Origin of the sequence: Enteractinococcus helveticum (assembly GCF_001657475.1) — a bacterium.
In the GTDB taxonomy this organism is placed as follows: domain Bacteria; phylum Actinomycetota; class Actinomycetes; order Actinomycetales; family Micrococcaceae; genus Yaniella; species Yaniella helvetica.
In genome coordinates this window covers 57,672-115,342 of record NZ_LXEY01000020.1, presented here as the reverse complement: position 1 = coordinate 115,342, position 57,671 = coordinate 57,672, and the positions used below count along the sequence as shown (strand labels likewise).

48 protein-coding genes and 1 tRNA gene (2 of these 49 cut by a window edge) are annotated in these 57,671 nt (G+C 56.4%); 18 read left to right on the top strand and 31 right to left on the bottom strand.

Going from position 1 to position 57,671, the window contains the following annotated elements; all coding sequences use genetic code 11:
- The 3 genes from A6F49_RS09770 to A6F49_RS09755 form a co-directional block, all read right to left on the bottom strand.
- Window positions 1-357, bottom strand: the beginning of a protein-coding gene (locus tag A6F49_RS09770) for an HTTM domain-containing protein (RefSeq protein ID WP_052504780.1). It extends 651 nt beyond the left edge of the window; the window shows 357 of its 1,008 coding nt (coding positions 1-357); the start codon lies at window positions 355-357; the stop codon falls past the left edge of the window.
- Entirely contained in the window at window positions 347-1,165 is an 819-nt protein-coding gene (locus tag A6F49_RS09765; RefSeq protein ID WP_043057446.1) for a DUF5819 family protein, read from the bottom strand. Before A6F49_RS09765 ends, A6F49_RS09770 begins: the two co-directional genes overlap by 11 nt.
- A gap of 134 nt (window positions 1,166-1,299) precedes the next feature.
- A complete protein-coding gene (locus tag A6F49_RS09755) occupies window positions 1,300-5,007 on the bottom strand; it encodes a choice-of-anchor G family protein (protein ID WP_150119451.1) in 3,708 nt (1,235 codons plus the stop codon).
- Window positions 5,008-5,534: 527 nt separating this feature from the next.
- Here A6F49_RS09755 and A6F49_RS09750 point away from each other — a divergent pair.
- Window positions 5,535-6,638, top strand: a complete 1,104-nt coding sequence (locus tag A6F49_RS09750) for an acyl-CoA dehydrogenase family protein (RefSeq protein ID WP_043057447.1) — start codon at window positions 5,535-5,537, stop codon at window positions 6,636-6,638.
- 153 nt (window positions 6,639-6,791) lie between these two features.
- Complete coding sequence (locus A6F49_RS09745) at window positions 6,792-7,028, top strand: helix-turn-helix domain-containing protein (protein ID WP_150119450.1); 237 nt, start codon at window positions 6,792-6,794, stop codon at window positions 7,026-7,028.
- A 147-nt stretch (window positions 7,029-7,175) separates the two neighbouring features.
- Here A6F49_RS09745 and A6F49_RS09740 read toward each other — a convergent pair.
- From A6F49_RS09740 to eno, 6 genes are all read right to left on the bottom strand, one after another.
- Window positions 7,176-7,249 (bottom strand) — tRNA-Leu (locus tag A6F49_RS09740).
- Window positions 7,250-7,364: 115 nt separating this feature from the next.
- Window positions 7,365-8,777, bottom strand: coding sequence for an NAD(P)/FAD-dependent oxidoreductase (locus tag A6F49_RS09735; RefSeq protein ID WP_043057449.1), 1,413 nt, complete (start codon window positions 8,775-8,777; stop codon window positions 7,365-7,367).
- Between the two features lie 65 nt (window positions 8,778-8,842).
- Window positions 8,843-10,162, bottom strand: a complete 1,320-nt coding sequence (locus tag A6F49_RS09730; protein ID WP_043057450.1) for a S8 family peptidase — start codon at window positions 10,160-10,162, stop codon at window positions 8,843-8,845.
- Window positions 10,163-10,164: 2 nt separating this feature from the next.
- Window positions 10,165-11,757 (bottom strand): DUF501 domain-containing protein, encoded by a 1,593-nt coding sequence (locus tag A6F49_RS18595; RefSeq protein WP_201120286.1) that lies wholly within the window; start codon window positions 11,755-11,757, stop codon window positions 10,165-10,167.
- An 8-nt stretch (window positions 11,758-11,765) separates the two neighbouring features.
- Window positions 11,766-12,488 carry an FtsB family cell division protein gene (locus tag A6F49_RS17345; protein WP_161485801.1) on the bottom strand — a complete coding sequence of 241 codons (723 nt, stop codon included), beginning with the start codon at window positions 12,486-12,488 and terminating at the stop codon, window positions 11,766-11,768.
- Between the two features lie 183 nt (window positions 12,489-12,671).
- Window positions 12,672-13,952, bottom strand: coding sequence for a phosphopyruvate hydratase (gene eno / locus A6F49_RS09715; RefSeq protein ID WP_043057451.1), 1,281 nt, complete (start codon window positions 13,950-13,952; stop codon window positions 12,672-12,674).
- Window positions 13,953-14,345: 393 nt separating this feature from the next.
- Between eno and A6F49_RS09710 the strand changes: the two genes are divergently transcribed.
- Complete coding sequence (locus tag A6F49_RS09710; protein WP_150119449.1) at window positions 14,346-15,419, top strand: hypothetical protein; 1,074 nt, start codon at window positions 14,346-14,348, stop codon at window positions 15,417-15,419.
- A gap of 334 nt (window positions 15,420-15,753) precedes the next feature.
- On the opposite strand, the gene A6F49_RS09705 is transcribed toward A6F49_RS09710, so the two are convergent.
- From A6F49_RS09705 to A6F49_RS09665, 9 genes are all read right to left on the bottom strand, one after another.
- Entirely contained in the window at window positions 15,754-15,939 is a 186-nt protein-coding gene (locus A6F49_RS09705) for a serpin family protein (protein ID WP_043057453.1), read from the bottom strand.
- Between the two features lie 99 nt (window positions 15,940-16,038).
- Entirely contained in the window at window positions 16,039-16,503 is a 465-nt protein-coding gene (yiaA, locus tag A6F49_RS09700; protein WP_043057454.1) for an inner membrane protein YiaA, read from the bottom strand.
- Window positions 16,504-16,687: 184 nt separating this feature from the next.
- Window positions 16,688-17,392 (bottom strand): MazG nucleotide pyrophosphohydrolase domain-containing protein, encoded by a 705-nt coding sequence (locus A6F49_RS09695; protein WP_043057455.1) that lies wholly within the window; start codon window positions 17,390-17,392, stop codon window positions 16,688-16,690.
- Window positions 17,393-17,402: 10 nt separating this feature from the next.
- On the bottom strand, window positions 17,403-18,641 hold the full coding sequence (locus A6F49_RS09690) for an adenosine deaminase (protein ID WP_082911716.1): 1,239 nt from the start codon (window positions 18,639-18,641) through the stop codon (window positions 17,403-17,405).
- The gene (locus tag A6F49_RS09685; RefSeq protein WP_043057456.1) at window positions 18,641-19,297 is read right to left on the bottom strand and encodes a DedA family protein; all 657 of its coding nucleotides are present in this window, start codon (window positions 19,295-19,297) and stop codon (window positions 18,641-18,643) included. The genes A6F49_RS09690 and A6F49_RS09685 overlap by 1 nt, the downstream gene beginning before the upstream one ends.
- A 20-nt stretch (window positions 19,298-19,317) precedes the next feature.
- The gene (locus A6F49_RS09680) at window positions 19,318-20,586 is read right to left on the bottom strand and encodes a thymidine phosphorylase (protein WP_043057457.1); all 1,269 of its coding nucleotides are present in this window, start codon (window positions 20,584-20,586) and stop codon (window positions 19,318-19,320) included.
- Between the two features lie 3 nt (window positions 20,587-20,589).
- Window positions 20,590-20,976, bottom strand: coding sequence for a cytidine deaminase (locus tag A6F49_RS09675; protein WP_052504785.1), 387 nt, complete (start codon window positions 20,974-20,976; stop codon window positions 20,590-20,592).
- Window positions 20,976-22,172 (bottom strand): amidohydrolase, encoded by a 1,197-nt coding sequence (locus A6F49_RS09670; protein ID WP_043057537.1) that lies wholly within the window; start codon window positions 22,170-22,172, stop codon window positions 20,976-20,978. Before A6F49_RS09670 ends, A6F49_RS09675 begins: the two co-directional genes overlap by 1 nt.
- A 59-nt stretch (window positions 22,173-22,231) precedes the next feature.
- Window positions 22,232-23,389, bottom strand: coding sequence for a mannose-1-phosphate guanylyltransferase (locus A6F49_RS09665; protein WP_043057459.1), 1,158 nt, complete (start codon window positions 23,387-23,389; stop codon window positions 22,232-22,234).
- 169 nt (window positions 23,390-23,558) lie between these two features.
- Between A6F49_RS09665 and sdhC the strand changes: the two genes are divergently transcribed.
- From sdhC to A6F49_RS09640, 5 genes are all read left to right on the top strand, one after another.
- Window positions 23,559-23,975 carry a succinate dehydrogenase, cytochrome b556 subunit gene (gene sdhC, locus A6F49_RS09660; protein ID WP_268751190.1) on the top strand — a complete coding sequence of 139 codons (417 nt, stop codon included), beginning with the start codon at window positions 23,559-23,561 and terminating at the stop codon, window positions 23,973-23,975.
- Between the two features lie 5 nt (window positions 23,976-23,980).
- The gene (locus A6F49_RS09655; RefSeq protein WP_043057461.1) at window positions 23,981-24,469 is read left to right on the top strand and encodes a succinate dehydrogenase hydrophobic membrane anchor subunit; all 489 of its coding nucleotides are present in this window, start codon (window positions 23,981-23,983) and stop codon (window positions 24,467-24,469) included.
- Window positions 24,470-24,509: 40 nt separating this feature from the next.
- Entirely contained in the window at window positions 24,510-26,297 is a 1,788-nt protein-coding gene (sdhA, locus tag A6F49_RS09650) for a succinate dehydrogenase flavoprotein subunit (RefSeq protein ID WP_043057462.1), read from the top strand.
- Window positions 26,297-27,061 (top strand): succinate dehydrogenase iron-sulfur subunit, encoded by a 765-nt coding sequence (locus tag A6F49_RS09645; protein WP_043057463.1) that lies wholly within the window; start codon window positions 26,297-26,299, stop codon window positions 27,059-27,061. The genes sdhA and A6F49_RS09645 overlap by 1 nt, the downstream gene beginning before the upstream one ends.
- 206 nt (window positions 27,062-27,267) lie before the next feature.
- Window positions 27,268-28,884 carry an ABC-F family ATP-binding cassette domain-containing protein gene (locus A6F49_RS09640; protein WP_043057464.1) on the top strand — a complete coding sequence of 539 codons (1,617 nt, stop codon included), beginning with the start codon at window positions 27,268-27,270 and terminating at the stop codon, window positions 28,882-28,884.
- Between the two features lie 265 nt (window positions 28,885-29,149).
- Here A6F49_RS09640 and A6F49_RS09635 read toward each other — a convergent pair whose 3' ends face one another.
- On the bottom strand, window positions 29,150-29,821 hold the full coding sequence (locus tag A6F49_RS09635; protein ID WP_043057465.1) for an SDR family oxidoreductase: 672 nt from the start codon (window positions 29,819-29,821) through the stop codon (window positions 29,150-29,152).
- A 163-nt stretch (window positions 29,822-29,984) separates the two neighbouring features.
- Between A6F49_RS09635 and A6F49_RS09630 the strand changes: the two genes are divergently transcribed.
- Together A6F49_RS09630 and A6F49_RS09625 are read left to right on the top strand one after the other, a co-directional pair.
- Complete coding sequence (locus A6F49_RS09630) at window positions 29,985-30,695, top strand: ABC transporter ATP-binding protein (protein WP_043057466.1); 711 nt, start codon at window positions 29,985-29,987, stop codon at window positions 30,693-30,695.
- On the top strand, window positions 30,692-32,038 hold the full coding sequence (locus A6F49_RS09625; protein ID WP_052504786.1) for a hypothetical protein: 1,347 nt from the start codon (window positions 30,692-30,694) through the stop codon (window positions 32,036-32,038). The genes A6F49_RS09630 and A6F49_RS09625 overlap by 4 nt, the downstream gene beginning before the upstream one ends.
- A gap of 20 nt (window positions 32,039-32,058) precedes the next feature.
- On the opposite strand, the gene A6F49_RS09620 is transcribed toward A6F49_RS09625, so the two are convergent.
- From A6F49_RS09620 to A6F49_RS09600, 5 genes are all read right to left on the bottom strand, one after another.
- Window positions 32,059-32,601: a GNAT family N-acetyltransferase gene (locus A6F49_RS09620; RefSeq protein WP_043057467.1), complete on the bottom strand. Its 543-nt coding sequence runs from the start codon at window positions 32,599-32,601 to the stop codon at window positions 32,059-32,061.
- A 79-nt stretch (window positions 32,602-32,680) separates the two neighbouring features.
- Window positions 32,681-33,157 (bottom strand): hypothetical protein, encoded by a 477-nt coding sequence (locus A6F49_RS09615; protein WP_043057468.1) that lies wholly within the window; start codon window positions 33,155-33,157, stop codon window positions 32,681-32,683.
- A gap of 156 nt (window positions 33,158-33,313) precedes the next feature.
- Window positions 33,314-33,874, bottom strand: coding sequence for a hypothetical protein (locus A6F49_RS09610; RefSeq protein WP_043057469.1), 561 nt, complete (start codon window positions 33,872-33,874; stop codon window positions 33,314-33,316).
- 42 nt (window positions 33,875-33,916) lie between these two features.
- Window positions 33,917-35,218: an ABC transporter permease gene (locus A6F49_RS09605; RefSeq protein WP_043057470.1), complete on the bottom strand. Its 1,302-nt coding sequence runs from the start codon at window positions 35,216-35,218 to the stop codon at window positions 33,917-33,919.
- Entirely contained in the window at window positions 35,215-35,925 is a 711-nt protein-coding gene (locus A6F49_RS09600) for an ABC transporter ATP-binding protein (protein ID WP_235604957.1), read from the bottom strand. Before A6F49_RS09600 ends, A6F49_RS09605 begins: the two co-directional genes overlap by 4 nt.
- Before the next feature lie 868 nt (window positions 35,926-36,793).
- Between A6F49_RS09600 and A6F49_RS09595 the strand changes: the two genes are divergently transcribed.
- Window positions 36,794-38,341 carry a DUF4389 domain-containing protein gene (locus A6F49_RS09595; RefSeq protein ID WP_235604956.1) on the top strand — a complete coding sequence of 516 codons (1,548 nt, stop codon included), beginning with the start codon at window positions 36,794-36,796 and terminating at the stop codon, window positions 38,339-38,341.
- 90 nt (window positions 38,342-38,431) lie between these two features.
- On the opposite strand, the gene trpS is transcribed toward A6F49_RS09595, so the two are convergent.
- From trpS to glyA, 5 genes are all read right to left on the bottom strand, one after another.
- Window positions 38,432-39,514, bottom strand: a complete 1,083-nt coding sequence (gene trpS / locus A6F49_RS09590; RefSeq protein WP_043057473.1) for a tryptophan--tRNA ligase — start codon at window positions 39,512-39,514, stop codon at window positions 38,432-38,434.
- A gap of 12 nt (window positions 39,515-39,526) precedes the next feature.
- The gene (locus tag A6F49_RS09585) at window positions 39,527-40,381 is read right to left on the bottom strand and encodes an exodeoxyribonuclease III (RefSeq protein ID WP_043057474.1); all 855 of its coding nucleotides are present in this window, start codon (window positions 40,379-40,381) and stop codon (window positions 39,527-39,529) included.
- 8 nt (window positions 40,382-40,389) lie between these two features.
- Complete coding sequence (locus tag A6F49_RS09580) at window positions 40,390-40,917, bottom strand: hypothetical protein (protein WP_043057475.1); 528 nt, start codon at window positions 40,915-40,917, stop codon at window positions 40,390-40,392.
- Between the two features lie 137 nt (window positions 40,918-41,054).
- Window positions 41,055-41,939 carry a bifunctional methylenetetrahydrofolate dehydrogenase/methenyltetrahydrofolate cyclohydrolase gene (locus tag A6F49_RS09575; protein WP_043057539.1) on the bottom strand — a complete coding sequence of 295 codons (885 nt, stop codon included), beginning with the start codon at window positions 41,937-41,939 and terminating at the stop codon, window positions 41,055-41,057.
- Between the two features lie 119 nt (window positions 41,940-42,058).
- A complete protein-coding gene (gene glyA / locus A6F49_RS09570; protein ID WP_043057476.1) occupies window positions 42,059-43,339 on the bottom strand; it encodes a serine hydroxymethyltransferase in 1,281 nt (426 codons plus the stop codon).
- A gap of 118 nt (window positions 43,340-43,457) precedes the next feature.
- On the opposite strand from glyA, the gene A6F49_RS09565 reads away from it, so the two are divergent.
- The 7 genes from A6F49_RS09565 to glsA all read left to right on the top strand — a co-directional run bounded on the left by A6F49_RS09565 (window position 43,458) and on the right by glsA (window position 51,669).
- The gene (locus A6F49_RS09565; RefSeq protein WP_043057477.1) at window positions 43,458-44,723 is read left to right on the top strand and encodes an NAD(P)-binding domain-containing protein; all 1,266 of its coding nucleotides are present in this window, start codon (window positions 43,458-43,460) and stop codon (window positions 44,721-44,723) included.
- A gap of 54 nt (window positions 44,724-44,777) precedes the next feature.
- Window positions 44,778-45,248, top strand: coding sequence for a Fur family transcriptional regulator (locus tag A6F49_RS09560; protein ID WP_235604955.1), 471 nt, complete (start codon window positions 44,778-44,780; stop codon window positions 45,246-45,248).
- A gap of 55 nt (window positions 45,249-45,303) precedes the next feature.
- Entirely contained in the window at window positions 45,304-46,824 is a 1,521-nt protein-coding gene (locus tag A6F49_RS09555) for a catalase (RefSeq protein WP_043057478.1), read from the top strand.
- Between the two features lie 270 nt (window positions 46,825-47,094).
- Window positions 47,095-47,964 (top strand): formyltetrahydrofolate deformylase, encoded by an 870-nt coding sequence (gene purU / locus A6F49_RS09550; protein ID WP_043057479.1) that lies wholly within the window; start codon window positions 47,095-47,097, stop codon window positions 47,962-47,964.
- A gap of 137 nt (window positions 47,965-48,101) precedes the next feature.
- Complete coding sequence (locus A6F49_RS09545; protein ID WP_043057480.1) at window positions 48,102-48,626, top strand: gamma carbonic anhydrase family protein; 525 nt, start codon at window positions 48,102-48,104, stop codon at window positions 48,624-48,626.
- Between the two features lie 68 nt (window positions 48,627-48,694).
- A complete protein-coding gene (locus tag A6F49_RS09540; protein WP_043057481.1) occupies window positions 48,695-49,657 on the top strand; it encodes an NAD(P)-dependent oxidoreductase in 963 nt (320 codons plus the stop codon).
- Window positions 49,658-49,692: 35 nt separating this feature from the next.
- On the top strand, window positions 49,693-51,669 hold the full coding sequence (glsA, locus tag A6F49_RS09535) for a glutaminase A (RefSeq protein WP_052504787.1): 1,977 nt from the start codon (window positions 49,693-49,695) through the stop codon (window positions 51,667-51,669).
- A 120-nt stretch (window positions 51,670-51,789) separates the two neighbouring features.
- Here the strand turns inward: glsA and A6F49_RS09530 are convergent, their stop codons facing one another.
- Both A6F49_RS09530 and A6F49_RS09525 read right to left on the bottom strand, forming a co-directional pair.
- Complete coding sequence (locus A6F49_RS09530; protein ID WP_043057482.1) at window positions 51,790-54,012, bottom strand: NADP-dependent isocitrate dehydrogenase; 2,223 nt, start codon at window positions 54,010-54,012, stop codon at window positions 51,790-51,792.
- Window positions 54,013-54,256: 244 nt separating this feature from the next.
- Window positions 54,257-57,671, bottom strand: the 3' portion of a protein-coding gene (locus A6F49_RS09525) for a metallophosphoesterase (RefSeq protein WP_043057483.1). It continues 1,229 nt past the right edge of the window; 3,415 of the gene's 4,644 nt are visible here — the last part of the coding sequence; its start codon lies off the right edge, out of view; the stop codon is at window positions 54,257-54,259.

The following is a 57,671-nucleotide window of genomic DNA, read 5'->3' as shown; positions in this document are numbered from 1 at the left end:
GTTGTTGGAGTGTAGAGCGACGAGCATCAGCAGCATGATGGGTGTGATGATGCGGGTGCGCCAGCCGAGAATGAAGACTATGGCCAGGGCGATGAGACCAAAGAATGCCAGGTCAAAAAGCAGGGCGGAGTCTTTGGTGAGGAGGGTGTCGAAGGTCCAGTAGCCGCGTCGGCTGGCTTCGGGATCGACCCAAAAGGAGGCCGGGCCCCACAGCAGTGAGCGTTCGGGGATGCTGGGCACCAGGAGAAACAGTAGGGCGACGCCGTAGATGATCCGCAGGATCGAGAATGATTTGAGGTTGTGCTGGGCGGTGGTAAGCCAGTCAACGTAGCGAGTCAGCGACAACTTATTGCGCATTGGAGGCCGCCTTTCTAAACAAGTGCTCTTTGCCAGTGCGTTCGATGAGGTTGCCGTACTCGTCGAGCACTTCCTCGGGAATTTCAACGTTGGAGTGCCGCCAGCCGAACGTCGTCACGGAGTCGTTGTATTGTTGTTCGTCGCTGAAGCGGTTCTGGAAGTCGTTGGGACGCTCGCGTGTGATGCGCCATTGGACGCGTTCAATATCTTCGTCAAAGCCTGCGGTTGCGTACAGCGTTGCAAACCGCATGTACATGTAGTCCATGCGGAGGTAGCGGATGACGTCGCTATCTCCGGCGCCTAGGTCATCGATCAGTTCTTCGACGTCGATGGGACGGAATTCGTTGTCGTTAGTTGCTTCGATGAAGGTGTCCCTGACGCGTTCTTTCTGTTCGACGTCGAGATCGTTGTAGCTGCTTAGCAAGGTTTGGGAGGAGTTAAATGCGTTTTTGTGAATTCGTGAGGGCGCGAAATGGCCGGTCACACCTTGCTCTTCGATTTCGGTGAGCGAGACCCAGTCAGAATACACGAGCTGGTTGTTAGCGTCGCGCCATTGGGCGCGGATCTCGACATTGCGGTTAACCTTCAAGATATTGGGTGCAAACACACGCCAGTTCTGCGAGAAAGACGGGGATACCGCTGAGTTCACGGGTTCTCGTAGCGGTGTACCAGAGGGCAAGAGCACCAGAACGGTGCTTGCCATGACGATTAGCATAATGACTGAGGCTACGATCGCCGTCGTCGTGTGTTTCGGCTTGGCCTGTGACGGTTCCGCCGAGGGTTTGGTGGAGGTTGTGGTACGACTCATCTGGCTGGTATATCCCCGAATGGTTTTCTATGATTCGCGCCAGGTCCTGTTGGACGACGCAAAAGTGGGACGTGAGGAAATGACGCAGCCGGGGACGCGCGTTGCGTCCCCGGCTAGGTCTCTAGGTGAATGACTTAGCTGGCGTCATTCACGGTGTTGTTGCGGCGTGCGATGAGCAGGCCAGCACCAATCACGATCAGCAATAGGGCGATTGCTGTTGCGATCATGGTTGCTTTAGCACCGGTTGAGGCCAGTGCGTCACCGGAATCTGAGTCACCTGCGCCAGCGGCTGAGATGGTCAGCTCGGCTGTGGCGGTGTTGCCGGATTCATCGGCGGCGGTGATCGTCAGGGTGCCTGGTGCAACGTCCTGTGGGACAGTCCAGGTCACACTGAAGTCACCGTTGTCATCGGTCACCACGGTAATGGTGTCGATGACGTTGCCATCTTCATCAGTGATTTCGATAGTGACGGTTTCTTCTGGTCCGAAGTCGTCGCCTTCGATGGTTACCTCTTCACCAGGTGTAGCGGTATCCGGATCGACGTTGATCGAAGGGTCGTATTCGTTGGCGTCGTCACCGTCAGTGGCACCGGCGTCCGTGTCGCTGACTTCAGACACGGTGAACTCATCTGAGCCCGAGAGGTCTTCGTCCTGTGTGTCGGTTGCGGTCACAGTGTAGGTTCCGGCTGCTGTATCGGCTGGTACATCCCAGTCCACACTGAACTCACCGGCGTCGTCGACTTGTACGTCCTCAATTGTGGCGATGTGGGCGCCATCAGCGTCCGTGATGACAACATCGACTGTAGATCCTGGAGCGAAGTCATTGCCTTCGATCGTTACAGTACCGCCGGCTTCAATGTCGGATGGCTTGACATTAACTTCGGCTTCGTATCCGGAGTCGGTGTCTCCATCAGTGGCATCTGCATCGACTGCATCCGTGTCCGTGTCTGTTCCGTCACCATCAGTCGCGTCGGCATCTGTCGCGTCAGTATCTACTGCGTCGCCATCTACAGCATCGGCGTCAGTAACGTCGGTCGCATCCGCATCTGTCGCATCGGCAGCAGCTGCGTCAGCATCTGTCACATCTGCATCGGCGGAGTCAGTATCCACTGCGTCGGTGTCTGTAGCGTCGGTTGCATCCGCATCTACTGCATCAGAATCGGCGTCGATACCATCAGCGTCGGCGTCAGCATCTACGGCATCAGCGTCGGTTACATCGGTATCTGCTGCATCTGTGTCGGCTGCGTCAACGTCGGCGTCCACGCCATCGGCATCAGTAGCGTCCGTGTCTGCAGCGTCAGCGTCAGCATCCGCAGCATCAGCGTCTGTCGCATCTGCGTCGGCCGAGTCAGTATCTGCGGCGTCGGTGTCTGTAGCATCGGTTGCATCCGCATCTACTGCATCAGAATCGGCGTCGATACCATCAGCGTCGGCGTCAGCATCAGTATCTGCAGCATCGGCGTCGTCATCGGCGGGTTCTTCCACTGTGACGTTAGCGCTTGCAAAGATAAGCTCGTTTGCGTTGTCCGAAGCAGTAACGGTCAGTTCGCTTGGTTCAGTTCCCGCTGGGATAGTCCAGTCTTCTGCGAATGTACCTGCGTCGTTTACTGCGACATCGTCGAGGGTTGCGATGACACCATCTGCACCAGCAATCTCAACGGTGAGAGTCGAATTTGGAACAAATCCGGCACCGGTAAGCTCAACAGGTTCCCCTGCGGTCTGTGATGACGGCTCCGGAGTCACGGTTGGTGCGTAGACATCCAGGGTCTGATTGGCGGAGTTGTCTTCACCATCAGTTACGGTAATCGTCAGCTCACCAGGGTCTGTATCAGTCGGAATAGTCCACGGGGTGGTGAAGTTACCTTCGGCATCCGTAGATACGCCTTCGACAGCACCGACTTGAACGTCGTTGGCATCATAGATGTCAATGGTCAGCTCAGATTCTGGCGCGAAGTCGCCACCAGTAATATCTACCGCGTCGTCAGCCTGCGCTGCATTTGGTTCGACCAAGACTGAGGGGTCGTACACTGCAGCTTCTTCAATAGTCAGAGAATCGGTGGCAGTGATTTCTTGGTTGTCGTTATCGGTTGCGTCAACAGTGTAGTCGCCTGGAATGACGTCGTCTCCGATGGTCCATACGTTTTCAAATGAACCGTCGTCGAGAACATCGACACTGTCGTTTTCGTAGACAACGTTGTCTTCGACGTCAGTAATGGTAACTGTCACCGTCGAGTTTGGCACGAAGTCTGAGCCGTTAATAGCGACGTCGTTGCCAACTTCTGCTGGATTCGGTTCAGCCAACACGGTGGGTTCGTAATCCGCAGCATCTTCGGCATAGACCGTCGAGGTCGCCAGAGGCAATTCGACAGCGTTAATCGATTGAAGAATATCAATACGCAGTGGACTGACCGAAAGCGAAGTGTCGCCCAGATTGCCTGGCGACCATTGAGCATTCACCGTTACATTGATAATTTCAGCTAACACTTCCTCAAGCACCGGATCCAAAGGATCAGTAACGGTATTTAGGACACCATTGAGAGAGTCACCAACTACAGAACTAAGGTTTAAATTAGATGTGACTGCCGAAACTACCTCCGGGACTACCTGACCCAAGATCGGTTCGGCGAGTTCGCCCAGGAGATCGAAAACCGGGATCGGAATTCCTATTACCGTTAGATTTCCCGCGATATCCAGATCATCTTCGGTGATCTCTTCACCCACTCCAAGCAAAGAACCCAACGTCGTATCGATGGTTACTGTGGGATCTCCCGAAACAACCGGAGGAAGTGGTCCGATCTGCAAGGCGGAGATCTCTGGGTCCAGGGTCAAGGTAACTTCGGTTGCGTTGACCGAGTCCTCAATTGCCGTTTCAATGCGATCAATTAATTCTGACGCCAACAGATCTGTGACTTCGCTTGTGATCTGATCGATCTCGGCTTGACGAATTAACTGAGTATTTGCGTCAAGGCCATTCAGACCGTCGGGGTTACCACCATGTAGTTGAGCCAGATCTATGTAGATTTGGCCATTTTCCAGGTCGATTGTTGTGACGTCAGATTCGAGTGGTTCGGAGAGGACGCGCTGAACCAGTTCATCCATTCCGACCTGAGCTTGAAGCTCAGGGGTGCCAAGATCCGCAGACAAGACACTGACTCCTGGGATCCCCAAATCAATGCCGCCCACCTCGTCAAAGGTTAGGTCGTCTAAAGCGCCTTGGATAAGACCTTCGTCCCCCAGCAAACCATTAATTGTCGAGTCAGCACGTCCTACGGCTTCCTCTAGAAGACCGGAGACTTGATCTAAAATTGGTGCGTCTAATGCAAGGCGGGCGCCCGCAACCGTGTATTCCGTGTTTATGTCGCCATTGGCTGCTTCAGCTCGGGAGGCAAGTGCACCGAGGTCTACTCCGAGACCGTCAATGACACCCTCTAGGCCAATTCCCAATTGACCTAGAGCGTCGGTAACATCGACCTCGGCGTAGCCATATGGATCTTCGTCGCCGCTAATGTCGATGGCACCTTCGGAAGTAATAACACCAGCAGCAGCAAGAGCTTCTGTTGGCGACGATGCTTCAGCGTAGGAATTCACCGCTCCGAGAGTTAATCCATCGCCAAGGATCGGGAGTGAGATACCCCCAAGGTTCAATGCGATTAACCGATCTAGAAGATTTGCATCGACTGTACCGACGCTTGGCCCGTCACTGGGTTGAGTAAAATTCTGTTCACTGAAACCTACATCTGCGAGGTCAGCGCCCAACAAGTCTGCGTTGACAAGCTCAGCTAGAGCGTGGCTGCGGTGGTCGCCGTCATTCGCATTTGCTGGCATTGCACCGACCATTGTCATACCAACAGTGGTGGCTATTGAGGTGGCGAACGCTGCGCTACGTTTCCAGAAGCTACCGCGCCGCCTTTCATGTCTATCATTATTTTTTTCTAAAGGTTCTTCAAGTGGAGTGACCACAGAGTTCCCTTCCAATTGCAGTTTCGAAACCGTCTACGCATCCCCTGTAGGGCTATGCCACGACCTTCGTCACAGTCTGGGTAAGCACAAGATAACTAGGTCTTTGGGCGCGACTTGCCACGATCCGCGGCAGACACGGCACCAATCCGCAAGCTAACACAAGCACTCAGTGGATTTTCAGCAAACTTCAAGTGAAGGAGATCACTTGAACCGTAAATGATTTATTAGTTGCATCTTTGATTGAAGTATGAAGTTATTGTTGCATGCGCTTGGAGATTTCAACGTTTACACTAGTCAGGTTAGAAGAAGGTCTGATGGACTATGCGCAGGTACTGTTCCGTCAGTCCTGGAAGAAAGGCCTAAGCTAGTGGCGACTAGCTCAGGACCCTATCGAGAGACGTGCACATTCCATGCTCGAAGCCATCTACCAGCCTCTATCTACGATCGATCTCCCAGCAGAACTTGAACAGTGGGTCATGAAAAATGCGCCATCGATCGACATCGGTGAGACAGAAGTTCGTGGCGCGCTCCCCCATCTTGCGGAGCTGGGCGTGCTGGACCTTGGTGCCCCTATAAACCACAAAGGTGAACTGCTACGGCAGGCTGGCGTCATCGAACAACTCGCTCGCAGATCCTTTAGCACCGGTTTCGCCCTGTGGGGTCATCGAATGTGCATTGAATTTCTGGCACTTGCCGGTGGTCCCTTCGCCGAATCAAACCTCACAGCTTTACGTTCGGGTACGATGCCAGCAGCTTCTGTCATGGCGCCAGGATATAAGGCGGTTGCCGGTGCAGGAGATCTGAAGCTACGGATTAGCCGCGATATTCAAGGCCAACTTCGATTATCAGGTCGAATCGGTTGGGCTTCGAATCTATATTCGGATGCCATCGCTATTGCTCCTGCATATGGGTTTGATGCCCCTGAAAACGCCACTGGACCAGCTGGCGGCATCATCGTCGCTTTTCCACTGAACAGTCCCGGGGTAACAATCGGCCCAGCATTGGACCTGTTAGCGATGCGAGGAACTGCATCGACCTATGTGGATCTTGATAACGTCCCGATCGACCAGGATCAGATCCTTAGCTCTGACTTTGTGCCGTTCTTGCAGCGCACTCGTCCCACGCTCAGCATCCTCCAGGCCAGTTTTTGTATTGGTCTGGCGACAACTAGCTATGCGCAGGCCCGTGAGAATGCCACAGGGGTAAACGCCATCTTTATGCCAGAAATTCAAAAGCTAGGTCGCAAGTTAGCTGACACCAAACAACAGCTGGCTGCGTTGGCCCAACGGGTCGGTACGGAGACTTCACCGCATCCAGTAGATGTCCTGACGATGCGGTTGGATGCTGGGCTACTAGGGACGGAGCTTGCCGCACTGGAGTTGAAGACGTCTGGCGGGAGAGGTTTTGTCACGACGTCGGATACGAATCGGCGGTATCGGGAGTCGACGTTTATCCCGTTGCAATCACCGTCAGAGGCGCAGTTGCGCTGGGAGATCGAGCAGCTGAGCAAATAAAAAGAGTTGCGGTCAGTTGTGCGGACGTTCAGGGTTTATCCACAATTCGTACTGCTGGGCTTATCGTGTCCTAGGCAATCGTTATTAATGGTCTATAGGCCGGGTTTCAAAATCGACCCGACCAGCAGACCGACCACGATGGAGAGCATCACGATGACCACCGCAACCATGAGTAAAGCTGAGCAATTAGAAACACTCCGCGCTAATCTGCGTGACCTCATCACGGCTAGCGGAAAAACGCTCCAAGAAATCATTGACCACACCGGCATCTCCAGAACCACTCTTTACACGCGGCTCAACGTCGAGGGATCGGCGATCCCCATAGACGAGTTACACAAAATCTGGACAGTCTGCGGGAACCCAGGAAATATATCGGATCTCCTGAAGTAACTAATAACTCAGCGGATAACAACCGCACTGTCAAGACGCTACGCGGCTCGTTCGCATTCCCTGCTGTCCATGAAGGCCACGTCGCGAGGATGAGAAAACCCCTCTCACCGCATCAACATGCGGTGAGAGGGGCCTAACAGTGAAAAGTGCCTCCGATGGGACTCGAACCCATAACACAGCGATTTTAAGTCGCTTGCCTCTACCGATTGGGCTACGGAGGCGAACATTTAGAGTTTAGCGCATTTGCTACCGATGGTCACACTTTGCGAACCCTTGTCGCCCACGATGACGGTCCGCCAGTAGAAACCAGCGGACCGTCGTCGTAATGACGATTGCTTAGGCCTGTGCAGCAGCCTGTGCTTTTTGGTCTAAGCGGTTAGGCAGTTTCTCAAGACCTGCAGCTTCGCGGAATGCGTTGTGCGGGGTTTCGAGTTCTTTGAGCTGGGTGGTGTCTTTGCCCCAGATCAGCTCGTTGATCCAGCCGCCGAGAACGCGTGAGCTGCGCTCCCAGGTTGGCAGTGCGTAGTTGTGGTAGGCGCGGTGGGCCAGCCAGGCGGCAACACCGGACAGTTCGATACCCAGTGGGTTCCCGATGCCTTTGCCCACACCCATACCGGCTACTGCACCGAGGGACTTGTGGTAGTACTCTTCAACTGCACCCTCACCGAAGCGGACGGCCATAAGGTTGGCGGCCAAGCGGTCTGCCTGACGACCGGCATGCTGAGCGTTTGGTACACAGAAACCGCCGGGGCCATCACCGGTGAGGTCTGGAACAGCGGCAACGTCGCCGGCGGCCCATGCGCCTTCCAGTACGCCACCTTCGCCGTCAGAGACCTGCAGAGTCGGGGTAACTTCGATACGGCCACGCTGTTCGACTGGGAAGTCCGTGGAACGAGCCAGTTTATTTGCTGCAACACCAGCGGTCCAAACCAGAGTGTCGGCGTCGAAGGAGCCGGCATCGGACTGGTCGGTCATGTTGACCAGTTTTAGGTGGTTGTCGACTGCCGAGGACAACGAGGTGTTCAGCAGGACCTCGATGCCGCGGGAGCGGAATTCTTCGACCACGGAGACAGCTTGTTCTTCGCTGACTTCGGGCATGATGCGACCCATGGCTTCGATCAGCACGATGCGAGCATCCGACTGTGCCAGTCGTGGGTTCTTGGAGATTGCGGTGCGAACGAGATCTTCGATTTCACCAATCAGTTCTGCACCAGCGAATCCGCCACCGACGACAACGAAGGTTAGGGCCTTGCGGCGCTGTTCGGCGTCCGTCATCAGGGCTGCAGATTCGATGCGTTCCAGGATCTGGTTGCGAATGCTCACGGCTTCTTCGATGCGCTTCAGACCGATGGCGGCTTCACCCAGGCCATCGATTGGGAAAGTACGGGAATCGGCACCTGCGGTGACGATGACGTCCTGGTACGGCAGATCGAAGGTCATGCCTGCGGGGCCTTCAACAACGGCAACTTTTTCAGCGTGCTTGATCTCGACGATCTTGCCCTGCACGATTTCGGACTGCCGCAGGTGGCTGCGCAGATCGACGACTGCGTGGCGAGGTTCAATGGAGCCACCGACAACTTCTGGCAAAAATGGTTGGTACGTCAGATAAGAGTTTGGTTCAACGACGGTGACGATACCGCCGCGGTCGCGAATCTTTTTCTGTAGGCGTTTTGCTACGTTGTATCCAGCGTAGCCACCGCCCACGACGAGGACGCGGGGTTTTGGAGATAGATGAGGAGTAATAGCCATATGCCCTACCTTAGTTGCCTTGAAGCGACTTTGTGAAGTTTTTACCAAAGTCACAAAGATTGTTGTCAACGGTTGTGTTTACGAGTGAAAAAGACCGTGAGGATGATCACCGTGAGCAGCAGAATTGCAAAGCCAATGACCACGGTTGCTTGCAGTGTGGCGGGTGATTCTTCGAGCTGGGCGGCCACGGGCAGCTGCGTCGGATAATCGATCGGCCCGGCCACCTCACGGGTGTCCTCGGTACTGCTGGTGTCTTCAATTTCGCCGCGGCGGTGCAGGGTGATCCACTCGGCGATCGAGCCCATCGGGTTGGCATCAACGTTTGGCACATCAGCGCTGACCGCTGCCGCCGCATCGATAATGCCGCGCCCATAGAGGTTATCTTGGCCCGCGTCACCGGTGTCTTTGGCGGTCTCCAAGATGCGATGAATTACCTGGTGAGCCGGCATATCTGGGTGCTCAGCTCGAATCAGTGCAGCCAGTCCTGACACTAACGGTGCCGCGCCGGAGGTTCCCGACCAGGTGGTGTATTCGTCATCGGGCAGCGCACCGATCAGTGGATCAGCTGGTGCCGCGACCCCGATGGTGATGCCTTCGGTCGAGGCGTCCCAAGAGGCATTGCCTTCCTCGTCCAGGCCTGCCACTGTGAGCACGCCGGGAATGGTTGCGGGGGCGCCGACCACGTTGGAACCTGATGCGCGGTTTCCTGCTGCAACGACTACAACGACGTCATGTTCTTCAGCATAGAGAAAGGCGTCGTCCCAGGATTCGGGCCAGTCTTGGGCAGACGAGGCCAATGAAATGTTAATCACATCGGCCCCCTGGTCGACCAACCAGGTCATCCCATTGGCGATTTGTTGATCAACCGTGGGCACATTTGGTGCACTATCATCGAGCAGGACGGACACGGACAGCAGCTCCGCTTTTGGCGCTGTGCCAAGAATGCCATCGGTACCGAATTCATCGATCGGGGCGACTTCTTCTTCCTCAGCGGCGTCGTCGTCATCCTTGTCTTTATCCTCGTCGTCCTCGTCGTCTTCTTCACGTTCTGGAGGATCGCCGTGACCATGTCCGGCAAGCAGTGAGGCCACCATGGTGCCGTGGTTCGGGTCCGGGCCCATTGGCGTGGTGCCGTTGGTCCCGCTGGATCCGGAGGCATCGTAGCCGCCAACAACCTGGCCTGAGAGGTCTTGGTGGGACGCATCAATACCGGTGTCTATGATCCCAACGGTCACGCCCTCCCCCATGCTGGTTTCCCATGCGGTGGTGAAGCCGTAATCGTTGAGCCAGTATTGTTCGTCGCGCCACGTGTCTGCGGCGGCCGGGGTGGCTAGGATTGCGGTCAGTGCAATGCCGGTGAGTCCGGCAAGTGCCTTTTTGTACATCGTTACCTCAGTAGTGACAGTGCGATGCCGTCCAGTATGTCTTTCTCGCTGGTAATGGCCGTGGTTACCCTACCATTAGTGGCTTGTCGAATGTGTTGCAGCAGTTGGGCCCAGATGATGGCTCCGGCACCGATGACGTCGATACGCCCCTCGTGCATAAATCCATGGGCTGCGCGCTGTTGGGTGGTTTCAGCAATAATCGAATTGGCGGTATCCACGATGCGGTCGATGTCGAGTTCGGTGCCGTGGATTGCTTCAGAATCGTAGGCTTCAAGCCCCAGTGCGGCTGCGGTAATGGTGGTGATGGTGCCCGCTACCCCAACGACTGCATCGAGTGAGGTAAGGTCGAATACTTGTGGATCCAGTGCGGCCAGGTGCTGTGCAAGGTCATTCTGGGCTGCGCGGATTTGTTCTTGCGTGGGCGGATCGGCGAGTTTGTGCCGTTCGTGGAATCGCACACATCCAACGTTCATTGACGTTTGTGCTGTAATGGTCGCGGCCCCGTCGGCGGGGTCGATCGTGCCAATCACAATTTCAGTGGAACCGCCGCCCAGATCAACGACGGCGACCTTGACTGGCCGATCCCAACGGGAGGTATCCAGTGCTGAGACGGCACCGGAGAAGGTTAGTTCGGCTTCAACCTCACCGGAAACGACCTCCGGGGTGACGTGCAAGCGCTGGCGAATGCCGGTGACAAACGCGTCGCGGTTCGACACATCGCGCGAGGCTGAGGTCGCAATGAAACGCGTTGGATAAGCGCCATAGCGGGTAATTTCTTTGGCGTATTCGTACACGGCCGCAAAGGTGCGTTCAAGGGCTTCGGGTGCGAATTCTCCGGTCTCATCAACACCCTGACCCAAGCGGACGATGCGCATGTCGCGGTGCAGTTCTTGCATGCCGTTCTCGGTCATTTTGGCAATCAGCAAGCGAACCGAGTTGGTGCCGGCATCGATTGCAGCAACCGGTCCCGCACCGGACTCTTCGTACTGAATGGGGTTGGTACGCCCGGCTCGGCGCAGTCGACGGGTGTGGCGGGACAGGTCCTTTTGGGGCGCTTCGCCCTCGGTGTCCCAGGCGCCTTCGCATCGGCATACGGTTGGATCAAAGTCATGACGCATCAACGCCAGTGCCTCATCGCCCAGTGGGTTGGCTCCGGGGCCTTCGGCCAGGGAGTGTCCTACCAGTACGTGAATACATTTGACGCGTTCGGGCATGCCCCCGGCGGTGACGCCGTCGATCTCTGGAACAGGTCCGACGCCGGAGATTTCGCCAATGCGGGCACGCGCACTCAAGTACTGTTCGTGAGCCTTGCGGTAGGCAGCCGCCAGTTCGGCGTCGTTATTCAGGCGTTGGGTCATGTCTTCCATCACGCCGGCATTCTCTAATCGCGATGCGGCAGCGGTGGCATGCGGGTGGGTCAGATAGAACGTGGTCGGAAACGGAATGCCGTTACTCAGCCTCGGCGCGGTGGTGGCGACCAATGGGTTGCCGCAGACACAGCGGGCTCCGATTTCAACGACATCGCGAACCGGGCGGCCCAGTTGGCGCGACAGCGTATCAAGATCGTCAGCGGTTGGTTGGTGTTGGTTGGTCACGTTGTTCCTTATTCCTGACCTGAGGTGAGTACCGAACCCCACAGGCGGTCGGCCCAGCCCATCTCGATGTCTTCATCGATCGTGGCGACGTTGGGTTCTGGTTCTGTAGCTTCTGTCTCGTCGTCAATGACGAGGTATTTTCGTTCTCCGGGCATGACCATGTTAAAGCGTTCACGAGCCTGTTGTTGGACATAGGCTGGGTCTTCCCAACGCTCTATTTGGGTTTCGAGGTCTTGCTGGCGCTGTTGTTCTTGGGCCAGCTGCTGTTGGGCCTGCGTGATGTCGTTTTGTTGTTCCAATAACAGCTGCAACGGCTGCGCCATAATGAGGGCCGCAATAAAAAGGACTGTCAGCAGCGCGACCGTGCGGCCAGAAAACTGGCGGGCCGGTTCCGGGGTATTTTCAAACGACGTCGCTCGATCGGCACGATCCCAAATATTCGAATCAATCTGTTTGGCAGATCGCTTCGTGGATTTCTTGGTGGCCTGCTTGGCTCCAGCCCACAGGCGCTCACGCATCTTCGATCGCGGAGCCGGTGCTGGGGTTTCTTGCGCAACCTCCGGCTCAGCCTGATGTTTGCCCGGTTGTTCCCCGGTGGCTTTGCGACGGTTGATCTTGGTGACAGGTGCCGGGTCGTCAGTGATGATCGCGTCATCTTCGGGCTCGAGCTGCTCTGGCTCTTTTGGCTTGGCGGGTTGCCCACTGCTTGGCATGCGTGGTTTCTTTGGCACCTGGTCACCTCCCATAGCGCGGCTTGTAATTTATCTAGTGTAATAGCCTAGGCGTTGGGACAGCGCTGCATCGCCCCGTGGCGGCACGCTTTATCAGCCAATACCCAGTTTGTTACGCGGTCTTGACACGTCAACACCGCGACCGGAATGCGCCCCGGCCGCGGTGTTGAGTAGCTTAGCGCGTTAGCGTGCTAGACGAGGGAATGCTGAAGCGCCGGCGTAGCGGGCGGCATCGTGCAGTTCTTCTTCGATACGTAGCAACTGGTTATATTTGGCAACACGGTCCGAGCGTGCTGGTGCACCCGTCTTGATCTGGCCGGCGTTGGTGGCCACGGCCAGGTCTGCGATGAAGGTGTCTTCGGTTTCACCGGAGCGGTGCGAGATAACACAAGCAAATGTGTTGGACTGTGCCAGACGAATGGTTTCGAAGGTTTCGGTCATGGTACCGATCTGGTTGACCTTGACCAGCACCGAGTTACCGGCTTTTTCGTCGATACCGCGCTGCAGACGTTCAACGTTGGTGACGTAGAGGTCATCGCCAACCAGCTGTACTGTATCGCCGAGTTTGGCGGTCAGTTCGGTCCAGCCGGTCCAGTCTTGTTCATCCAGTGGATCTTCGATCGAGATGATTGGGAAGTCTTCGACCAATTTGGCGTAGTAGTCGATCATGGCGGCAGCGTCGCGCTGTTCGCCTTCAAAGGTGTATGCGCCGTCGTTGTAGAACTCTGATGAGGCAACATCAAGGCCTAGGGCGATCTGGTCGCCCACGGTGTAGCCAGCCTTTTCGATGGCTTCAACGATGACTTCGAGTGCTTGACGGTTGGATTCCAAGTCAGGGGCGAAGCCACCTTCGTCACCCAGGCCGGTGCCCAAACCTTTTTCCTGCAGTACGGCTTTGAGGCTGTGGTAGACCTCGGTGCCCCAGCGCAGTGCTTCGGAGAATGATGCTGCACCGATAGGCAGGACCATGAATTCTTGGATGTCAACGTTGGTGTCGGCGTGTGCGCCACCATTGAGGATGTTCATCATCGGCACTGGCAACACGTGTGCGTTGGCACCGCCGAGGTATTTGAACAGTGGCTGGTCAGTCGAGGCAGCGGCAGCGTTGGCCACGGCCATCGAGACACCCAGCAGGGCGTTTGCGCCGATGCTGGATTTGTTTTCGGTGCCGTCCAAGTCAAGGAGAACCTGGTCGACGTCGCGCTGGGAGGTGGCGTCGGTGCCGAATAGCGCGTCGGCGATCATGGTGTTGACGGATTCAACAGCGTCCAGAACGCCTTTGCCCAGGTAGCGGTCTTTGTCGCCATCGCGGCGTTCTACGGCTTCAAATTCACCGGTTGAAGCACCAGATGGGACAGCTGCGCGCCCCAGTGAGCCGTCGGTGAGCAGCACTTCAACTTCAACGGTTGGGTTGCCGCGGGAGTCCAGAATTTCACGAGCATGAATGGCGTCAATAAAGGCCATGAGTGCAATCTCCTTGGAAAGATTTATGGTCACCGGTATGGGTGTCCCTGACATACGTCAAGCCCTAGTGTATCGATTGACAGTGTCTACCAGAGCTAATGTCGCCTATGATGCGCCCCACGTTTAGCTTTGTCTGCCCTGTCTACATCAGGAATTACCATCTGACTATTAACCACGACCGACCCGAGTGCAAACTTGGGCGAAACGAAGCCGTCTGCCTTGAGGTCGGGTCAAAGAGGGTTGCCATCGAACAGGCTCCAGGGTAGCGAACTCTAGCTGACGAGGCACGATACATCTAAGATTAGTCATGCTCATATCATCTCCGCAGTCCAGACATCATAAAATATCAGCCGATATGCAACGCGACTGCGCCTCGAAGAAGTAGGACTATAAGTGAAAGCGACTTATCGAATTCCGGTAGTATCCGCCGTTACTGTGGGATTGTTATTCTGTGCAACACCTGCGGTGGCTACCCCAACACTTGATCCAGCGCCTTCGGAGACATCTTCGTCTTCAGTGCCCGTTGTTGAAAATGCTCAGTCTTCAAACCCACAGATCCCAGAGGCTCAGGTATCTGCCTCGGTGTCTGACGAAGACAACATCGTTGACCGTTCAACAGTAGAGCACCCAGAGCAGGCATCTACGGAACGTAGCACGCCGCGAGAGGATACAAGCCCTTCTTCGACCCCCGATCCAGGATCGGATCCCACGGACATCACCCCCTTCAAGCAAGGGCCGTTGGTCTCGGAACGATTTTCAGAGCCTGGCGATCTTGAACCCCTCAGTCAAGAGCTTGCTGTCCTGGACGAGGACGAACTCTGGGCACTCATTGATGGATTAGCTCCCGAGGGCAGCGAGAATTGGGACGACGCACAATGGGAGGCTTTCTTTGAGACTCCAGCAGGCCAAGCCTACCTAGACGAAGTCGACGAACTGCTCGAAACGCTATTCCCTGAAGGCGCCGAAGAGTGGGACGATGAGGAGTGGGAAGCTTACTGGGCTGAGCTTGAGGCCTATTTGGCACAGCTTGAAGCTATCTTCCCTGAAGGAAGCGAGAATTGGGATGAGGCCCAATGGGAAGCTTTCCTGCTGACCCCAGAGGGTGAAGCGTTCTTGGATGAATTCTTGGCGTTCCTCTTGCAAGATCTTGATGAAGCACAGATGGAGGAATTGCTATCGCTATTCGACGCGCTGTTTGAAGAGTTAATGGCGATCTTGCAGGAAGAAGGGCTAGCTTCGAATAACAGCCAAGCGACCCCTCCAGCGAGCACTCCGACAGCTGAAACGGATATTCAGCCTGCTGCAGCCACCAAAACTTCTACTGCGGCTGAAGCTTCTTTAGCCGACACCGGAAGTAACGGTGCGGGAATCCTCGCAGGAATTGGAATACTCCTGTTCTTAGCTGGAACTGGGGTCCTGGTGGGTCAGCGCCGATGGCAGGCTCGCAAAGCAACCACTCGTCACTAGCGCGCACTCGGCTAGCCGAGCTGGCTATTGTACTGTCGCAGATCCGCGTTGAATCCGATCCCAACGGCGCCGCGTACTCGTGCAAATAGTTGGGATCCCACTTCGCCGCTGGTAAAAATTGCCGAGTTGCTTTCTGAAAGCAACTCGGCAATCAGCGGTCTTCGCAGCATCGCGAATGCAGAGTTACCGTAAACAGACCAATGTCGACTTCATTGCGGAGCTCCTGGCCGATACCCTTGGCTACAATCACGGCAATTAATTGTTCGACAGCTCCCGACGGTGCTAGTAGATTTAAATGACGGTGCTAGTAGATTTAAATGTCGTGTTCTGGGGATTATCGAGGATCAGCGATGGCAGCCAAGAAGAGTGGCCAAGCCGTATCAGTATGCACGATCCGCAGCACAAAGTGCCGGTCTGCGTGCATCTCAAGCGTCTCGCTGAACACCGGCTCAGACACCTCATTGACTTCGATTTCCGTGACAGCTGCTGCAATCGTTCCATCTTCATCGACTTTCAGCACGACCTGATAGTCAACGCGTCAATCCACAAGTCCTCGTCCATGATGCCATCGAGACTATTGCTGGCAATTATCTGTGATAGCCCTGATCCTCAGCCCGGATCACAGTGGCGGATTCGGCGGCGTACCGTACTCCAGGTCTTCCTCGTCGTCCTCTGTACCTTTAAAACCCGCTAGGTCGCGAACATTTTTCTGCACGGCGACGACAGCGAACAAGCTCAATACGAAGCCCAGTGCGTAGAAACCTTTTTCAATGGTTTCGATACTGCCGGCATTCCACAGACCGATAACCAATAGCGAGATAGCAACGATGAGCACAAACCAGGTGATGCCGTAGTACAGGTTGGTAGTGGGGATGCCGTCGGCCCGGTCACGGACTGTTTTCTGCAACGAAATCGCCCCGTAAAGCCCAAGCATGAGCACCGTGAAATAGTAGCCCATCTCATTGAGCTCCATTGCAGAGTTGAACAAGCCGATCAAATAGGTTGCGACCCCGATGATGAGTGCCAACCATGAGGCACCAATAAATGCCGGCGTTGGCTTATTTTGCGTGATGGTCTCGGTCATGAAGCGGGAACTTCCTCTTGTTGGGCTGCGAAATGATGGTGGTGAGGTGCTGCGTGTCATGCAGGACGTCGGAGCGGGTTCACGGATACTACCGTATGCCATGGCAGTCTGAGTATCCATAATTGCCTGATCGCTTCGACGGTGATCCGCAATGAACCGTGTTGGTGATGACCTCCTGAAGACCTTACTGTAACCGTGACAGATACTGACGCAGTGCCGCTTCTAGATCGACCCCGTTAGCGCGCGCCGTGCGAACAAGTTCAAAAAGCTGCGCGCCGATATCTTCGTCGACCACATTGACTGTTACGTGGGAGCTGGCAGGTTTCTTCCCGAACGGGTCGACTGGCTGCCGTCCGGCACGATCAACGATTTTTGCCGCAGCTGCAAGCGCCGGTAGACCGGGTGGGAGATCGAAGATCGATGACCGTGCGGCATCCTCGACCGACGGGTCGTCACCTTTTTCGGCTTGTTTGATCTGTTCCCAGGTCTTTTCAACGTCGTCCACGGTGACGTTGCCGAGTCGGTCCTGGGGCAGAAGTTGTCCGTCAGCATCGAAAACATGGGGATTACGTCGCAGCATCTTCTGGCTGATCGCATCGGCGACATCGTCGACAGTAAACGCACCGGCCTGTTCGGCAATTGCCGAATGCAGGGTCACCTGAAACAGCACATCGCCGAGTTCTTTGCGGAACTCTTCATAGGTGCCGTTATCCGCAGCGACGTTCTCCCAGTCGTTGGCCGGCACGGACTCAATGACTTCAACGGCCTCATACGCTTCCTCGATGAGGTATTCGGTCAGCTGGTGGTGGGTCAGGGTCTGGGTCCAGGGGCAATATTTGCGTAATTGGGCGGTGATCCACACGAGGCGTTGCAGGCCGGTGTCTGCCATGGTTGAGGGGTTATTCCTTGTCGTCTTCGTCGTCTTCAATTTCTACGAAGAAGACGGGCGCGTCTGGGTCGTCTTGATCGTGCACGCCGGCGATGACGTCCATCCAGGAGAATTCGATGAATTCGCGCAGTTGATCGCGGGCGTATTCGGTTTGGAAGGCACCTTTGACGGCGTTGAGCTGGAATTCCAGCAGGTCGATCATGGTGTAGCCGTAGGTTGCGGCCAGGGTGTAGAGCTCATCAGTGAGGCTGACCCCGGAGATCAGGCGGTTGTCCGGATTCACGGTGACGGCGAAGCCAGAGCGGTAAAGCAGATCGAACGGGTGGTTCTGCAGTGGCGCGTCTACGGGGCCTGGTGTTACGGCGGCGGTTTGGATATTGGAGGTTGGGCACAGTTCCAGCACGGTGTTGTTGTACAGCGTGCGGTTGGCAACATCGCCCCAGACCATGATCTCCTGGTTATCGTCGAGTTCCACGTTGGATAGGTCTTGGACCATATTCACTCCGTGGCCAATGCGCAGGGCCCGTCCGGAGGTTAGGGCTGCGGCGATGGAGTCCAGGCCGTCGGCTTCACCCGCGTGGATGGTGATGGGCACGAAGCGTTCATCGAGCCAGGCAAAGACCTCGGCAAATCGGGTGGCCGGGAAGCCGTGTTCTGGTCCGGCGATGTCGAAGGCCACGACCGAGCCCTTGGGACGGTGGCGGTGGGTCAGCTCGGCGATTTCTTGTGCGTTTTCTTTCGAGTTCTGGCGCATCGCGCACAGGATCTGGTGGACTTGGAGTCCGCCGTCGAGTTCCTGCATGGCTTTTTCCAACCCGGCGGTTACGGCGTCGACGGTTTCATCCAGGCTCAACCCGTTGCGGGTGTGTTGTTCAGGAGCCCACCGGACTTCGCCGTAGACCACGCCGTCCTCGGCAAGGTCCATGGCAAATTCATAGGCAATGCGTTCCAGGGCCTGCGCGGTTTGCATCACGGCCGTGGTGTGGTCAAACATTTCCAGGTATTTGGGCAGTGAGCCGGCGTTGGCTGCGGCTGCAAACCAGTCGGCCAGGGCCTCTTCGGTATCGGCTGGCAGTTCGTGGCCGATGGCTTGGGCCAGTTCCCACACGGTTTCGACCCGCAGGCCGCCGTCGAGGTGGTCATGCAGCGAGACTTTTGGTAGGCCGGCCAGATCGAGGGCAAACGGGTCCAGGTTCAAGTCGTCTTCTGGTCCAAGGGCTGGGGTGTTGTCAGTGGATTCCTGTTTCATCACGAGTCCGAGTCTAGGCTAGTTTCAGTGTTGTCGGCATCTTGATCAAGATGTTTGTCCATGCGGTTGCGCATAAATCTTTTGATCCCCCGGTCGATGATCCACCCCAGGATTGCCGCGAAGACTAACGCGAGACCAATTTGCAGGATGGTGTTGTCTAACCAGCCCGAGGTGAAGTACCCAATGGCCAGGGAATAGGCCGCCCAGATGGCGGCAGAGATGAAGTCTAAGATCATAAACTTGGCCACCTTCATGTGGGTGGCGCCGGCGATGAAGTTCACGGCTACGCGTCCGCCGGGGATGTGGCGGGCGGTGATGACGACGAGCGCCCCGGAGTGGCGCAGGGTTTGTTTGACCCCGCCAATCGCCCGGACCACCGAGCGGGTGCGCATCCAGCGGAACCGGGTGACGCCGATGGTGCGGCCCAGCCAGTAGGCGATTTGGTCGCCGATGAAGGCCCCGAACCAGCCTGCGAAAAACAGGGTAACCAGGCTGATGCCCGGGCGTTGATCAGAGATTGAGGCCAGTGCAACGAGGATGGATTCGGATGGGACAATCGGAAAAAACCCGTCAACAAGACTGAACAAGAAGACGGCCAGCGGCATCCACCAGGCTCCGGCGGCCTGCAGGATGAGCTCTTCGAGAAAGTCCAACAAGTCTGCGATCCTACGGTGGGTTAGTCAATGACGTCGATGATCAAATCAGGGGTGCGAAATGTTTCGGCCACTTCCAGTGCAGATTCCAGCAGTTCTTGCGCAGCTGGGATCCGGTCTTCAGTCTCAGTGTAGAGCGTCATCAGGGGTTGACCAGTAGTGATGCGGTCTCCGGGTTTTGCATGCAGCCGGATTCCGGCGGTGGCCTGGACCGGTTGGCCCTGGAATTGACGGCCGGCGCCCAGGCGCCAGGCGGCCTCGCCCACGGCGCGGGCATCCATGCGGGTCAGCACGCCGGTTTCGGGTGCGACCACGGTGTGTTCATGCGGTGCGGTGGGTAGGGGCGCATCTGGATCGCCAAACTGGGCAGCAACCATGGCGCGCCAGGCGTCCATGGCTTTGCCGTTGGCCAGGTGTTCGGCGGGATCCGCGTCGATACCTGCACCGGCCAGCATGTGCTGTGCCAGGGTGAGCGTCAGTTCTACGACGTCGTCGGGTCCCCCACCGGCTAGGACTTCCAAGGTTTCTTCGACTTCGATCGCGTTGCCCACGGTAGAGCCCAGCGGGGTGTCCATGCGCGTGAGCACCGCGGTGGTGGCAACCCCATATTCCTTGCCCAACCACACCATTTTTTCAGCCAGTTGGCGGGCGGCGTCCTGATCCTGCATGAACGCGCCGGTGCCGGTTTTGACATCAAGTACCAGGGTGTCGGTGCCTTCCGCCAGTTTCTTGGACATGATCGATGAAGCGATCAGCGGCATGGAGTCGACGGTTGCGGTGACGTCGCGCAGCGCATAGATTTTCTTATCGGCCGGAGCCAGTTGCCCGGTGGCAGCACAGATCACGCCGCCAACGGTGCGCAGTTGGTTGCGGATGTGGGCTTCGGTGAGATCCACGGTGAATCCGGGGATGGATTCTAGTTTGTCCAGGGTGCCACCGGTGTGGCCCAGGCCCCGACCTGAAAGTTGCGGCACGGCCACGCCGAAGGATGCCACTAACGGTGTCAGGGGCAGGGTAATTTTGTCGCCGACTCCCCCGGTGGAGTGTTTATCTGCGGTGGGTTTGCCCAGGTCGGAGAAATTCAGGGTGACCCCGGAGTTGAGCATCGCGGTGGTCAGGGCAAAAATTTCGTTATCATTGAGGCCCTGGAAATAAATCGCCATGGCCAGCGCGGCGAATTGTTCATCCGATACCTCACCGGCAGTGTAGGCGTTGACCATCCAGGTGATCTGCTCGGAGGTCAGGGCATGACCATTGCGTTTGGTAGTGATGATGTCGACGGCGGTAAACATGAGCTAGTCCTGCAGGTTGTCCGGGCCAAAGGCATGTGGCAGCAGCTGGGTCAGGGTGATCGAACCGTCGGGGATGGCAATGACGAGGTCACCCGGGGCGTGTTCAAACAGTACCTGACGGCACCGCCCGCACGGGGTGATGTAGTCGCCGTGGCCATTGAGGCACACCAGGTGGGTCAGCGTGGCACCGGCGGACATGCGCCAGGCCGAGATCATGGCAACCTCGGCGCACTGGGTCAGGCCATATGAGGCGTTTTCGATATTGACGCCCGTGTGGACGGCGCCCTGATCATCCATGGCTGCCACCGCGACCGGATGGTGCGAATACGGCGCATAGGCGCGCGGCAACACGCGGGTTGCTGCAGTGTGTAATTGTTCGAAAACCGACATCAGGCGGCTCCCACGAGGGCTCGCAGTGCGGCCTGGGTGAAGATTTGCATGCCAACGCCGATCGCGCGTTCATCCGGGTTGTAGTCACCCTGGTGGAGGTCGTACGTGGGGCCCGATGGAGTGCGGGTGCCCAGGCGGAACATTGCCCCAGGAACCTGCTTGGTCATCCAGGCAAAGTCCTCGCCACCCATCGACTGGCTGGCCAATTCGATGGTCCGGGAGCCCAGTTCAAAACGGGTCGCGTCCTCAATGAGGTCCATTTCGGGTTCGTTATTGACCACGGGCGGCACACCGCGGATGTGTTCCAGATGCACTTTCACGCCGTAGGGTGCGGCGACGTGGCCGATGACCTCATCGAGTAACTCCGATGCCGAATCCCAGGCGTCGACGTCCAAGGTGCGCAGGGTGCCGGCCAATTGACCGGTCGCCGGAATCGCGTTGGGAGCATGGCCGGCTTGAATGTGTCCCCAGGTCAGCTGGGCGCCGGAGCGCACGTCAATGCGACGCTCCAAAATGGCCGGGACCTGGGCGGCGATTTGGGCTAGCGCGTAGACCACATCCTGGGTTTGTTGCGGGCGCGAGGTGTGGCCGCCGCGACCGGTCAGGGTCACCCGAATGGTGTCGGTGGCCGAGGTGATGGCCCCAATGCGGGTGCCGATCGTGCCCACGTTGAAGCTCGGATCGGCGTGCAGCGCGATGATCCGGGGAACGTCTTGCAGGACCCCCTGACGAATGATTTCCAACGAGCCACCGGGGATTTTTTCTTCGGCGGGTTGGAAGATCACGCGAATACGCCCGGTCAGATCCAGATGATCCACCGGCACCGTCGTCTGGCGCGTCAGCAACCGGTGCAGCGTAATGGCCGTGCCCAGACAGACCGCGGTGTGGATATCGTGACCACAGGCGTGAGCAATACCATCATGTACCGAAGCGTACGGGAGCCCGGTTTCTTCTTTGACCGGAAGCGCATCAATATCGGCCCGGATGCCCAGCACTATGGGGCCGGAGCCGATATCGACCCACGCGCCAGTGGATTCTAACCGGTGAGGCTTCAACCCGTGGCGCTGAAGGGCAGCAATAATCTGATCGGTGGTGCGAAATTCTCGGAACGACAATTCCGGGTGCTGGTGGATGTCGCGCCGCAGCGAGATCGCTTCAGCTAAAACTTCCTCAACCGCAGGTGCGATCCGGGGCAGTCCCGGGTCGTCTCGGACGGGTTGTTGATCAGAATGAACAAGTTTTGGGGGTGTCTTACTCACAGCACATCATCGTCCCCGTGTGCCTTGATGGATTCCACGGCCTGTTTGACCGACTGCGCATGTTTCGTCGTCGTCACTAACAGCGCATCCGGCGTATCTACCACCACAATATCTTCGACGCCGATCAACGCAATGACTCGCGATGTATCGGTGACGACGACACCATTGGCTGCATCAGAGTATACGCGCGGCGTCTCGCCAATGACGGTCACCCCGGAATCATCAGCGGCAGGATTCAGCCGGGCAATCGCGGCAAAGTCACCGACATCGTCCCAGGTAAAGTCACCCGGGATCACCGCCACGTCACCGGCCTGAGCTGCCGGTTCAGCCACCGCATAGTCGATGGCGGTCTTGGGCAACTGGTGCCAGACATCGGCCATGACCTCATTGGCATCTCCAGACACAATAGCCTTGGCGATCTTGGTTACGCCCGCATGCAGTTCTGGCTCGTTAGCTTCCAGATGCTCTAACAACAGCTTGACGGGGGCCACGAACATGCCAGCATTCCAGAAGAAATTACCTGCTTCGATATAGCGTTTGGCGACGTCAGCTTCGGGTTTTTCAACAAATTTCACGACCTGATAGGCCGTGGGCGCGCCGTCGACGTCCAGCTTGTCACCCTGTTGGATGTACCCAAATCCGGTCGATGGGTACGTTGGTTTGATCCCGATTGTCACGATCTTATTGGTTGCGGCAGTGGCGATCGCTTCGGCCACGGCGGTACGGAAGACGTCGTCGGGCCCGATGACCTGGTCTGCAGCAAAGGAGCCCATGATCGCCTCGGGATCGCGTTCCAACAATACGGCGGCGGCCAGTCCAATAGCTGCGGCTGAGTCTTTTGGTTCGGGTTCAAATAGGAAGTTTTCCTGTGCCACATCGGATAATTGGGCACACACGGCTTCATGGTGGGCCTCACCGGTCACCACAATGACCTTCTCACCGGCCAGTGGCTGCAACCGATCATAGGTCGCACGGATCAATGTCTGGCCCGAACCGGTCAGGTCGTGAAGAAATTTTGGCGCCGCGGCACGTGATAATGGCCACAGTCGGGTCCCGACACCACCGGCGGGGATCACCGCCCAAAAACGGTCTAACCCGGGAGTATGAGATGATGAAAACTGCTGTTGGTTCACCCGAACTACTGTATTGCACATCTCTGACAACTAGCTGAAGTTACCAACGGCCCGGTCTAAAATGTCGTAATAACGATTCTTTGGCTGGTTAGTATTAGCCTATAGCTATAGGACGCAACTCGCACCGGCGCTGAACGCGAGACTCAATCAGGTCTAGGCGCCAATCCTGCGTGCTTTTGGAGGTTTCATAGTGTCTACTGCGACAACCGCGCAGCAGTCGCCTCCTGCCGAATCCAAATCCGGCAGAGGAACGCTGTATCGCGGAAAAGAAGGTATGTGGTCTTGGGTTGGCCACCGAATCACCGGTGTGGTGATTTTCTTATTTCTATTGGTCCATGTGCTGGATACTGCGCTGGTCCGCGTCTCGCCCGAAGCCTACGACGCCGTGATCGGTACCTATAAAAACTGGTACATGGCGCTTGGTGAATCCGGACTCGTAGCCGCGGTAATCTACCACGCATTTAACGGCATCCGTATCGTACTGGTCGACTTCTGGAAGAAGGGCACCAAGTACCACCGCCACATGTTCTGGACCGTCATGATTCTCTGGGTCGTCGTGTTTGGCGGTTTCTTCATTCGCCACATGATGCTGGTCCTGGGAGGTTAACGCACATGACTACACAACAGCAGATCAATATCGCCGCACCACGGTCTGGCGACATCGATCCTAAATACATCCGTCAATCTGCGTCATCCAGCTCGAACTGGGAAATGTTCAAGTGGCTGTTCATGCGCATCTCTGGACCAATTTTGTTGGTCTTGATCTTCACGCACCTGTTCACCAACCTGATGATTGGTGACGGCGTGCACGGTCTGAACTTCGGGCTGGTCGCCGGTAAGTGGGCGTCCCCGCTCTGGCAGATCTGGGACCTGGTCATGCTGTGGCTGGCAATGATCCACGGCACCATTGGTGTCGCTACGATCATTGATGACTACACCAAAAAAGACAGCACCCGTGTTGCCTTCAAAGTTGTGCTGTACCTGGCGTCCATCGCCATCGTCGTGCTCGGTACCCTGGTGATCTTCACCTTCGAACCATGTATGACCGATGCGGCAGGCAACTTGTTAGACAACTCGCCAAGCTTCTGCTTCAACCAGTAAGCAGCCCAAGCACAAGACTTAAGAAAGAAGACTTCATCTGATGCAAGTACATAAGTACGATGTCGTCATTGTCGGCGCCGGTGGCGCTGGCATGCGCGCAGCCATCGAATCCGGTCAACGTGCACGGACTGCAGTACTGACCAAGCTGTACCCAACTCGTTCACACACCGGCGCGGCCCAGGGTGGTATGTGTGCCGCCCTGGCAAACGTTGAAGAAGACAACTGGGAATGGCATACCTTCGACACCGTTAAAGGTGGCGACTACATTGTGGACCAGGATGCTGCTGAAGTCATGGCCAAAGAAGCCATCGACGCCGTCCTGGACCTTGAAAAAATGGGTCTGCCGTTCAACCGTACCCCCGAAGGCAAAATCGACCAGCGTCGCTTCGGTGGACACACCCGCGACCACGGTAAAGCCCCGGTTCGTCGTGCCTGCTATGCAGCTGACCGTACCGGTCACATGATTTTGCAGACCCTGTACCAAAACTGTGTCAAGCACAACGTCGAGTTCTACAACGAGTTCTATGTTCTTGACCTGCTGATGGTCGACGAAGAGGCCACTCGTGAAGACGGCACCACCTACACGCAAAAGCGTGTCGCAGGTGTCGTTTCTTATGAACTGGCCACCGGTGAACTGCACATCTTCCAGGCCAAGTCCGTTGTCTTTGCAACCGGCGGTGCTGGCAAGGTCTTCAAGACCACCTCCAATGCCCACACCCTGACCGGTGACGGCATGGCTATTGCCTACCGTCACGGCATCCCACTGGAAGACATGGAATTCATCCAGTTCCACCCAACCGGGTTGGCTGGCCTGGGCATTCTGTTGTCTGAAGCGGCCCGTGGTGAAGGCGGTATTCTGCGTAACGCCGACGGTGAGCGCTTCATGGAACGCTACGCGCCAACCATTAAGGACTTGGCTCCGCGTGACATCGTGGCCCGTTCGATGGCCAACGAAGTGCGTGAAGGTCGCGGCGCAGGCCCGAATAAGGACTACGTCCTGCTCGACCTGACCCACCTGGAACCAGAGCACATCGACGCCAAACTCCCAGATATTACCGAATTCGCTCGAACCTACCTGGGTGTCGAACCGTACACCGAACCAGTACCCGTCTTCCCAACCTGTCACTACGTGATGGGTGGTATCCCCACCGACATCGAAGCAAACGTGTTGCAAGACAACGAGACCCGCATCCCGGGTCTGTTTGCTGCCGGTGAGGTTGCCTGTGTCTCCGTACACGGTGCAAACCGTCTGGGAACCAACTCCCTGCTGGACATCAACGTCTTTGGTCGTCGCGCCGGTATCTATGCTGCCGAATACGCCAAAGATGCTGACTTCGTTGACCTGCCTGAAAATGGTGAAGCATTCCTGGTCAACCAGATCGAATCGCTGCGTTCTGCAGAAGGCACCGAAAAAGTCGGTGAACTTCGCGCTGAACTGCAGGAAGTCATGGACGCCGATATGCAGGTCTTCCGTACCGAAGAATCCATTCGCCGTGCCATCGACAAGATCGAAGAGCTTCGTGAACGTTACAAGAACGTTGCAGTTCAAGACAAGGGCAAGCGCTACAACCTGGACCTGCTTGAAGGTCTAGAATTGGGCTACCTACTCGACATTGCCGAGGCCATGTCCGTTGCTGCCCTGCACCGTCCAGAGTCACGTGGTGGTCACTACCGCGAAGACTTCCCAGACCGTGATGACGAAAACTGGATGGTTCACTCAATGCTCTACCGTGACGAAAACGCGGAGACCGAAGGTGTCAAGGGCATTCGTTTCGATACTAAAGACGTCGTCATGACCCGCTACGAGCCAATGGAGCGTAAGTACTAATGACTACAACATTAGAACCAACCAACAACACAGCAGGCATGGGTGAGATCGAATCCTTCACCGTCACCATGCAAGTTCGTCGTTACCAGCCAGAATTCCATGAGGAAGCGTACTGGGATACCTGGACCATTGAGATGTACGGCACCGACCGTGTCCTCGATGCCCTGCACAAAATCAAATGGGAAATCGACGGTACCCTGACGTTCCGCCGTTCCTGTGCGCACGGTATTTGTGGATCCGACGCTATGCGTATCAACGGTGTCAACCGTCTGGCCTGTAAAGTCCTGCTCAAAGACCTGGATCTGTCCAAGCCAATTACCGTAGAACCGATCAAGGGTCTGCCGGTCGAAAAAGACATGATCGTCGACATGGAACCATTCTTCCAGTCCTACCGCGAAATCATGCCTTTCCTGATCGCTGACGAATCACGCGAACCAACCCGCGAACGTCTGCAATCCGCCGAAGCTCGCGCAGCTTTTGACGACACCACCAAGTGCATCCTGTGTGCAGCTTGCACGTCGTCCTGCCCAGTCTTCTGGACCGACGGCCAGTACTTCGGCCCAGCAGCCATTGTCAACGCGCACCGCTTCATCTTCGATGACCGTGACGAAGGTGGCGACATGCGTCTTGAGGTACTCAACGATAAAGAAGGCGTATGGCGCTGCCGTACCACCTTCAACTGCACCGAAGCATGCCCACGTGGTATTCAGGTCACCAAAGCTATCGCAGAGGTCAAGCAAGCCATTCTGGCTCGCAACATCTAGTAACGCCTAGCTCAAACGGGTGGGACGGGTTTTCCGTCTCACCCGTTTTTTGTTATTCTGAGCAAGGTATCACTGTCTGAAGAAGGACTCCTGGTTATCATGTGGATCTACAACGAAAATTCAAGCGCCCCAGTGCACTGATCTCGTTGTAGCCTTCTTTGTGGCTCCGTTGTCAGCGCCATGCCTGACAATCTTCAAGGAGCCTCATGCCGGACCGTTCACATTCTATCGTCGTCTGTGACGACGTCTCTTTTGCATGGCCCGACGGCACCGAAGTGCTGTATGACATTTCAGCAGTCTTTGGATCTGGACGGACCGGCTTGATCGGTGCCAACGGCGCCGGCAAGACGACACTGCTCAAACTGATGGCTGGGCGATATTCACCCACGAGCGGTTCTATAGCGGTTTCGGGATCAGTCGGTTACCTACCGCAGCACCTGACTTTAGAAACCCAGGAGACCGTAGCAGATCTGCTGGGCATTCGCACTAAGATAGATGCATTAGCCGCTATCGAATCCGGCGATGTTGATCCGAAACACTTCGATACCATTGGCGAGGATTGGGACATTGAAGCCCGCGCCAGAGCCGCCCTCGACGATATTGGGCTCATGGACATTGATTTGGCGCGCACCGTGGGCACACTGTCCGGTGGCGAATCGATTTTGATTGCTTTGGTCGGTCTACAACTGGGCGAGCATGACGTGGTGCTGCTGGATGAACCAACGAATAATCTTGACCGTGAGACTCGCGCCACGCTTTATGAGACCATTACGCGTTGGCGAGGAACACTGATTATCGTCAGTCACGATGTCACCTTGTTAGATCTCATGGACAACACAGCTGAACTACACACTGGATCGCTGACGATATTTGGGGGAAATTACTCAGCCTACATAGACTATCTCCAACAAGAGCAAGCAGCAGCGGAACAGTCGCTTCGTACTGCCGAGCAGAAACTCAAAACCGAAAAGCGTCAGCGTATCGAGGCAGAAACTAAATTGGCCCGCCGCAAACGGTTCGGGAACAAGGCGTTTGAAAACAAACGTGAACCAAAAATGATTATGAAACTACGCAAACAACAGGCACAGGTTTCGGCAGGCAAACTTCGCGATGAAGCCGATGACAAAGTCCTGGTCGCACGTGAGGAAGTTGACGAGTTGTCGCAAAAAGTTCGCGCCGACAAGCACATTCGAATACACCTCCCTGACCCTGAAGTGCACAACTTACGGCGCTTGGTCGAGTTTCAACAACCCGACGCTCGACCAGTAATCATCCAGGGCCCAGAACGAGTAGCCATCACCGGTCGTAATGGTAGCGGCAAGACGCTGCTGATTGAAAGATTGCTTAGCAATGACCACAGCGAAGCGAGCTGCATCTCAGGCACATCCTATACGGATCGGATCGGCTATCTCCCCCAGCGTCTCGATCATTTAGATGACGAGATCACTATGCTCGAGGCGTTCCGCTTGGCTGCACCTCATGCCGAATCGGAGCACATTCGAGCCCAACTGGCCAGGTTCTTATTCCGAGCTGACACCGTGAAACAAAAGATTGGCGAGCTCTCCGGTGGAGAACGCTTCCGCATCGCATTGGCACTACTTTTATTGGCCGAACCACCCAACGAACTTCTGATTCTTGATGAACCGACCAACAACCTCGATTTGAAGACCATTCAAGAGTTCGTTGAGGCTCTCAACACGTATCAGGGTGCATTGATTATTGTGAGCCACGATGATGTTTTCTTGCGACAGATAAATATCGACACCTGGCTACACCTTGATGCAGGCGGATTACACCGCAGTGACGGGCCAAGTGGTACGTAAACCGTACCGCTGCACCGGTACCGGGCCAATCGTCCGAACCGTCAAAACATTCCAAACCACCCCGACGAGACAAGTAGTTTTAGTATGACACGATGGTCGGTTTGAAATTCAAACGGTGCACGCGGGCATAACAGTGATGGGGCACACCGCAAAATGCCAAAGCCAAGCCTGGTGCACCCTAGGATGCTCCAGGCTTGGCGTCAGTATTGTTATTTGGCGAGTTCACTGCTGCAACTGCCCGTAACTTCTCATTCACATGCAGGCATCACAGGGATCGGAACAGCTCGCGGATGTCAGTGTCCCCATCATAAAAGTCTATCGTTTGGCCGATGGTAGCGTCTTCATCCAGAGCCACCACGATCGCTTCAGCAACGTTACTGCGGGATGTGTCACGCCCACCATCCGCTGACTGGGCCGAACCGGTTTCTGGCGCCAGACTAATCTTGAACGTCGGGTCTTCCAGCGTCAAGAGACCGGGCCCAAGAATGGTGTATTTCAAGTCGCTTTCACGCAGATAGGCATCGGCAGCAGACTTCGACTCAGCATAAGGAAAAAATGAACTATCTTCGCTGACTCCATGGTCAGAACCTGCTCCAGCGTAGGAAACCATCACATATCGGCCGACCCCAGCCTGCACGGCAGCATCGATGGACCGTTGGGCGGCATCACGATCTACCGCATAGGTACGTTGCGGATTACCTCCGCCAGCCCCTGCAGCCCAAATAACACCGTCTTTCCCTCGAAAAGCATCGGCGAAATCATTGACGGTGGCTTTTTCAATGTCCAACAACAGTGCCTTGGCACCGGTTGCTTCCACCTCTTGGGTCTGTTCTTCTTTGCGGATCACAGCCGTCACTGTGTGTCCTTCTTCAACGAGACGAGGAGTAGCTCGCATTGCGACCTTTCCGTGTCCCCCGAGCAGAATGTAGTCAGCCATCTCGATCATCCTTTCGTTGACAATTCATGGTCACCAAGGACAACGGGACAAGCTCAAGCTCTATTCCCAGGTCACGGCTGTCATACCTCAGGAGGACGAAGCGGATATGAAATCGTCATAGCGGCTGAGGACACTTGCAGGCGCTGGGCTCAACAATTGAAGCATGACACAACCAATACTTGTAGCTCAGGGCTTGACCAAGTCTTATGGCACCACGCGAGCCCTGGACGACATAATTCTCACGCTGTTTCCTGGCGAATCGGTGGCCATTATGGGTCCTTCCGGTTCGGGCAAGACCACCCTGATGCACTGCCTGTCCGGCATCCTTGTCCCAGATACCGGCTCGGTACAACTCAACATTGGTGACAGTGACAGTATCGATCTTCCAACACTGAGCGAAGAACATCGCGCCAGAGTACGCCGTGACCACCTAGGCTTTGTCTTCCAAGAAGGGCTACTCCTCCCCGAACTTACCGCACAAGAAAATGCAGCGTTGCCACTCATGTTATCTGGGGTCTCCAGATCAACAGCGCAGCATCATGCGCGCCAATGGTTGAGTACGTTGGGCTTGGATGGCATGTTCGAACGACGGCTCGGAGAATTATCAGGCGGCCAGGTTCAGCGGGTAGCTATCGCTCGCGCCCAGGTTGCAGAGCCAGCGGTCGTGTTCGCCGATGAGCCAACCGGCGCTTTGGACTCAGAAACTTCCAAAACCGTGCTCACCGCGTTACTGAACACTACTGTTGGGCAAGGCCGCAGTTTGGTATTGGTCACTCATGATGAAGATGTTGCGGCCCGGTGCCAACGCCTCATTCACGTCAGAGATGGCCGTCTAGTGTCCGATTCCGCCGATACTGCAGGAGTCAACCGATGAAAGTCACCGCAACGGTCACCCGGTTGTTTCTTTCACGACTCTTTGCAGACCGACAGGCCTGGTTGTTGCCGGTGGCCGCTTTTGCTGTGGTGTCGGCCTTGAGCCTCAGCGTGGCCGGTGGGGTCCGCTTCTTTTTCACGTTGGGTGAGCAGGCCGTAGGAGCCATGGGCGGTTTCTATATGATTCTTGCTGCACTTGCGGCCGTCCTGCTGGTCATGCCGGTGATTTCGTTGGCAGGGGCCGCCGCAAAACTCTTGGCACGTCGTCGAGATGAACGGCTCTCGTCGCTCCGACTCATCGGGGCAAGCTCGGGATTGCTCCGGACGCTCACCGTAGTAGAAGCTTCAGTTCTTGCCATAGTGGGGGCTTTGACGGGCGTGATCGGGTACGTAGTGTTGATGCCGCTGGCTGGGTTGTTACGTTTCGCTGGTGGTCCCATTGGTATGGCCGGCATGTGGCTGGGGTTACCAGGACTGCTTGCAGTACTAGCAGCCATCGTCGTCATTGGGGTATCCGCTTCAATAGGCGGGCTGCGCCGAGTGGAGATCACCCCGTTGGGAGTTCGCACCAGGCAACGCCCAGCCCGTCTGCATTGGTTCCGGATTGTAGCTGCCGTGGTGCTGCTCATCGCAGCGCAACTGTTTGCCAATGCGCTTGGCGCCGGGAGCATAATGATCGTCATCGTGATGATTCTCGCTGCGTTTGCGGTGCCTATGATTGCACTACATTTCATTGGTCCGTGGTTGATCAAAATCGTCACAAACTGGCGGCTGCGCCGTGCCTCCACGGCCGAGGCGCTGGTGGCTGCTCGCGCTGTTTTAGAATCGCCGCAACAGGCCTGGTCCCAAATTGGCGGAGTAGCCCTGACTACCTACATTGGGGTCGTGGGTGGTGCAGGAATGTCGCTGGCGAATATAGCAACCAGCGACCAAGATTCGGCCGGGATGGATCCGGTGGAAATGAACCTCGTGGCAGATTTACAAACGGGCGTGTTGTTGACGATGGTCATCGCATTTCTCTTAGCCGCTTGCTCGGTTGCCATCACCCAGACCGCTCAGGTGTTAGATCGTGCTTCGCTGTATCAAGGTCTGCGACGTATTGGGATGAGTTCTGCCCAGCTGGAATCTTGCCGCCGTCGGGCGATATTTGGGCCACTATGGATCGTTTTAATCTTCACGTTGATCGCCGCAGTTGCGACAGCATTGCCCCTGTTAGGGATTGCTGTGGTGGTTTCTCCCCTATCCATGCTGGTCGTTGCTGCCTGTTTGGTACTAGGTCTCGTGCTGATACGGGTTGGGCTGCTCAGTTCGACTTCTACCCTCCGAGTTGTCACCGCCAACTAGACCGGATAGGCCCGCCACAGTCACAGCGATGGAAGTTTGCGTGCTAGCACAACATCCTTGGCTTTGGCGCCGCCAACATCAAATTCCCGAGTGCCGATCTGTTTGAAGCCCACGCGTTCGTAAAAGCCAATGGCACGAGCGTTGTCCGTGTTGGTTCCCAACCACATCCATTCCTCTTCGGAGGTGACATAGTGCTCTATTAGGTGGGTCATCATTTTCTTGGAGACCCCGGCACCGTGGAATTCAGGATGCACATAAAACTTTGACAGCATCACCGTGGATTCGGCAGGCAACTCCATATCGAGTTGAGCATTTTCGGGCAGTTCGCCATTAACACACACGGTATAGCCAACCAGCATGGCACCGTCAGTGGCCACGAGAACATAACTGTCGTCGCCGGTAATCCAGTTGGAAAAGACATCAGCGTTCAAGCCTTCTTTAATGAACTCTTCGATCGCAGCTCGATCCATTTCTGGCGGACACGCCAGTGGGAAGGTCCGTGCTGCCAGGGGCACAAGCTCGTGGATGTCGGTGAGTTTTGCTTGACGAATACTAACGCTCATAAGGCCCCATTGTAATGTCCTGACATGACGGTCAATGCAATATGCGCAAAATTCTGCGCTCACTTTTGCCCATTTGGATTCAGGATTGCGTCTGTGATTGGGTCTTTTTGCCGTACCACTGGTGAACATCTTGTCGGAAAGCCAAGGCTAGCACCCACCCGGCGGCAATCAACTGGGCCAAACTGAGCCCAAGACCAACCATGTCGGAAAAACCGGCAGCGACAACCTGAGCGAAGCTCTGCACCGCTAGTACAGCCGTTAGGATTGCCAGGATCACAGCGATCCATCGAGCCCAATTCATGGATCGAATGACGCCAAACCACGTCCCGCCGTAGACCAACAGGGCAATGATCACCAGCGTCAAATAGGAGCTACTCAGCGACGACACTGCAATAGTGGTGCCATCTCCGACATCGAGGACCGCATCTTCTGCTGCTGGCATCACCGTAATGATGTAGTTGATGAGCTGGACAGCAATGACTATGAGGCCCAGAAAGAAAAAAGCGAGACCAAAATTCTTGACCTGTCGTGGTTTCGTGTTGGTTGCCTTTGCCATCTACAGGTCACTTTCTCAATGGGTACCTATCAATGTGGCCAGCTAGTAAGCCACCGGTGTCCACTGTATCGAGCCCCTGCACGGTCCGGTGTATCCGAGAGACATTTCGAGCCGATCAGCTTGGCTGACCGGCTCGAAACAAGGGTTCTCAGGGTGTTAGGCCTGAAGGCTCTTATGGAGGGCAAACCAGCGGTGGGTCTGTTTATCCAAGGCTTGGATGATCCACCAAATCGTTGCCAGGACAATGATCCAGTTGACGATCGTACCAAACAGCATCATGCCTGATTGGTCGCCATAATTTGTGGCCAATAACAGGCTGTATGCAGACGAGATCAGGAACAGGATCGCTAGAACCAACCCCATGAAACGTGCCCAGTTACGATTGGCACGCAGGCCCAGGCCGACGATGACAAATAGCACCACATTGATGGCTATCAGAACGATGGCCATGACCAATGTGGCACCAAATGCGGTGTCAAGCATCTCCGGGGTCATGGATTGGAATTCACTGGGCGGCAGATACGCTTCCAAATACGCCTCCGGGCCCTGGGCCTGCATTGCAACGATACCGATCACACCGGCTAGCACGTGCAGAATCATCAGCACCCAGACCAGGCTCTTGGTCAAGCGAGCACTGCGGGGTTCGTCACCGATGTTGCTCATATCGGTGGCAGAATATGGTGTTGTTCCATATTTATTTTCTGGTGTTTCAGTCATCAGGATTCCTCATCATCTCGCAGTACTCCAGGTCGCAGAATACTAGTCATACCGTAGGGCTTCAATCGGATCTTTGGTTGCGGCTCGTCGTGCCGGCAGTGTCCCTGCTAGAAATGCGATACCGATAATGACCAAAGCAATGACGAGCAGCGCCATCGGCTCTATTGCATACAACGATAGTCCAGGCACCGAATCTAGCGGTCCGTTGATTAGCAGTGCGTTGCCCACCATGCCAACGACGCTGCCTAATCCAATCCCGATAATTGACCCGAGTAGACCAATCACAATGGCTTCGGTAGAAAACAACGTAAAGACTCTGCCGCTGGTCATTCCCAGCGCCTTATACAGGCCAATTTGGCGGGTGCGTTCCTGTACGGAAATCAACAGGGTGTTGACGATTCCAAAGCTTGCGGCCAACAGTGCGATAAGTGCGAAACCATTGAACACCCAGGTGATCGCGTCGATAATTCCACTAATGAAGCCCATCTGATCTTCAACGGTCTGACCGATCATGTCGATCTCTTCCAAATCTGCTTTGATCTGATCTTCATTAGCTGCCAGATCATTGACCGTGGCCGTCGCCTGAATGTAGGTGAACGGAATGGTCGTGCCACCGGCGGTGTTGTTGATCTCAGCAATCTGCTGTGTCAGACCAGAGGAAGGGATCGGAGACGCACCTGCACCGGTGATCGTTTCTTCGGCCACTCCCACAATGCTGGCTTCGATGGTTTCCGTATTGCCTTCCAGATCTTGAGCCGCAATAGTGACTTCTTGGTCAATGACCTCATCTGCGTTGGCGACATCGTCAATATCAAAGGCCGACAGCCATGAGGTAGGGATGACCAGTTCATAGGCGTCCTCGGCATTTGACCCCGGTCCACCCGCAGCATATTCAACCATGCTCTGTTCTGAAGCAAATCCAGCCGAAGGCACAGTGTATTGTGTGCCATCCGGAGTCTCAAGGTATTCAATATTAACGAAAATCACCGGGTCGACAAATTCGACGTTCTCAATTTGTTCGATTTCCTCGATGTCATCTTCGTCCATCGATGGAATGCCGAAATCTGAGACGCTTCCCTGGGCATCAGGATCATATTCTTGGGGTTCGCCGGCGGTTAGCCCCACGTTGGCATCCATGGTTTGGGCAGGCATGACTGAGACCTGGTTGGTATCACCCATCGCATCAACTTGGGCATCAATATACTTATTGATGCCTGCCCCGATGCCGGAGGTCATAGTGAGCGTAAAGGCACCAATGACGACGGCGATAACGGTCAAGAACGTGCGCAGTTTTGTGCGCATCGTATTGGCTAAGGCGGTGGTAAAAATGTCGCGGAGTTTCATGCTTTCACCCCGGTATCTTCGATGATCTGACCGTCTTGGATGCGGATCTGTCGAGCGCATTTTGCGGCGAGATCTTCATCGTGGGTGACAACGATTAGGGTCTGGCCTTGTTCGTTGAGACCAAACAAAATGTCTTCTACGATCGCGGAAGTTTCTGAGTCAAGGTTGCCGGTGGGCTCATCGGCAAACAGGATTTCTGGAGAGTTGATCAGCGCACGTGCTATCGAGACGCGCTGTTGCTGCCCGCCAGACAGATTGATGGCCTTGGCTTTGAGTTTGTCGCCCATTTCCAACTTTTCTAGAATTTCGGTGCCCTTCCGTTGGCGTTCCGCCTTGGGTACTTTGGCCATTTTCAAGGGCAGGGTCGCGTTTTCTAATACGGTTTCGTGGGCGTTGAGAAAGAATTGTTGGAATACAAATCCGAAGGTGGTATTACGTACCTTAGCGATTTGTTTAGGTTTGAGATCTGAGACGACCTGACCGCGAATCGCGACGACACCAGAAGTCGGTTCATCAAGCAGTGCTAGCAGGTGCATCAGGGTGGATTTACCGGAACCGGATTTTCCGATGATTGCTACAGACTCACCTTGTTGAATTTCAAAAGTGAGTCCTTGCAGTGCTGCGACGCGGTTTTCACCGGCGCCAAATACCCGCACCAAGTTTTCTGTTTCTAACAGCGGTGGGCTTTCAAGAGTGGAAGAGGTCACGATAGTCCTTATAATGGCAGTTTTTACAACTATTCAGTACTCTGCCAAAAGATAGCCCCAGTTACTTCCACTGCGCGGCTGATTTTTCATTACGACCTTGGTCTGATTTCTAGACCGGGAGCAGGATACTCAGCTCGTCTCGAGGTTGACGAAGATCGAGACAAGATCAGTCATTCGTCCGAGATCTCTGCTATTAGAAAGGCGAGAACGTGATGCCTTGCTGCTGATGCTCTTTATATTGTTCACACAATGAATTCAGTAGACAGCGGTAATTGGCCTAGTCGAGTCTAGATTACGACGAGTTTCAAGCGCTCTGTCGGGAGTGTCTCGAATGCGTTCTGACTCCCTGGAACGTAATCATGCGCAACAACTAGGAAAAGTACCATCGCTTTCTAGAGTTCGCTGAAGCCCAAACCAGCTAGGCACGGTGAGCCGAGATTGTCGGTAGGTGGGTGACATGCCTTGACCCTGGGATGAACGCTTCAGATAATGAAGGCACCATGAACATGGAGCACGTGACGAGGTAGTTATTGCCCTCGCGAGACATATTAGACAACACTGAAAGGACATATTCCAAGCACACGAACAGGGCAGTGCGCAGAGAAGTGCGCCAGACTGACTGATAAGTTCACGCCGTCGTATACATCCAGCCAGACGGGCGTTCCCAAAATATTCGGTCAAAACCGCGTGCCCAATTTCGAAATCGCAACACATAACGAGCGGATATGCTCAGCAACATGTTTCTGACGATAGTTTATCCTCGCAGGTGGTTGAGACTGGCTGGTATAACGACATAGTCGGCTTCAGAATCACTCGGCAGTGGACTCATCTCCGTTTCCTCATGGTTGTACGTTGAGAGGAATGTGCCATGTCAACATTCGACAGTCCGCCCACCTCCACGCCGTCTACGTATCCCCAGGAGCCGGCCCGGATGAAACCCGGTCACTGGGTCATGTTGGTCCTTGGAGTCTTCGCCGCATTGATCGGACTCGTCCTGTCCGCCATAGGGGTCACCGCCATGACGGTCGATGCGGCGCAGCGCGATGGACAATACCTGATATTTGAAACAGAAGAGATACAAACGACCGGATACGCTTTAGTAAGTCAGTCCATCACAGTAGACATTACGGAATTCTCTGGCCCGCAGTTTTCTCAGCCTGGAGAAGTAGCCAGCGTGCAGGTCAAAGCTACCTCTAGTGTGCCCGATCAAGAAATCTTCATCGGAATCGGGCCGTCCTCAGATGTCGCAACCTACCTGCAAGACGTCCCATATTCTCACCTGGGCAACATATCAGCGCCCTCTTTCGGATACGACAAAGGTTCCTCCCCGTGGTCCGGTACTCCTGGGAAAGCTGTTACACCGGGAACCAGTGCGCCATCAGATCCAGCCGAACAAACGTTCTGGACTCAGTCAGTATCTGGTCCAGGAACTCAGGAAGTCGCTTGGGACCTCGAATCTGGCCAATGGTCGATGGTCATCATGAACGCCGATACGTCCAGACCTGTGTGGGTGGATGTTCAGGCAGGAGTACGTTCAGATTTGGCCGTGGACGTTATCGGATCTGTCGGTACAGGCATACTGCTCACGGGATTACTGGCTCTGGCGTTGGGGATCGTACTGATGTTGCTCGGGGCCGCAGGATTAGGACGTTCCATCGACACCGCTCGAAGCGCCGGACTGCCTGGAAACATGTCTGAGTCCACGATCTACCCTGCGCGTCTCACAGGTCGACTCGATCAACCGTTGTCGCGGTGGTTATGGTTGGTCAAATGGCTCTTAGCAATCCCGCATTATTTCCTTTTGGCCTTGTTGGGATTCACGCTGGTATTCACAACCATCGCCTCTGGAATCGCTATCCTATTTACAGCGCGTTACCCGAGATCTTGGTTTGCCTTCAGTGTCGGGGTACTCCGCTGGACTTGGCGAGTGGGTTTCTATTCATACTCGGCACTCAGTACTGATCGCTATCCGCCTTTCACCCTGGCTTCCACAGATTACCCAGCGGACTTCGATGTACTGTACCCAGAGCGGCTATCTAGAGGTTTAGTATTGGTCAAATGGTGGTTGTTGGCCATTCCACACCTGATCATCGTAGGCATCCTGACAACCGGGGGCATGGGCGCGACCTGGGTTATGTCATCTGATATGAATACTTGGGTAAGAACTTCCACCGGCGCACCATCATTACTCGGCGTATTAGTACTCATTGCCGCAGTGGTGCTGCTGTTCACTGCGAGATATCGCACGGGGCTATTTGCCCTGATCATGGGAATTAATCGGTGGGCATACCGAGTATCAACATACGTATTGCTTTTGCGTGACGAATACCCGCCGTTCCGCCTAGATCAAGGGCCCGCCGAGCCGATATATGAAGAACCTGCATCGTCTTCGGCCTCAGATCCGAACCCCGATTAATTCCCTTCCGCTAACCGATAGCTGAAACGCAAAAGCACGGTAACAGACCCAAGGGCCCCGTTACCGTGCTTTTTGTAGCTATAACAGCGATTATCGAGCGAGGGGAAGAAAACCACTCTTCTTGTACACGTCGTCAAGAACAGGCGCAGCTACGCTGCGGGCCTTTTCAGCACCAAGTGCCAAGATCCGATCCAGCTCCGCCGGATCATCTAGCAATTCGAGTGCGCGAGTACGAATCGGTGCCAACCGTTCCGTCACGGCCTCAGCCAGGTCAACCTTCAGGTGACCATACATTTTGCCCTCGTAGGCTGTCACAAGATCGTCGACACTCCGATCGGTTACGGCAGCATAGATATCCAGCAGGTTCGATACGCCTGGCTTATTTTGGCGGTCGTAGTGGATTTCAGTGCCCGCGTCGGTGACTGCCGATTTGATGCGCTTGGCTGTCACCTTCGGATCGTCCAGAATGTTGATCAGACCGTTTGGCGACTGTGCCGATTTCGACATTTTGGCGGTAGGTTCCTGCAGGTCATAGATCCGGGCACCGGTCTCTGGGTAGAACCCAACGGGCACCACAAATGTTTCGCCATAGCGGTGGTTGAAGCGCTGCGCCAAGGTACGCGTTAATTCGATGTGCTGACGCTGGTCATCGCCTACCGGTACACCGTGAGGCTGGTACAGCAGGATGTCAGCGGCCATCAGCATTGGATAGGTAAAGAGTCCGACTCCGGAGGCATCCACGCCCTCGCGTGCGGACTTATCTTTGAACTGCGTCATCCGCGATGCTTCGCCCATGCCGGTTATGCAGGTCAGAATCCAAGTCAGCTGGGTATGTTCTGGAATGTGCGACTGCACGAACAACGTCGAGCGCTGCGGATCGATACCTGCGGCGATGTACTGGGCCGCAGCAACCCGGGTGCGTTTGGTCAAATCCGCAGGATCCTGTGGCACCGTGATGGCGTGCAAATCTGGGATGAAGTAGAACGCTTCAAAGTCCTCTTGCACTTTGACCCAGTTGACCAAAGCGCCCAGGTAGTTGCCCAAGTGCAGCGAGTCCGCTGATGGTTGCATCCCGGATAGCACACGGGGGTGTGCCGCGGCCGAGGTCAGGTGAGCGGTCTTGGTCAGATCGGTTGCAAGGATATCGGCCGGTGTGGGTTGGCTAGTGGACACGTGCGAGCCTTTCTAGAACTGGTAATCGACCACAACGGGTGAGTGGTCTGAGAAGCGGCGGTCATAGGATGGCGCACGGTCGACCACGGCTTTGGTGACTTTGTCAGCCAGTGGTGGGGTGGCCATGTGATAGTCGATGCGCCAACCGGCATCGTTATCGAACGCCTTGCCTCGGTAGGACCACCAGGTGTACGGGCCAGGAACGTTACCGGCAACGGTGCGGCCAACATCAACCCAGTTCAGGTCGTCTCCGGAGAAGAACTTGTCAAAATAGGCTCGCTCTGCTGGGAGGAAGCCTGAGTTTTTGACGTTGCCCTTCCAGTTTTTGATATCAAGTTCGGTGTGTCCCACGTTCAAGTCCCCTGTGATGACCGAGTGTGGGTTGCGGTCCTGCATGGCTGGCAGGTAGTCAACCATCGCGTCCAGGAACTCATATTTATCGTCCTGCTTTGGCGTATCGACTTCACCGGAGTGCACATAGGCACTGGCCACAGAGAGCTTCGAACCATCGGGCGTGGTGAAGTCGGCTTCGACCCAGCGACCTGAGTCGTTAATGCCATCGGCAAGTCCGGTTCGGGTTTCTAATGGCTTATATCGAGACGCGATAGCAACCCCGGCACGGCCTTTGGCTTGGGCTTCATCGGCGTGGATGTAGAGCGTTTCCCATTCATCCCCCACGATCTCTCCCAGCAGTTTTGCCAGGATGTCGCCTGGAGCTCGGACTTCCTGCAGGGTGATGATGTCAATGTTGCGACCGGCAAACCAGGTGGCCATGTCGCGTTTGTGGGCAGCACGAATACCGTTGATATTCACGGTTGCTACCCGAAGAGTATTGTCAGCCTTTGGATCAGCAGCGTTAGAGTGCATAATTCTTTCTAGTTGATGACTTCGCCAGTGATGGTGTCGGAACCGTTGTCAGAATCCGGTTTGGATTTTTGGTTACGGTCCGGGTTGATCATGTCACGGGCATTATGTGCGGTCATCTCAATGGTATCCAGCGCCCGATCGATCATTTCAAAATCTGCTTGGTCAATGCCTTTGGCCAGTTCCTCGGAGATCACGCGTTTTTGAACTTCAACGATTTTCAGCGAGTGATCAACCTTGGTATCACGCATCGGATCGGTGGCATCTACGACAGTTCCACCGGCCGTGGCAGCAGCAATATTGGAGTTAAACTCTCGAGCGGTTTTTTGTACTGCTCGTGCCCCACGAGACACCATGATCAGCGAGACCAAGGACAGGATTAACCAGCCACCAGCGATGGCCACGATCATCCATCCGATGATGTCATTCTGGTTTGCCGCAAAGATGACGGCCACGATAAAGGCGATAACGACCACCAGCAGCACGACATTGGAAAGTCGAAGACCGCGGCGGTGTGTTGAAGATTCGATGGACTGCATGTTTTCCAGTATCTCGCATTTTGCAAGGCGGTGCCCAATTGGTCACCGACATTATCCCGTACGCTAACACCATAATCCCTCGACCCGTCAGATGACCGGCCGAGGGATTATAAATACTGCTGCGTTACGGAAAGGTTTTAGGCTTTTGCGGCGTTAAGTTCAGCAATTTCGACGACATTGGCCACCAGTTCCACGCGGGTCATCGGACCCACGCCACCTGGGTTTGGCGACATGGCCGAGGCGACCTCTGCCACATCCTTGGCAACGTCGCCAACAATGCGGGTTTTGCCGTCGTCGGTGGTTTCACGGCTCACACCGACGTCGAGAATCACGACGCCTTCTTTGACCTTGTCTTTGGTGACCATGCCGGGATTGCCGGCGGCGGCGATGATGATGTCGGCCTGGCCGATCAGCTCATCCATGTTTGTGGTGCCGGTGTGGGCGGCGATCACGGTGGCGTTGACGTCACGACGGGTGAACAGCAAGGTCGCTGGACGGCCGATGGTGATACCGCGACCAATGACCAGCACGGTCTTGCCCTTGGTGTCGATGTCGTAGCGACGCAGCAGCGTCAGGCAACCCTTTGGAGTACAGGGCAGCGGCCAGGTAATCTCGCCACCGGCGTTTGCTACCAACCGGCCAAGGTTCAATGGGTGCAGACCATCGGCGTCCTTGCCTGGATCAATGGCCTCCAGCACCTTATCGGTGTCGATCTGTTTTGGCAGGGGCAACTGCACAATGTAGCCGGTGCATTCCGGGTTATTGTTCAGCTCGTTGATGACGTCCAAGACTTCTTCTTGGGTCGCTGATTCGGGAAGCTCGCGGTGCAACGAGTTGATGCCGACTTCTTCCATGTCACGGATTTTGGCGCCAACATAGGATTGCGAGGCTGGGTCAGCACCCACCAGGACGGTCCCAAGCCCGGGGGTGATGCCCTGTTCTTTGAGTTTGGCAACTCGTTCGGCGAGATCTTCTTTCATGGCGGCCGCAGTGGCGCGGCCATCTAGTTTCAACGCAGTCATCATGGAGCGACGTCCTTGTCTAGTTGGTTCGACTTTCAACGTTAACCCGCGTCCGGGCCCAACCACTTAGTGTAGTGGTGGGCCCGGACACTGTCATTAGTCGGTGAGCACTTGGTGGCTTACCAGTTTTCGAATCCCTCATACAGTGGGAAATCGTTGGCCAGTTTGTCGGTGCGGGCGCGCAGTGCTTCCACATCGGGGCTTGGTTTCAGCGCGTTGGCGATAATGTCGGCAACTTCGGTGAATTCTTGGGTACCAAAGCCGCGAGTGGCCAGCGCTGGAGTACCGATGCGCAGACCAGAAGTGGTCATTGGTGGACGTGGATCCCATGGCACCGAGTTGCGGTTGACGGTGATACCAACTTCGTCCAGGATGTTCTCGCCCTGTTTGCCATCCAATTCGGAGTTGCGCAGGTCAACCAACACGAGGTGCACATCGGTGCCACCGGTCAGCACGGAAACTCCGGCGTCGGCGACGTCGGATTCGGTCAAACGGGCAGCCAGGATCTGGGCACCTTCCAGGGTGCGTTGTTGACGACGTTTGAATTCTTCCGATGCGGCAATCTTGAACGCAACGGCTTTACCGGCAATCGCATGCATCAGCGGGCCACCTTGCTGGCCTGGGAAGACGCGTGAGTTGATCTTCTTGCCGTATTCTTCCTTGGCCAGAATGAACCCGGAGCGTGGACCACCCAGTGTTTTGTGCACGGTCGAGGAAACGACGTCGGCGTATGGAACCGGGTTGGGGTGCAGACCTGCTGCGACCAGACCGGCAAAGTGGGCCATGTCAACCCAAAGCTTGGCGCCAACTTCTTGGGCAATCGAGGCGAAGGCTTCGAAGTCCAGCTGGCGCGGGTAGGCCGACCAACCGGCCACAATGACCTTTGGCTTTTCGGCCAGGGCTTGTTCACGAACCTTGTCCATGTCGATGCGGAACGTTTCGCGGTCGACTTCATAGGCCACAATATTGTGACGGCGACCAGAGAAGTTCAGCGGCATACCGTGGGTGAGGTGGCCACCGTGATCCAGCGACAGCCCCATGAGGGTATCGCCCGGCTCCATCAGGGCTTCCATTACGGCCACATTGGCCTGAGCACCGGCGTGCGGCTGCACGTTGGCGTATTCGGCGCCGAATAGGGCTTTGGCGCGGTCGATGGCCAGATTTTCGGCGATGTCGACGTATTCACAGCCACCGTAGTAACGGCGTCCTGGGTAACCTTCGGCGTATTTATTGGTCAACACGGAACCCTGGGTTTCCAAGATGGACCGTGGAACGAAGTTCTCCGAGGCAATCATTTCCAAGCTGTTGCGCTGGCGGCCCAGTTCCAGTCCCAGCACCTCGGCAATTTCAGGATCAACTTCTGTCAATGGGGCGTTATTGACATTGGACATTTCAGACATCGCACTCCTGGTGAAAATTTCTCAACGACTCCACTTATCCTAATGGGCTGCTACGCCGCCGGCGTGCACTTGTCATTAACCGCACCTTTATGGCAAGACCTTCAACTACGCTGGTGCCATGTCGTCGAACAACACCACCATCCCATTTGCTACGGTTCGTCATTTCAACATTGTGGTGATTGGCGCCGGTCAGGCCGGGCTTTCCGCCGCTGGCACGCTGCACCGTCGCGGTCTGGTCTCCGGCAAAGACTTTGCGGTTCTGGATGGTAACCAGGGCCCCGGGGGCGCTTGGCGACACCGTTGGAATGCCCTCACCCTGGGGCGTGCTCACGGCGTTCACGACCTGCCGGGTTTCCCATTGGATAACCCAGACACCTGGCGTCCGGCGTCACAAGTGGTGGGCGAATATTACGGCGCATATGAACAACACCTGGGGCTCGAGGTCATCCGCCCGGCCAAGGTCAAGGCCGTAACCCAGCCGCAGCACGAGCTGTTCTACATCGCCACTGACGGCGCAGACTTCACGGCCAACGCCGTCATTAATGCCACCGGCACCTGGGAAACCCCCAATATCCCCTACTATCACGGCCTGGAACATTTCACCGGGAAACAGTGGCACACCAAAACCTTCCGCGATGTCGAAGACTTCCGCAACCAGCGCGTGCTCGTGGTCGGCGGTGGTGCGTCGTCGACCCAGTTTTTGATGATGTTGGAAAAAGTTACCGACCACACCGTGTGGGTTTCACGCTCGCTGCCGCGCTGGAATCCGGAACATTTCAGTCCCGACTGGGGCCGCCGGGTGGAAGAACGGGTGACGACGTTGGTCACCGCGGGCAAAGCGCCTCGGTCGGTGGTCTCGAATACGGGCCTGGCATTGAATACGGAATCCCTGGATTTCATTAATCGCGGGGTGTTGGTATTTCGCGGGTTCATTGATTCATTTGGGTCCGATCATGTCACACTCAATGGGCCCGGCCCCGACGGCGCGACCATTAACTCACAAGGTCCGGCGGTTGATGATCTGTTGCGCGCCGGGGATCCGCGGTTAGCCCAGATGCACCGCAACACCGAAATTTTGCCCGGCCACGGAACCGATATCCACCACCAGTGGGTCACCCCGATCGACTCGATTTTGTGGGGCACCGGATTCCAACACAGTCTCGGGCACTTTGATCCGCTGGGTATTCGCAGCGTACATGGCGGCGTCGTCGTTGACAAAGATGGCGTGACGATACCGGCTGCACCCGGAGTGTTTCTGGTGGGCTACGGGGCATCAGCCTCAACGATTGGGGCTACGCGAGCGGGTCGAAAGGCCGCCGTCGCCGCGATTGACCACCTCGGGCAATCAACTGAGTCGAACGTCACATACCGCAAGCTTTTTTGAATGATTCAAAAAAGTGGCATAATAGAGATATCGATCGCTTCAAGGAGGTAACAGGTGAGCCACAGTGGCCAGATCATCGATTGGCCGTCGCATATTCGGGCAACCGGATTGCGGTCCACACGGCAGCGCGTCGCGACCTTGGAGTCTCTTGCGGGGCTACCGCACGCAACCGCCGATGAGCTGTTAAACCAGGTTCGCCAGTCGCTTCCTGCGATCACAATTCAATCCATCTATACCGTGGTGCAATCCCTGGTGGATGTCGGTTTAGTGCGGAAACTCGAGTTTGGGCCCACCGCGGCCAGATTCGAAATTCAGCACTTCGACAACCACCATCACGTCCACTGCCGGGTGTGCGGACGCATCGAAGATGTGCCGTGCCAACACGGCAGCGCCCCGTGCATGAGCCCCGTTGAGACGCACGGCATGGTGATTGACACCGCCGACGTCGTCTACCACGGAACATGCACCAGCTGTTTGGACGCGCTTGACCACCCCACGGTTGGTGACACGAAAGTGTCTGCCTAAGCTGGAGCTTTGCCCACCTAGTTCATCTCACCGAGGTCTTAAGGAGACTGAATTCATGGCTGAGAAAAAAACGCCACACGCAACCGGGTCCACAACCCAGGCCGGCATCCCAGCTGTTAGCGACCGCAACTCGCTAACCGTTGGTCCAGACGGCCCCATCGTCTTACACGATGCTCACCTGGTCGAAACCCTGCAGCACTTCAACCGGATGAACGTCCCAGAGCGTCGTCCACACGCCAAGGGTTCCGGCGCTTTTGGTACCTTCAAGGTCACCGAAGACGTCTCGCAGTACACCAAAGCCGCCATGTTCCAGCCCGGTGTAGAAACCGAAATGCTGGCCCGTTTTTCAACCGTTGCCGGTGAACTGGGCTCACCAGACACCTGGCGCGACGTCCGCGGCTTCGCTTTGAAGTTCTACACCGAAGAAGGCAACTTCGACCTGGTTGGCAACAACACCCCGGTCTTCTTTGTGCGCGACCCAATGAAGTTCCCACACTTCATCCGCTCGCAGAAACGTCTGCCAGATTCCGGCCTGCGTGACAACACCATGCAGTGGGACTTCTGGACCCAGAACCCAGAAACTGCACACCAGGTCACCTACCTGATGGGCCCACGTGGTCTACCAAAGACCTGGCGCAACATGAACGGTTACGGCTCCCACACCTACATGTGGGCCAACGACGCCGGCGAACGCTTCTGGGTCAAATTCCACTTCCTGACTAACCAGGGCCTGGAAAACCTGTCGAATGAAGAAGCCGAAGCACTGGCCGGTGCCGACGCCGAATACCACCGTCGTGACCTGTTCGATGCAATCGAACGTGGCGACAACCCGTCCTGGGATCTCTACGTGCAGATCATGCCGTATGAGGACGCCAAGACCTACCGCTACAATCCATTCGATCTGACCAAGACCTGGTCGCAGAAGGATTACCCACGCATCAAGGTGGGCACCATGGAGCTCAACCGCAACCCGGAAAACCACTTCGCTCAGATCGAGCAGGCCGCGTTCTCCCCTGCCAACATGGTTCCAGGTACCGGCATGTCCCCAGACAAGATGCTGCTGGGTCGTAACTTCGCGTACCAGGACGCTCAGCGTTACCGTATCGGCACCAACTTCCAGCAGCTGCCGGTCAACCGTCCGATCAACGAAGTCCACACCTACAACTTCGAAGGCGCCATGTGGTACGACCACACCGGTGCCCGCCGTCCATACGCACCAAACTCGTTTGGTGACTCCTGGTCGGATGAAGAAGGCGCCATTGACGTCAGCTGGGAAACCGACGGCGACCTGGTCCGTAAGGCCTACACCCTGCGTGAAGACGACAGCGACTTCATCCAGCCCAACATCCTGGTCAACGAAGTTTTCTCCCAAGAAGAACGCGACGGCCTAGTCGACACCGTTGCCGGTGCTCTGGAAACCGTGATCGAACCGGTGCTGTCCAACGCTATCCAGTACTGGAAGAACGTTGACGAAACCATCGGTCAGCGCATCGAAGACCGCATCCGTCAGGGCGGTTCCGCAGGCGACCAGCAGCCAGGCGGCGATCCAAAAGACACCGCCGACTCGCTCGTCTAAGCTCATAGCAACGACGTTCGCATCGTCTAGAGACGATACGTAGTCAAAGAATTCCGGCTCTCTCATCACGAGGGGGCCGGAATTTTTTTTGTTCATGCCACGACAGACATGAGTCATCCGGACATAGTTGTCGATGATGCAACGAATAAGCAGTGCCAGAACAATCTTTGCCGATGTTGTAACGATCCCTGACCGCGCCGTTGCACATTAAATGTAATGAAGCGCTAATATACCAACAGACTCCCGCTTCATGATAGGAAATTGACGTTCATGGTCATTGGTAAAAACAACCTCATTGTCACGTTGTCCTGCCCGAACCAACCGGGGATTGTGCATGCCATCACCGGGGCTTTGCTAGAAGTCAACGCCGACATCTCAGAATCCCAGCAATTCGATTCCCCAAACAGCGGGACGTTTTTCATGCGTGTCGAATTCGCCACCGATGCCACCGTGGCTGACACTCAAGCAGCGATTTCCGATGTCGTGGAGCAATACGATATGGATGCTCAGGTCTATGATGCCGCGGTGAAAACCCGCACCTTGATTATGGTGTCCAAAGACGGCCGGACCATGAATGAGTTACTCTTCCAGCAACACGCCGGCACCCTACCGGTAGAAGTACCCGTGATTGTCTCGAATCACCTGGATTTACAACCGATGGCCTATTTCTATGATGTGCCCTTTGTACACATCCCGTTGATCAAAAACGCCGATGGCACCGACAATAAAGCCGAAGCCGAAGCCCGACTGATGCAGATCATCGATCAATACGACATCGAACTGGTGGTGCTCGCCCGCTACATGCAGATCCTGTCGGATGAACTCACCCGCAAACTTGATGGCAAGGCCATCAACATTCACCACTCGTTTTTGCCCTCCTTCAAAGGTGCCCGCCCCTATCACCAGGCCCATGACCGCGGGGTCAAACTCATCGGGGCCACCGCCCACTACGTCACCGCAGACCTAGATGAGGGCCCCATCATCGAACAACGCGTCCAACGCGTCAACCACGCCCTGACCGCCCAAGACTTCGTCCAACGCGGCCGCGCGGTCGAAGGCGCCACCCTAGCCCAGGCCGTGCAATGGCACACCGAACACCGAGTCCTCCTCGACGGCGACCGCACCGTCATCTTCGAATAACCTCACGGGCGCTCCGCGCCCTGCCTGACACCAGGATCCGGTGGGAGTTCACCTCGAACTGCCACCGGATATTTATCTGGTGACACGCTGGCCGGTCAACTAGTGACAAGGCCTTATCCTGCTTTTAGGGTGACCGTATGGCGATTATTAAAACTGTCTTGGGCAAAACCCCCAACATTCATGATTCCGTATTCCTGGCCGAAACCGCCGCCATTACTGGCGAAGTGACCATGGCCGAAAATTCCTCAGCGTTTTACGGGGTCTCAGCCCGGGGTGACTCAGCACCCATCAGCGTCGGTGCCCGATCGAACCTCCAAGACAACGTCGTCCTGCATGCCGATGAGGGTTTCCCCTGCACAATCGGCCAAGACGTCTCCGTGGGTCACGCAGCCATTGTCCACGGCGCAACCGTGGGTGATGGCGCGCTGATCGGTATGAATGCCACCGTGCTCAATGGCGCCGTCGTTGGTGCCGGTAGTCTGGTTGCCGCCAATTCGATGGTGCCCGAGGGCATGGAAATTCCACCGAACTCCCTGGTGGCCGGTGTGCCAGCCAAGGTGCGACGCGAACTGAGCCCAGAGCAGGTTGCCGGCTTGAAGACCAACGCCGAAGTGTACGTGCGCTTATCGGCCGCCCACCTGGAAGCTGAACGCATCGGCTAAAACCGTGTTGGCGAGTGGACGCCGCTGCGTTGTGTTGATTTTGTACCAATCCATGTGAACATAGGGTTATGACACAAAAGATCGTAGTTCTCCCCGTTCAAACCGACCGCGACAATACCCCGTACGAACACGCCCATGAAACCACCGTGACGACGGCGGAATCGCACGGTTTTAGCATTGTGGAGCCCAACGACGGCGAGGCCACGGCGATGATCGTGGTGCAGATGATCAACTCCGCGGTCATCGAGGATACGCTGGCAGCCAACCCCAAAATCACCTGGGTACAGTTGCCCTACGCGGGGGTTGAGACCTTCTTGCCGGTGGCACGCAAATACCCTGGCGTGACCTTTACCTCGGCCAAGGGGACCTACGCTCCTCCGGTGGCCGAACACGCCCTGGCGTTGACCCTGGCGTTGTTGCGGCATCTACCCGAACGCATCCGTGCCACCAGCTGGGGTGCCACCTACGGTTCGACACTCAACGGCGCCAACGTCGTCATTGTCGGCGGCGGGGGCATCGGCGAAGAGCTCGTGCGCCTATTTTCCACTTGGGATACTTCGATCACCGTGGTGCGACGCAGATCCGAACCCCTTGACGGTGCAGACCACACGATCACAGCTGAGCGACTCGACGAGGTGCTGCCGGCGGCCGACGTCGTCGTCATTGCGGCGGCGGCCACCCCGGAAACCAAGCACATGTTCGGCGCTGATCAGTTTGAGCTGATGAACGACCGTGCCGTACTGGTTAATATTGCCCGCGGCAGCCTGATCGATACTGATGCACTGGTGGCGGCGCTGGCCGAGCGTAAAATTCGCTCGGCGGGCCTGGACGTGACGGACCCGGAGCCACTGCCCGATGGCCACCCGCTGTGGGAAGAGCCCAACTGCATTATCACCCCGCATACAGCTGACACTCCAGACATGGTGATCCCGCTGCTCAACGAGCGCATTGTGCGCAACCTGTATGCGCTGGCCGCAGGGAAAACACCTGATACTCTAGAGGGCCTGGTCGACGTGGACGCCGGCTACTAAACGAGCCACTGGATGACTGTGATGAGGGATTGCCCATGATGATTTCACCGTTGCACCGCTACCTTGCCGACATGATTGACAGTCTGCGACCGATGACGGCGGGCACCGTCAATCCGGTGACCGAAACCGCAACCCAACCCGATATTCAAAAATTTGGGATAACGCTGACGACGGTCAATGGCCAGCAGTACTCATCGGGCGATGCTGACCATAAATTTGCCATCCAGTCGATTGCCAAAGTTTTTGCCTACGGTCTGGCCCTGGATGATCTGGGACCAACCCAGGTCGGTAAGAAGATCGACGTTGAACCCTCCGGCGACCCGTTCAACGAAATCTCGCTACAACGCAATACCGGCCGCCCCGCCAACCCCATGATCAACGCCGGTGCTATTGCCACAGTGGGGCTGATCAAGGGCCGCGGCGGGGTGGATCGGATCAGCAGGATCTCGCGCACCATGGATCTGGCCGCCGATGGCTCCCCCGGCCAGTTAGAGATTAACCGCACTGTTTTCCACGCCGAGAACATTGCCGGGCACCGCAACCGGGCGCTGGCCTGGCTCTTGCGGTCCTTTGAAATTATTGACTCGGATCCCGAACCGGTGGTCCAAGACTACTTCTTAGAATGCTCCACCGATGTGACCACAGAAAACCTGTCGATGATGGCGGCCACCCTGGCCAATAAGGGCATCAACCCGGTCACCGGGCGGGAAGTCTTCACCGAAGAAACCACCCGCCAGGTCCTAGGTGTGATGATGACCTGCGGCATGTACGACGCCGCCGGCAACTGGATGATCGACATCGGCCTGCCCGCAAAATCTGGGGTCGACGGCGGCATCATGGTGGTCGTCCCCGGTCAACTGGGCATTGGTGTCTACTCTGCGCCACTGGATCAGCACGGCAACTCCGTGCGAGGGGCCGCAGCCATCCGACGGGTCACCCGAGATCTCGGGTTGCACTACGCTGAAGCCTCTCCCCTGGGTGGTTCAACGCTGCGCGCCCACTACTCGCTGGCTGATGCCTCGCTGGGCGTGGTCCGCTCCACAGAGCTGTCCCGGATTACCTCCCAATTTGGCGACCGCTGCCAAATCCTTGAGGTTTCCGGTGACCTGGGCTTTGCCGAAACCGAAACCATGGCACGCACCATTGTCGAAATGGACGAGGACGTCACCATGGTGGTCATCGATTTTCAGGGCGTCGACGATTTCGGGCGTGCGGCGATTCTCATGCTGGCTTCGCTCACTTCGGGATGGCGCGCCTCTGGTAAAGACATCATCTTTATCGACTGGGGCGAGACGCTCGTTGAGCACATTTTGGAATTCGTCAAGGTCCGCGATGATTTGGAAGTCCCTGATCCACGCGATAAAGCAAAGGCTGCTTCGGCCGGGCAGCTGGATTTCCCCTGGGACTCTGAGACACTGACCGAAGATATCACCGGTGAGTTCCGCCTATTCGACAACCGCTCCGCGGCTCTGGAATGGGCTGAATTACGCTTAGCTCAGCGGTATGCTCGTCAGATTTTACAAATCGATGATGCCCCACGTGAACCCGGCACGGCCCCGGTCTTCGATTTCCTCGATGACCACGATGTCAATGTGCTGGCGGGTTACATGGAGTTGCGCAGCTACACGGCCGACACCATCATCCGGCGCGTTGGTCAACCATTCGGTGGTATTTATTTCATCCGTTCCGGCCGCGTGGAACTGGAAGCAGAAGGCCCCGGCGATTCCCGGTACCGTCACGTCTATCTGTCCCCCGGCTCTACCTTTGGTGAATTCGCGCTGAGCTACACGGGCCAGCAGCTAACTACCATTCGCGCCATCGACGACGTCGAGGTCTTAGTTCTGTCGGCTCAGACCATTGCCCACATCGAAAAAATCGAGCCACACCTGGCGATCCGTTTGTGGACGGCGATAGCGCGTGAAGCTTATACGGTGCTGGAACAGTCCTCGCGTGAGGCCGGTGCCCGTGAAGATTACGATCCGGAACAATACGAGGAACCACGCATGCGTTAATGCCCTGATCTGTGTCGTCATGACTTTCAACATAAAAAACGACAGGCTCTGCGGATTCTTTAGGAATCCTCAGAGCCTGTCGTGTTATGACTGCGGTTTATGTAACCTCAGGGGCAGAACTTAGGCGTTCAGGCCGTCAACAATCTTGTTCAGGGTTGCCGATGGGCGCATAATGTTGGAGGTCAGCTCGTGGTTCGGGTAGTAGTACCCGCCGATCGATACTGCGTTTCCTTGCACATCGTTGAGTTCCTTGACAATGGTTTCTTCGTTGTCACGCAGTGCCTGGGCGACTGGTTTGATCGCTTCAGCCAGTTCGGCGTCTTCGGTCTGTGCGGCCAGTGCTTCAGCCCAGTACAGTGCCAGGTAGAAGTGGGAACCGCGGTTATCCAGTTCATTGACCTTACGCGATGGCGAGCGGCCCTCTTCCAGATATTCACCGGTACCGGCATCCAGCGCATCGGCCAAGACCTGGGCGCGGGAGTTATCGGTTGCAGTCGCTAAGTGTTCAAAAGACACGGCAAGGGCCAGGAATTCACCGAGGGAATCCCAGCGCAGGTGGTTTTCTTCCAGCAGCTGTTCAACGTGTTTTGGAGCCGAACCGCCAGCACCGGTTTCGAATAGGCCGCCACCGTTGAGCAGTGGAACAATTGACAGCATCTTGGCCGAGGTGCCCAATTCCAGAATTGGGAACAGGTCGGTCAGGTAGTCACGCAGCACGTTACCGGACACCGAAATGGTGTCTTCGCCGCGGCGCATGCGCTCAACCGTGTACTGGGTTGCACGTTCCGGGGCCATAATCTTGATTTCCAGGCCATCGGTGTCGTGCTCTGGCAGGTATGCTTTGACTTTTTCGATAATTTGGGCATCGTGAGCACGCTCGGCGTCCAACCAGAAAATGGCCGGAGTCTGCGTTGCCCGGGCACGGGTAACGGCCAGTTTGACCCAGTCGCGAACCGGAACATCCTTGGTCTGGGTGGCGCGCCAGATGTCACCGGTTTCAACCTGGTGGCTCATCAACACGTTGCCGGCTTGATCAACGACCTCGACGGTGCCGTCTTTGTCCATGATGAACGTCTTGTCGTGCGAGCCGTATTCTTCGGCCTTCTGGGCCATCAGACCAACGTTTGGCACGGTTCCCATGGTGGTCGGGTCGTAGGCACCGTTTGCGCGGCAGTCCTCGATCACGGCCTGGAAAACTCCGGCGTAAGAAGAGTCAGGAATCACGGCCAGGGTGTCCTGGGTTTCGTCGTTCTTATTCCACATCTTGCCGCCGGAACGAATCATGGCCGGCATGGAAGCATCCACGATGACATCGGATGGGACGTGCAGGTTGGTGATACCACGGTGGGAGTTGACCATGGCCAAATCTGGGCCGTTTTCGTAGGCGTCAGCAATTTCCTTGCGGATACCTTCGGCGACGTCGGCATCGAGCTGATCAAGGCCAGCTTCGATACCGGCCAGACCGTTATTGGCGGACAGGCCAGCGGCAGCCAGCTGTGCACCGTATTTTTCAAACACACCTGGGAAGTAGGCTTTGACGATATGACCGAAGATGACCGGGTCGGAAACCTTCATCATGGTGGCCTTCATGTGTGCTGAGAACAGCACACCTTCTTCCTTGGCGCACTTGACCTGTTCGGCCAGGAAGGCATCCAGCGCTTTAGCGGACATGAAGGTCGAGTCCACGATTTCACCCTTGAGGACCTTCAGGCCCTCTTTGAGGTTGGTGACATTGCCCTCGGCGTCGATGTGCCGAATGGTCAGGGTGTCGTTATCTGACAGGGTAACGGACTGTTCGTTAGAGAAGAAGTCGTTTGCACCCATCGTGGCGACGTTGGTCTTGGAATCCTTGGCCCAGTCACCCATCGAGTGTGGGTTGTTTTTGGCAAAGTTTTTGACGGCGCGTGGTGCACGGCGGTCCGAGTTGCCTTCACGCAGCACCGGGTTCACAGCCGAGCCCATGGCGGTTGCATAGCGGGCCTGGACGTCGCGTTCCTCGTCGTTGGTCACTTCGTACGGGTAGTCCGGCAGAGCGAAGCCGGCTTCTTGCAGTTCTTTGACGGCGGCAACCAGCTGCGGTACGGACGCTGAAATATTTGGCAGTTTGATGATGTTGGCTTCGGCTTCTTTGACGAGCTCGCCGAGTTCAGCCAGGGCATCGTTGACGCGCTGATCTTCTGGTAACACGTCGTTGAAGGCGGCCAGGATACGGCCGGCCAGGGAGATGTCTCGTGTTTCCAGTTCTACACCGGCCTTGGCGGCAAACGCGCGCACGATTGGCAAGAAGGATGCTGTTGCCAGAGCTGGCGCTTCGTCAGTGTAGGTGTAAATGATCTTTGACATAAATGTGTGATCTCCTCATGTTTCAAGCGCCCTGTGGTGTAAGGGCACCCCACAATTCCACCCCCTAATCTAGCCCAGATGTTTTCGGAGCCAGCATCTTTTGCCCTTTTTGGCCGGGAGTTAAGCCGCCTGCGGGATATTTTTCCGCACCGATCACCCAAATTTCCTGCCACAGACACCTACGGCTTGGCGGTCCCACCAGGGGTACCACCAGGCCGTAGGTGTCCTGAATGGCTCAGCTAGGCTACTGGTGACCACCTGCCCGACGGCGCCAGACCAGTGCTGAACCGACAGCCAGCGCCAACAGGCCACCGCCGATCAACCAACCCAGCGCAGCCGAAGCACCGGTATCGGCCAGATCTCCGCTGGATCGATCATCAGAGGCCTGATCCTCGGTGCCACCTGCAGCATCTGTGGTTGGGTCCTCGAGGCGGTCGGTGCCGTCCGTCGAAGCATCATCGGCATCGGGCTGCTGGCTGCCACCGTCAGACGCGCCATTATCACCCGGGGTGTCACCGTTTCCGGATGAGTTCTCATCGTCGGTCGGGTCCGCATCGTCACCGGTGCCGTCGTCGGTATTGTCGTCGTTGGTGCTTGCAGCGGTGAAGGTCATCACGGGTGATGCCACGGAACCACCAAAGTCATCGGTGACTCTGACATACCACGAGTGCTCCCCGGCTTCGCGGTCTTCCCACACGATCGATGCGGTGCCCGGGGTCTCGATATCCTCGACGGTGCCAATTGGCGCATCGGTCAGGACCTCTGCGGTAAATGCATCGGTGGCCAGTTGGCGTTGAGTCGACTCGATGCCCAGTTGTTCATACGAGATCTCGAACTGCTGATCCGCATATGGGTCGTCGCCGTCAACCAGCAGTGTTGGATCATCCGAGTTGTACTGCTCCAGCGACGGCGAATAGGTGCGCGCCATCATCCGTTGGCCTTCGTTGTCGAAGTGCAATAGGCGCAAGAAGCCCTGGCCGCCTTCGGGTAGGCCCTGGTAGTCGAATAGCATCGAGGTGACGGTGCGGTCGGTTTGGCCATCGCCGTCGTCGTCAAAATCATCGGTCCGGGTGTAGGCGTCATGGTAGTGCCCGGACATGACCATTGAGACGTTGGGGTTGGTGGCAATAACCTCATCCAAGATGCGCTGCGGAACCGGCCCCAATCCCCCGGTGGTCAACATGTACTCGTGCAGGTTCACAATGCCCACGCGGTCCGGGTGCTCGGCCAGCACCTGGTTCATCCACTCGATTTCGGCATCATCGGGATCCCAGCCCATCGCGACGACAATGAAGTCGATCCCGCCGGCAGAGAATAGGTGGTAGCTACCGCGGTTGTCCTCGTAGGTGCCCGCGTACCAAGGGGTGTCAGCGTAACGGTCGGCGCCGAAATACTGGCTGAAGGTGGTGTAGTCGACCTGGCTGTTGAGCACCACGTCGTGGTTGCCGGCCAAAATGGAGTACGGCAGACCGGCGTCATCGAGGCGCTGATATTCTGGGTCCGCGTTTTCCCATTGGTAGGTCTTGTCTTTTTCATCAATGACGTCGCCGGTGTGGAATAAGAACTGGATGTTCTTGTTTTCGCGTTCGGCCAGGACGTAGTCGTGAATGGCGGTCTGGTGGTGTGGGAAATCTTCGTTGTAGTACTGGGTGTCGGATTCCCAGGCGAAGGTGAAATCATATTCGGAACGCGCAACGTCGTCGGCATGAGCTGGCTGCACCGTGGAGTCACGCGTGGTGAAATCCTGACCGGCAAACCCATCGGAGTGCTGGACCAACACTGTGACGGTGCCGTCCTCGGCGTACTGGTCGGCATCGATGACGCCGTTGAGGCTGAAGTTCTCAGCACCGGTGGATTCTGCGAGCGCCTGGTGCACGCGGGCGGCAATACCGCGGGTCGCGTCCTGGGATTGGCCGGTCACGTGGCGATCAATTTCTTCCCACCCGCTACCATCACTTGGCAGTGCATACAGTGCGACCTGTGCATCGGTTTCGGCACTGCCTTGCCAGTTTAGGCGGACTTCGGAACCGTCGACGGCGTCGGCGGGCACGTCGACTTCAAACAGCTGATAAGGGAATTTGCTGTCCGATTCGACAGCGGCGTCCAGCCCGTCCAGGGTGGTCATGGCTTTGACGTCGTCTTCGCTCAGCGGTTCGGCGGTGGCGCGGTCCAGGGTTGCGGCATCGGTGACGGTGCCGGAGCTGGCGCGGATCGCATCCGAGTCCAGGCTTGGGCGCAGTCCACCGTAGAAGGTGGCATCCACGGAGTCGCCACTGGGGTCATCAACTTCTGCGGTCAGTTCCACATCGCCAGGTTCAACCGTGGCGTCATCGCTTGGTGTCAGTTCACCGATGGTCGGGTTTTCTTCCGGGGTGGTGAAGGTGACCGTTTGGGTGGATTCGTTGCCGAGCTCATCGGTTGCGATGACCTCAAACGTGTGGTCGCCAGCGTCGAGTTCAACCGAAGACGTCGCATACGGCAGTTCGATTTCTTCGCCGTCCAGTGTGGCAGCCAGGTTGGCAACACCGGCTCCGGCATCTTCGGCCGTGGCGTCCAGAATGAATTCACCGCGGGCCGGTTGCTCATTTTCGACGCCGGTGATCTCGATTTGTGGTCCGGTGTTATCAACCTTCACGTTGCGGGTGACGCTGTCGTCGCCGTCGGCCAGCGAGGCGGTCACGGTGTGGTCGCCGTCGTTGGTGGCGGTGGTATCCCACTGGTGAGCGGCACCGGTAAAGGCATCATCGGGAAGGTCGAATTGCGCGTCGTAGAATTCCAGTTTGCCCGCGCTGTCGCCCATGTCCATCCAGGCTTGTGGGTCATCCAGCCCGGCCGGTGTCAGCGTGCGGCCATCCGGCAGGATCAAGCGTGGGTTGCGAATGCGGAAGTCGTCATTATTTTCATCTGGATCAATTTCCGGGGCGGCTTTGGTGCCCGCATAAATCGACAAGGTGACGTCGCGGCCGTCGGTAATGTATTCCAGCGGCACCGACGTCGAAATGGTTTCGACGTTCTGGTAGGTGCCCTTATCGAAGATCTCCAGGACGTCGTCACCGGCCAGCACGCCGTTGCGGAAATACGCGTCAGTCTGTGTGGTTTCAAACGCGAAGACCGGTTCTGCTTCCAGGGAGGCTTCCGTGTCGACACTTTGGTCATCGATGGAAACTTCCACCTGATCCTCAAGCGAATCCGAGGCGCCAATGACGGCGGTGGTGCCCGAAACCCACTGATCATCTTCCAGGTTGAGCCGCACCGGAGCATCGCTGACGCCGTCGGCGGTCACACGCTGGGTGTCGGTGGTGATGTTATTGGTGCCGTCAGACACCGTGAACGAGTAGTCATACCAGCGCTTGCCCGTCAGATCTGCTTCGGGCACTTCGTAGGTATAGGTGTCGTCCGCACCGGCACGCAGGACGACCTGCTGGACGGCCTCGTCCGCATTGGACTGCAGGTTGAGGGTCACGGTTTTGACCTGGACGTCGTCGGTAATGCGGGCGGTAAAGGCCAGACCTGCATCCGGGTCGATGGTATCGGCGGTGTTGTCTTGAACCTGCGGGTCCGTCTCGTCGGCGGTCAGTTGCACCGCCGCTTCAGGAGTCTGTGCGGAATGCAGGGCGCCCGGGGTCGGATCAGCGCTGCCCCACAGCTGCTGGTTGTGC

Coding starts and splice junctions, on each gene's coding strand:
- yiaA (WP_043057454.1), bottom strand. CDS start 16,503: ATGACCGAGACCATCACGCAAAATAAGCCAACGCCGGCATTTATTGGT.
- glyA (WP_043057476.1), bottom strand. CDS start 43,339: ATGTCTGAAATGTCCAATGTCAATAACGCCCCATTGACAGAAGTTGAT.
- A6F49_RS09555 (WP_043057478.1), top strand. CDS start 45,304: ATGGCTGAGAAAAAAACGCCACACGCAACCGGGTCCACAACCCAGGCC.
- A6F49_RS09690 (WP_082911716.1), bottom strand. CDS start 18,641: ATGAAACAGGAATCCACTGACAACACCCCAGCCCTTGGACCAGAAGAC.
- A6F49_RS09745 (WP_150119450.1), top strand. CDS start 6,792: ATGACCACCGCAACCATGAGTAAAGCTGAGCAATTAGAAACACTCCGC.
- A6F49_RS09635 (WP_043057465.1), bottom strand. CDS start 29,821: ATGGCTGACTACATTCTGCTCGGGGGACACGGAAAGGTCGCAATGCGA.
- A6F49_RS09540 (WP_043057481.1), top strand. CDS start 48,695: ATGACACAAAAGATCGTAGTTCTCCCCGTTCAAACCGACCGCGACAAT.
- A6F49_RS09735 (WP_043057449.1), bottom strand. CDS start 8,777: ATGGCTATTACTCCTCATCTATCTCCAAAACCCCGCGTCCTCGTCGTG.
- A6F49_RS09610 (WP_043057469.1), bottom strand. CDS start 33,874: ATGACTGAAACACCAGAAAATAAATATGGAACAACACCATATTCTGCC.
- A6F49_RS09530 (WP_043057482.1), bottom strand. CDS start 54,012: ATGTCAAAGATCATTTACACCTACACTGACGAAGCGCCAGCTCTGGCA.
- purU (WP_043057479.1), top strand. CDS start 47,095: ATGGTCATTGGTAAAAACAACCTCATTGTCACGTTGTCCTGCCCGAAC.
- A6F49_RS09575 (WP_043057539.1), bottom strand. CDS start 41,939: ATGACTGCGTTGAAACTAGATGGCCGCGCCACTGCGGCCGCCATGAAA.
- A6F49_RS09595 (WP_235604956.1), top strand. CDS start 36,794: ATGTCAACATTCGACAGTCCGCCCACCTCCACGCCGTCTACGTATCCC.
- A6F49_RS09755 (WP_150119451.1), bottom strand. CDS start 5,007: ATGACAATGGTCGGTGCAATGCCAGCAAATGCGAATGACGGCGACCAC.
- A6F49_RS09665 (WP_043057459.1), bottom strand. CDS start 23,389: ATGTGCAATACAGTAGTTCGGGTGAACCAACAGCAGTTTTCATCATCT.
- A6F49_RS09605 (WP_043057470.1), bottom strand. CDS start 35,218: ATGAAACTCCGCGACATTTTTACCACCGCCTTAGCCAATACGATGCGC.
- A6F49_RS09585 (WP_043057474.1), bottom strand. CDS start 40,381: ATGCACTCTAACGCTGCTGATCCAAAGGCTGACAATACTCTTCGGGTA.
- A6F49_RS09615 (WP_043057468.1), bottom strand. CDS start 33,157: ATGGCAAAGGCAACCAACACGAAACCACGACAGGTCAAGAATTTTGGT.
- A6F49_RS09620 (WP_043057467.1), bottom strand. CDS start 32,601: ATGAGCGTTAGTATTCGTCAAGCAAAACTCACCGACATCCACGAGCTT.
- A6F49_RS09680 (WP_043057457.1), bottom strand. CDS start 20,586: ATGTTTACCGCCGTCGACATCATCACTACCAAACGCAATGGTCATGCC.
- A6F49_RS09765 (WP_043057446.1), bottom strand. CDS start 1,165: ATGAGTCGTACCACAACCTCCACCAAACCCTCGGCGGAACCGTCACAG.
- A6F49_RS09695 (WP_043057455.1), bottom strand. CDS start 17,392: ATGGCAGACACCGGCCTGCAACGCCTCGTGTGGATCACCGCCCAATTA.
- A6F49_RS09675 (WP_052504785.1), bottom strand. CDS start 20,976: ATGTCGGTTTTCGAACAATTACACACTGCAGCAACCCGCGTGTTGCCG.
- A6F49_RS09630 (WP_043057466.1), top strand. CDS start 29,985: ATGACACAACCAATACTTGTAGCTCAGGGCTTGACCAAGTCTTATGGC.
- A6F49_RS09750 (WP_043057447.1), top strand. CDS start 5,535: ATGCTCGAAGCCATCTACCAGCCTCTATCTACGATCGATCTCCCAGCA.
- sdhA (WP_043057462.1), top strand. CDS start 24,510: ATGCAAGTACATAAGTACGATGTCGTCATTGTCGGCGCCGGTGGCGCT.
- A6F49_RS09645 (WP_043057463.1), top strand. CDS start 26,297: ATGACTACAACATTAGAACCAACCAACAACACAGCAGGCATGGGTGAG.
- A6F49_RS09655 (WP_043057461.1), top strand. CDS start 23,981: ATGACTACACAACAGCAGATCAATATCGCCGCACCACGGTCTGGCGAC.
- A6F49_RS09730 (WP_043057450.1), bottom strand. CDS start 10,162: ATGTACAAAAAGGCACTTGCCGGACTCACCGGCATTGCACTGACCGCA.
- A6F49_RS09625 (WP_052504786.1), top strand. CDS start 30,692: ATGAAAGTCACCGCAACGGTCACCCGGTTGTTTCTTTCACGACTCTTT.
- A6F49_RS09545 (WP_043057480.1), top strand. CDS start 48,102: ATGGCGATTATTAAAACTGTCTTGGGCAAAACCCCCAACATTCATGAT.
- glsA (WP_052504787.1), top strand. CDS start 49,693: ATGATGATTTCACCGTTGCACCGCTACCTTGCCGACATGATTGACAGT.
- A6F49_RS09565 (WP_043057477.1), top strand. CDS start 43,458: ATGTCGTCGAACAACACCACCATCCCATTTGCTACGGTTCGTCATTTC.
- A6F49_RS09580 (WP_043057475.1), bottom strand. CDS start 40,917: ATGCAGTCCATCGAATCTTCAACACACCGCCGCGGTCTTCGACTTTCC.
- A6F49_RS09640 (WP_043057464.1), top strand. CDS start 27,268: ATGCCGGACCGTTCACATTCTATCGTCGTCTGTGACGACGTCTCTTTT.
- eno (WP_043057451.1), bottom strand. CDS start 13,952: ATGGCCTTTATTGACGCCATTCATGCTCGTGAAATTCTGGACTCCCGC.